This is a genomic window from Ruegeria sp. C5 (assembly GCF_056537605.1).
Map to the genome: position 1 here is coordinate 223,037 of NZ_JBQFRX010000004.1, position 54,986 is coordinate 278,022.

At 57.3% G+C, this 54,986-nt stretch carries 58 protein-coding genes and 1 tRNA gene (2 of these 59 running past the window's edge); 34 read left to right on the forward strand and 25 right to left on the reverse strand.

Annotated elements, in window-relative coordinates:
- Positions 1–59, forward strand: partial view of a molybdopterin-synthase adenylyltransferase MoeB gene (locus ACR0AW_RS15500; RefSeq protein WP_170733602.1) — the final stretch only. 1,000 nt of this gene lie to the left of the window's left edge; the window shows 59 of its 1,059 coding nt (coding positions 1,001–1,059); its start codon lies off the left edge, out of view; the stop codon is at positions 57–59.
- Between the two features lie 52 nt (positions 60–111).
- Positions 112–2,127 carry a M3 family metallopeptidase gene (locus tag ACR0AW_RS15505; protein WP_170733603.1) on the forward strand — a complete coding sequence of 672 codons (2,016 nt, stop codon included), beginning with the start codon at positions 112–114 and terminating at the stop codon, positions 2,125–2,127.
- Here the strand turns inward: ACR0AW_RS15505 and ACR0AW_RS15510 are convergent.
- From ACR0AW_RS15510 to ACR0AW_RS15535, 6 genes are read right to left on the reverse strand one after another with little or no spacing between them, the layout of a single operon-like run.
- Complete coding sequence (locus ACR0AW_RS15510) at positions 2,124–3,056, reverse strand: 2-hydroxyacid dehydrogenase (protein WP_170733604.1); 933 nt, start codon at positions 3,054–3,056, stop codon at positions 2,124–2,126. The two genes, ACR0AW_RS15505 and ACR0AW_RS15510, sit on opposite strands and share 4 nt — an antisense overlap.
- A 10-nt stretch (positions 3,057–3,066) precedes the next feature.
- Positions 3,067–4,206 (reverse strand): rod shape-determining protein RodA, encoded by a 1,140-nt coding sequence (gene rodA / locus ACR0AW_RS15515; RefSeq protein ID WP_170395892.1) that lies wholly within the window; start codon positions 4,204–4,206, stop codon positions 3,067–3,069.
- Positions 4,203–6,152 carry a penicillin-binding protein 2 gene (gene mrdA, locus ACR0AW_RS15520; protein ID WP_170733605.1) on the reverse strand — a complete coding sequence of 650 codons (1,950 nt, stop codon included), beginning with the start codon at positions 6,150–6,152 and terminating at the stop codon, positions 4,203–4,205. Before mrdA ends, rodA begins: the two co-directional genes overlap by 4 nt.
- A complete protein-coding gene (locus ACR0AW_RS15525) occupies positions 6,149–6,685 on the reverse strand; it encodes a rod shape-determining protein MreD (RefSeq protein WP_170733606.1) in 537 nt (178 codons plus the stop codon). The genes mrdA and ACR0AW_RS15525 overlap by 4 nt, the downstream gene beginning before the upstream one ends.
- Positions 6,678–7,580 (reverse strand): rod shape-determining protein MreC, encoded by a 903-nt coding sequence (gene mreC / locus ACR0AW_RS15530; RefSeq protein WP_170408296.1) that lies wholly within the window; start codon positions 7,578–7,580, stop codon positions 6,678–6,680. The genes ACR0AW_RS15525 and mreC overlap by 8 nt, the downstream gene beginning before the upstream one ends.
- 56 nt (positions 7,581–7,636) lie before the next feature.
- Positions 7,637–8,683: a rod shape-determining protein gene (locus tag ACR0AW_RS15535; protein ID WP_039523195.1), complete on the reverse strand. Its 1,047-nt coding sequence runs from the start codon at positions 8,681–8,683 to the stop codon at positions 7,637–7,639.
- Between the two features lie 154 nt (positions 8,684–8,837).
- Between ACR0AW_RS15535 and ACR0AW_RS15540 the strand changes: the two genes are divergently transcribed.
- The gene (locus ACR0AW_RS15540; protein WP_170612941.1) at positions 8,838–9,623 is read left to right on the forward strand and encodes a 23S rRNA (adenine(2030)-N(6))-methyltransferase RlmJ; all 786 of its coding nucleotides are present in this window, start codon (positions 8,838–8,840) and stop codon (positions 9,621–9,623) included.
- 172 nt (positions 9,624–9,795) lie between these two features.
- Here the strand turns inward: ACR0AW_RS15540 and ACR0AW_RS15545 are convergent, their stop codons facing one another.
- On the reverse strand, positions 9,796–11,367 hold the full coding sequence (locus tag ACR0AW_RS15545) for a 2-isopropylmalate synthase (protein ID WP_170395900.1): 1,572 nt from the start codon (positions 11,365–11,367) through the stop codon (positions 9,796–9,798).
- An 80-nt stretch (positions 11,368–11,447) separates the two neighbouring features.
- Positions 11,448–11,645 carry a hypothetical protein gene (locus ACR0AW_RS15550; RefSeq protein ID WP_170733607.1) on the reverse strand — a complete coding sequence of 66 codons (198 nt, stop codon included), beginning with the start codon at positions 11,643–11,645 and terminating at the stop codon, positions 11,448–11,450.
- Here ACR0AW_RS15550 and ACR0AW_RS15555 point away from each other — a divergent pair.
- Entirely contained in the window at positions 11,644–12,309 is a 666-nt protein-coding gene (locus ACR0AW_RS15555) for an SDR family NAD(P)-dependent oxidoreductase (protein WP_170566546.1), read from the forward strand. The two genes, ACR0AW_RS15550 and ACR0AW_RS15555, sit on opposite strands and share 2 nt — an antisense overlap.
- A 7-nt stretch (positions 12,310–12,316) precedes the next feature.
- Here ACR0AW_RS15555 and ACR0AW_RS15560 read toward each other — a convergent pair whose 3' ends face one another.
- Positions 12,317–13,822 carry a 2-isopropylmalate synthase gene (locus ACR0AW_RS15560; RefSeq protein ID WP_170514006.1) on the reverse strand — a complete coding sequence of 502 codons (1,506 nt, stop codon included), beginning with the start codon at positions 13,820–13,822 and terminating at the stop codon, positions 12,317–12,319.
- 141 nt (positions 13,823–13,963) lie between these two features.
- On the opposite strand from ACR0AW_RS15560, the gene ACR0AW_RS15565 reads away from it, so the two are divergent.
- The 3 genes from ACR0AW_RS15565 to ACR0AW_RS15575 all read left to right on the forward strand — a co-directional run bounded on the left by ACR0AW_RS15565 (position 13,964) and on the right by ACR0AW_RS15575 (position 17,663).
- Positions 13,964–15,622: an NAD+ synthase gene (locus tag ACR0AW_RS15565; RefSeq protein ID WP_170733608.1), complete on the forward strand. Its 1,659-nt coding sequence runs from the start codon at positions 13,964–13,966 to the stop codon at positions 15,620–15,622.
- A 218-nt stretch (positions 15,623–15,840) separates the two neighbouring features.
- Positions 15,841–16,182, forward strand: coding sequence for a hypothetical protein (locus tag ACR0AW_RS15570; protein ID WP_170395910.1), 342 nt, complete (start codon positions 15,841–15,843; stop codon positions 16,180–16,182).
- A gap of 149 nt (positions 16,183–16,331) precedes the next feature.
- On the forward strand, positions 16,332–17,663 hold the full coding sequence (locus ACR0AW_RS15575; protein ID WP_170733609.1) for an NAD(P)/FAD-dependent oxidoreductase: 1,332 nt from the start codon (positions 16,332–16,334) through the stop codon (positions 17,661–17,663).
- A gap of 3 nt (positions 17,664–17,666) precedes the next feature.
- Here ACR0AW_RS15575 and ACR0AW_RS15580 read toward each other — a convergent pair whose 3' ends face one another.
- Positions 17,667–18,599 carry an MBL fold metallo-hydrolase gene (locus tag ACR0AW_RS15580; protein ID WP_170733610.1) on the reverse strand — a complete coding sequence of 311 codons (933 nt, stop codon included), beginning with the start codon at positions 18,597–18,599 and terminating at the stop codon, positions 17,667–17,669.
- 116 nt (positions 18,600–18,715) lie between these two features.
- Between ACR0AW_RS15580 and ACR0AW_RS15585 the strand changes: the two genes are divergently transcribed.
- Both ACR0AW_RS15585 and gltX read left to right on the forward strand, forming a co-directional pair.
- On the forward strand, positions 18,716–19,150 hold the full coding sequence (locus ACR0AW_RS15585) for a DUF1801 domain-containing protein (protein WP_170733611.1): 435 nt from the start codon (positions 18,716–18,718) through the stop codon (positions 19,148–19,150).
- A gap of 60 nt (positions 19,151–19,210) precedes the next feature.
- A complete protein-coding gene (gene gltX, locus ACR0AW_RS15590; protein WP_170733612.1) occupies positions 19,211–20,536 on the forward strand; it encodes a glutamate--tRNA ligase in 1,326 nt (441 codons plus the stop codon).
- A 15-nt stretch (positions 20,537–20,551) separates the two neighbouring features.
- Here gltX and ACR0AW_RS15595 read toward each other — a convergent pair whose 3' ends face one another.
- A complete protein-coding gene (locus ACR0AW_RS15595; protein ID WP_170514025.1) occupies positions 20,552–21,163 on the reverse strand; it encodes a gamma-glutamylcyclotransferase family protein in 612 nt (203 codons plus the stop codon).
- A gap of 94 nt (positions 21,164–21,257) precedes the next feature.
- Here ACR0AW_RS15595 and ACR0AW_RS15600 point away from each other — a divergent pair, with 94 nt between their 5' ends.
- On the forward strand, positions 21,258–21,704 hold the full coding sequence (locus ACR0AW_RS15600) for an Rrf2 family transcriptional regulator (RefSeq protein ID WP_170423813.1): 447 nt from the start codon (positions 21,258–21,260) through the stop codon (positions 21,702–21,704).
- Between the two features lie 2 nt (positions 21,705–21,706).
- On the opposite strand, the gene ACR0AW_RS15605 is transcribed toward ACR0AW_RS15600, so the two are convergent.
- Both ACR0AW_RS15605 and ACR0AW_RS15610 read right to left on the reverse strand, forming a co-directional pair.
- A complete protein-coding gene (locus ACR0AW_RS15605) occupies positions 21,707–24,235 on the reverse strand; it encodes an FtsX-like permease family protein (protein WP_170733613.1) in 2,529 nt (842 codons plus the stop codon).
- The gene (locus ACR0AW_RS15610) at positions 24,232–24,927 is read right to left on the reverse strand and encodes an ATP-binding cassette domain-containing protein (protein ID WP_170395925.1); all 696 of its coding nucleotides are present in this window, start codon (positions 24,925–24,927) and stop codon (positions 24,232–24,234) included. Before ACR0AW_RS15610 ends, ACR0AW_RS15605 begins: the two co-directional genes overlap by 4 nt.
- Positions 24,928–24,996: 69 nt before the next feature.
- Between ACR0AW_RS15610 and ACR0AW_RS15615 the strand changes: the two genes are divergently transcribed.
- Both ACR0AW_RS15615 and ACR0AW_RS15620 read left to right on the forward strand, forming a co-directional pair.
- Positions 24,997–25,617: an arylesterase gene (locus tag ACR0AW_RS15615; protein WP_170733641.1), complete on the forward strand. Its 621-nt coding sequence runs from the start codon at positions 24,997–24,999 to the stop codon at positions 25,615–25,617.
- A 10-nt stretch (positions 25,618–25,627) separates the two neighbouring features.
- Positions 25,628–26,242, forward strand: a complete 615-nt coding sequence (locus ACR0AW_RS15620) for an SOS response-associated peptidase (RefSeq protein ID WP_170733614.1) — start codon at positions 25,628–25,630, stop codon at positions 26,240–26,242.
- Here ACR0AW_RS15620 and ACR0AW_RS15625 read toward each other — a convergent pair.
- On the reverse strand, positions 26,239–26,793 hold the full coding sequence (locus tag ACR0AW_RS15625) for a L,D-transpeptidase (RefSeq protein WP_170733615.1): 555 nt from the start codon (positions 26,791–26,793) through the stop codon (positions 26,239–26,241). The two genes, ACR0AW_RS15620 and ACR0AW_RS15625, sit on opposite strands and share 4 nt — an antisense overlap.
- A gap of 167 nt (positions 26,794–26,960) precedes the next feature.
- Positions 26,961–27,167: a cold-shock protein gene (locus tag ACR0AW_RS15630; RefSeq protein ID WP_010442474.1), complete on the reverse strand. Its 207-nt coding sequence runs from the start codon at positions 27,165–27,167 to the stop codon at positions 26,961–26,963.
- Between the two features lie 327 nt (positions 27,168–27,494).
- Here ACR0AW_RS15630 and ACR0AW_RS15635 point away from each other — a divergent pair, with 327 nt between their 5' ends.
- On the forward strand, positions 27,495–28,043 hold the full coding sequence (locus tag ACR0AW_RS15635; protein WP_170512969.1) for an REP-associated tyrosine transposase: 549 nt from the start codon (positions 27,495–27,497) through the stop codon (positions 28,041–28,043).
- Between the two features lie 290 nt (positions 28,044–28,333).
- Here ACR0AW_RS15635 and ACR0AW_RS15640 read toward each other — a convergent pair whose 3' ends face one another.
- Both ACR0AW_RS15640 and ettA read right to left on the reverse strand, forming a co-directional pair.
- Positions 28,334–28,870: a hypothetical protein gene (locus ACR0AW_RS15640; protein WP_170514035.1), complete on the reverse strand. Its 537-nt coding sequence runs from the start codon at positions 28,868–28,870 to the stop codon at positions 28,334–28,336.
- A 52-nt stretch (positions 28,871–28,922) separates the two neighbouring features.
- Positions 28,923–30,590: an energy-dependent translational throttle protein EttA gene (ettA, locus tag ACR0AW_RS15645; protein WP_170733616.1), complete on the reverse strand. Its 1,668-nt coding sequence runs from the start codon at positions 30,588–30,590 to the stop codon at positions 28,923–28,925.
- A gap of 138 nt (positions 30,591–30,728) precedes the next feature.
- On the opposite strand from ettA, the gene ACR0AW_RS15650 reads away from it, so the two are divergent.
- The 3 genes from ACR0AW_RS15650 to dacB all read left to right on the forward strand — a co-directional run bounded on the left by ACR0AW_RS15650 (position 30,729) and on the right by dacB (position 33,398).
- The gene (locus tag ACR0AW_RS15650; protein WP_170395935.1) at positions 30,729–31,199 is read left to right on the forward strand and encodes an MOSC domain-containing protein; all 471 of its coding nucleotides are present in this window, start codon (positions 30,729–30,731) and stop codon (positions 31,197–31,199) included.
- Between the two features lie 32 nt (positions 31,200–31,231).
- Complete coding sequence (locus ACR0AW_RS15655; protein WP_170733617.1) at positions 31,232–31,852, forward strand: nicotinate-nucleotide adenylyltransferase; 621 nt, start codon at positions 31,232–31,234, stop codon at positions 31,850–31,852.
- A gap of 67 nt (positions 31,853–31,919) precedes the next feature.
- Positions 31,920–33,398: a D-alanyl-D-alanine carboxypeptidase/D-alanyl-D-alanine endopeptidase gene (gene dacB / locus ACR0AW_RS15660; RefSeq protein ID WP_170733618.1), complete on the forward strand. Its 1,479-nt coding sequence runs from the start codon at positions 31,920–31,922 to the stop codon at positions 33,396–33,398.
- Here dacB and ACR0AW_RS15665 read toward each other — a convergent pair.
- Positions 33,395–33,817, reverse strand: coding sequence for a tellurite resistance TerB family protein (locus tag ACR0AW_RS15665; RefSeq protein WP_170395941.1), 423 nt, complete (start codon positions 33,815–33,817; stop codon positions 33,395–33,397). The genes dacB and ACR0AW_RS15665 overlap by 4 nt on opposite strands.
- A 281-nt stretch (positions 33,818–34,098) precedes the next feature.
- Here ACR0AW_RS15665 and ACR0AW_RS15670 point away from each other — a divergent pair, with 281 nt between their 5' ends.
- The 5 genes from ACR0AW_RS15670 (at position 34,099) to ACR0AW_RS15690 (ending at position 39,598) form a co-directional block, all read left to right on the forward strand.
- A complete protein-coding gene (locus tag ACR0AW_RS15670) occupies positions 34,099–34,593 on the forward strand; it encodes an alpha/beta fold hydrolase (RefSeq protein WP_480439313.1) in 495 nt (164 codons plus the stop codon).
- Positions 34,560–34,964: an alpha/beta fold hydrolase gene (locus ACR0AW_RS15675; protein ID WP_480439315.1), complete on the forward strand. Its 405-nt coding sequence runs from the start codon at positions 34,560–34,562 to the stop codon at positions 34,962–34,964. Before ACR0AW_RS15670 ends, ACR0AW_RS15675 begins: the two co-directional genes overlap by 34 nt.
- 187 nt (positions 34,965–35,151) lie before the next feature.
- Complete coding sequence (locus ACR0AW_RS15680) at positions 35,152–36,726, forward strand: lysine--tRNA ligase (RefSeq protein WP_170733619.1); 1,575 nt, start codon at positions 35,152–35,154, stop codon at positions 36,724–36,726.
- A gap of 48 nt (positions 36,727–36,774) precedes the next feature.
- Complete coding sequence (locus ACR0AW_RS15685; protein ID WP_170733620.1) at positions 36,775–37,176, forward strand: DUF4864 domain-containing protein; 402 nt, start codon at positions 36,775–36,777, stop codon at positions 37,174–37,176.
- A gap of 136 nt (positions 37,177–37,312) precedes the next feature.
- Complete coding sequence (locus ACR0AW_RS15690; RefSeq protein ID WP_170733621.1) at positions 37,313–39,598, forward strand: glycosyl hydrolase family 28-related protein; 2,286 nt, start codon at positions 37,313–37,315, stop codon at positions 39,596–39,598.
- A 38-nt stretch (positions 39,599–39,636) separates the two neighbouring features.
- Here the strand turns inward: ACR0AW_RS15690 and ACR0AW_RS15695 are convergent, their stop codons facing one another.
- Positions 39,637–40,299, reverse strand: coding sequence for a hypothetical protein (locus ACR0AW_RS15695; protein WP_170514061.1), 663 nt, complete (start codon positions 40,297–40,299; stop codon positions 39,637–39,639).
- Positions 40,300–40,454: 155 nt separating this feature from the next.
- On the opposite strand from ACR0AW_RS15695, the gene ACR0AW_RS15700 reads away from it, so the two are divergent.
- The 3 genes from ACR0AW_RS15700 (at position 40,455) to ACR0AW_RS15710 (ending at position 41,770) form a co-directional block, all read left to right on the forward strand.
- On the forward strand, positions 40,455–40,781 hold the full coding sequence (locus ACR0AW_RS15700; RefSeq protein ID WP_170395957.1) for an antibiotic biosynthesis monooxygenase family protein: 327 nt from the start codon (positions 40,455–40,457) through the stop codon (positions 40,779–40,781).
- A 65-nt stretch (positions 40,782–40,846) separates the two neighbouring features.
- On the forward strand, positions 40,847–41,254 hold the full coding sequence (locus tag ACR0AW_RS15705; RefSeq protein ID WP_170395959.1) for a universal stress protein: 408 nt from the start codon (positions 40,847–40,849) through the stop codon (positions 41,252–41,254).
- A gap of 72 nt (positions 41,255–41,326) precedes the next feature.
- Positions 41,327–41,770 carry an excalibur calcium-binding domain-containing protein gene (locus ACR0AW_RS15710; protein WP_255612008.1) on the forward strand — a complete coding sequence of 148 codons (444 nt, stop codon included), beginning with the start codon at positions 41,327–41,329 and terminating at the stop codon, positions 41,768–41,770.
- Positions 41,771–41,836: 66 nt separating this feature from the next.
- On the opposite strand, the gene ACR0AW_RS15715 is transcribed toward ACR0AW_RS15710, so the two are convergent.
- On the reverse strand, positions 41,837–42,067 hold the full coding sequence (locus ACR0AW_RS15715; RefSeq protein WP_170396104.1) for an aspartate aminotransferase: 231 nt from the start codon (positions 42,065–42,067) through the stop codon (positions 41,837–41,839).
- 100 nt (positions 42,068–42,167) lie between these two features.
- Here ACR0AW_RS15715 and ACR0AW_RS15720 point away from each other — a divergent pair, with 100 nt between their 5' ends.
- Positions 42,168–42,521, forward strand: a complete 354-nt coding sequence (locus ACR0AW_RS15720; RefSeq protein ID WP_170733622.1) for an MmcQ/YjbR family DNA-binding protein — start codon at positions 42,168–42,170, stop codon at positions 42,519–42,521.
- Between the two features lie 5 nt (positions 42,522–42,526).
- On the opposite strand, the gene ACR0AW_RS15725 is transcribed toward ACR0AW_RS15720, so the two are convergent.
- On the reverse strand, positions 42,527–43,237 hold the full coding sequence (locus ACR0AW_RS15725) for an ORF6N domain-containing protein (protein WP_480588391.1): 711 nt from the start codon (positions 43,235–43,237) through the stop codon (positions 42,527–42,529).
- A 211-nt stretch (positions 43,238–43,448) separates the two neighbouring features.
- Between ACR0AW_RS15725 and ACR0AW_RS15730 the strand changes: the two genes are divergently transcribed.
- A tRNA-Arg gene (locus tag ACR0AW_RS15730) sits at positions 43,449–43,526 on the forward strand.
- 102 nt (positions 43,527–43,628) lie between these two features.
- On the opposite strand, the gene ACR0AW_RS15735 is transcribed toward ACR0AW_RS15730, so the two are convergent.
- Both ACR0AW_RS15735 and ACR0AW_RS15740 read right to left on the reverse strand, forming a co-directional pair.
- Complete coding sequence (locus ACR0AW_RS15735; RefSeq protein WP_170408263.1) at positions 43,629–44,111, reverse strand: GNAT family N-acetyltransferase; 483 nt, start codon at positions 44,109–44,111, stop codon at positions 43,629–43,631.
- Positions 44,112–44,124: 13 nt separating this feature from the next.
- On the reverse strand, positions 44,125–44,436 hold the full coding sequence (locus ACR0AW_RS15740) for an ETC complex I subunit (RefSeq protein ID WP_170395965.1): 312 nt from the start codon (positions 44,434–44,436) through the stop codon (positions 44,125–44,127).
- A 154-nt stretch (positions 44,437–44,590) separates the two neighbouring features.
- Here ACR0AW_RS15740 and ACR0AW_RS15745 point away from each other — a divergent pair, with 154 nt between their 5' ends.
- The 3 genes from ACR0AW_RS15745 (at position 44,591) to ACR0AW_RS15755 (ending at position 48,197) form a co-directional block, all read left to right on the forward strand.
- Positions 44,591–45,061, forward strand: coding sequence for an SRPBCC family protein (locus tag ACR0AW_RS15745; protein ID WP_170733623.1), 471 nt, complete (start codon positions 44,591–44,593; stop codon positions 45,059–45,061).
- Positions 45,062–45,138: 77 nt separating this feature from the next.
- Positions 45,139–47,325 carry an excinuclease ABC subunit UvrB gene (gene uvrB, locus ACR0AW_RS15750; protein WP_170733624.1) on the forward strand — a complete coding sequence of 729 codons (2,187 nt, stop codon included), beginning with the start codon at positions 45,139–45,141 and terminating at the stop codon, positions 47,323–47,325.
- A gap of 77 nt (positions 47,326–47,402) precedes the next feature.
- Positions 47,403–48,197: a hypothetical protein gene (locus ACR0AW_RS15755; protein WP_170733625.1), complete on the forward strand. Its 795-nt coding sequence runs from the start codon at positions 47,403–47,405 to the stop codon at positions 48,195–48,197.
- A gap of 95 nt (positions 48,198–48,292) precedes the next feature.
- Here ACR0AW_RS15755 and ACR0AW_RS15760 read toward each other — a convergent pair whose 3' ends face one another.
- On the reverse strand, positions 48,293–48,535 hold the full coding sequence (locus tag ACR0AW_RS15760) for a TFIIB-type zinc ribbon-containing protein (protein WP_170408258.1): 243 nt from the start codon (positions 48,533–48,535) through the stop codon (positions 48,293–48,295).
- Positions 48,536–48,975: 440 nt separating this feature from the next.
- Between ACR0AW_RS15760 and ACR0AW_RS15765 the strand changes: the two genes are divergently transcribed.
- Entirely contained in the window at positions 48,976–49,317 is a 342-nt protein-coding gene (locus ACR0AW_RS15765) for a hypothetical protein (protein ID WP_480439320.1), read from the forward strand.
- A 111-nt stretch (positions 49,318–49,428) separates the two neighbouring features.
- On the opposite strand, the gene ACR0AW_RS15770 is transcribed toward ACR0AW_RS15765, so the two are convergent.
- A complete protein-coding gene (locus ACR0AW_RS15770; RefSeq protein ID WP_170733626.1) occupies positions 49,429–50,433 on the reverse strand; it encodes an AraC family transcriptional regulator in 1,005 nt (334 codons plus the stop codon).
- 124 nt (positions 50,434–50,557) lie between these two features.
- Here ACR0AW_RS15770 and ACR0AW_RS15775 point away from each other — a divergent pair, with 124 nt between their 5' ends.
- From ACR0AW_RS15775 to ACR0AW_RS15790, 4 genes are all read left to right on the forward strand, one after another.
- A complete protein-coding gene (locus tag ACR0AW_RS15775; protein ID WP_480439322.1) occupies positions 50,558–51,970 on the forward strand; it encodes an amidohydrolase family protein in 1,413 nt (470 codons plus the stop codon).
- 86 nt (positions 51,971–52,056) lie between these two features.
- Positions 52,057–52,761: a DUF3299 domain-containing protein gene (locus ACR0AW_RS15780; RefSeq protein WP_480439323.1), complete on the forward strand. Its 705-nt coding sequence runs from the start codon at positions 52,057–52,059 to the stop codon at positions 52,759–52,761.
- On the forward strand, positions 52,758–53,936 hold the full coding sequence (locus ACR0AW_RS15785) for a carbohydrate porin (RefSeq protein ID WP_170733628.1): 1,179 nt from the start codon (positions 52,758–52,760) through the stop codon (positions 53,934–53,936). Before ACR0AW_RS15780 ends, ACR0AW_RS15785 begins: the two co-directional genes overlap by 4 nt.
- A gap of 69 nt (positions 53,937–54,005) precedes the next feature.
- On the forward strand, positions 54,006–54,986 hold the 5' portion of the coding sequence (locus ACR0AW_RS15790; RefSeq protein ID WP_170733629.1) for an amidohydrolase family protein. Its footprint extends 894 nt past the window's final position; the window shows 981 of its 1,875 coding nt (coding positions 1–981); it begins with the start codon at positions 54,006–54,008; its stop codon lies beyond the right edge, outside the window.

Here is a 54,986-nt window from a genome sequence, read left to right on the forward strand (position 1 = left end):
CCCTGGCGCGCCGCGCAGATTGCCCGATTTGCGGGTCAGGGGTTCAAAGTTCAGACTAGCTCTGGATCATTGTGTCGGGCGGTCTTAGCTATGAGGTCAAAGGAGACCTCAATGACCAACCCGATCCTTTCTGACTGGAACACGCCCTTCGAAATCGCACCGTTTGACACAATCTCGGATGATGATTTTTCCCCCGCGCTGAAACAGGCGATGCACGCACATGATGCCGAGATTGAGGCGATAGCAGCGAGTCCGGACACGCCCACATTCGCCAATACGATCGAAGCGCTGGAGGCTGCAGGCGAGCAGTTGGATAAGGTTCTGTCGGTCTTTTTCACCGTTGCAGGTGCGGACAGCAACCCCAAGCGTGAAGAACTGCAACGCGAATTTTCGCCCAAGCTGGCGGCACACTACTCGCGCATCTCATCAAACAAAGCACTGTTTAAGCGCGTGGCGGATTTATGGGACCGGCGCGATAATCTAGACCTGACCGATGAACAGGCGCGCGTTTTGATGCTGTCTCATCGCGGGTTCATGCGGGCGGGGGCGGCGTTGACCGGCGCCGACGATGCGAGAATGCAAGAGATCAAGGCCCGTTTGGCGTCTCTGGGCACGTCCTTCACGCAGAACTTGCTGGCGGATGAACGCGACTGGTTCATGGATTTGACCGAAGAAGACCTGCAAGGCTTGCCGGATTTTGTTATCGATGCAGCGCGCGCAGCGGGTCAGGAAAAGGGGGCGGATGGCCCGGTGGTGACCCTCTCTCGGTCGATTATCGTGCCCTTTCTGCAATTCTCGCCCCGCCGGGATTTGCGTGCAAAGGCTTATCGCGCGTGGACTGCACGGGGGGCAAATGGAGGTGAGACCGACAACCGCGAGATTGCGGCGGACATCCTGCGCCTGCGCGAAGAACGCGCCAAGCTGCTGGGGTATGCCAGCTTCGCCGCCTACAAGCTTGAGACCGAGATGGCCTGCACACCAGATCGCGTGCGAGAGCTGCTGCTGGATGTGTGGGAGCCCGCCAAATCCCGCGCCGACGCAGATGCCGAGGTGCTGACGGCAATGATGCAAGAGGATGGCGTAAATGGCCCGCTGGAGGCGTGGGATTGGCGCTACTATGCCGAGAAACGCCTCAAGGCCGAACATGATCTCGATGAAGCGGCGCTGAAGCCGTACCTGCAACTGGACCGAATGATCGAGGCGTCTTTCGCCTGCGCCACACGGCTGTTCGGGCTGGAGTTCGCGCCGCTTGATGTGCCGCTCTATCATCCCGATTGCCGTGCGTGGGAGGTGACCCGTGACGGGCAGCATATTGCGGTGTTCATCGGTGACTACTTTGCACGCGGATCGAAACGGTCGGGTGCATGGTGCAGCGCAATGCGCGGGCAGGCGAAATACCCGAAAGAACAGGCTCCGGTCGTGATCAACGTCTGTAACTTTGCCAAAGGTGAACCAGCGCTTTTGTCCTATGATGACGCCCGAACGTTGTTTCACGAGTTCGGCCATGCCCTGCACCAGATGCTGTCCAATGTGACCTATGAGAGCATCTCGGGCACCTCGGTGGCGCGTGATTTCGTTGAACTGCCCAGCCAGCTTTACGAACACTGGCTGGAAGTGCCTGATGTACTGGCCGAGTTCGCGACCCACGCCGAAACCGGCGCACCGATGCCGCAAGAGATGTTGCAGAAGGTGCTACAGGCCGCCAATTTCGATCAGGGGTTCCAGACGGTGGAATATGTCGCCTCGGCCCTGGTCGATCTGGCGTTTCATGAGGGGGCTGCCCCCGCTGATCCGATGGAGAAACAGGCCGAGGTGCTGGCCGAAATCGGCATGCCTCGGGCCATTGGAATGCGCCACGCCACCCCGCATTTCGCCCATGTCTTTGCGGGCGACGGTTATAGCTCGGGCTATTACAGTTATATGTGGTCCGAAGTCATGGATGCCGACGCCTTTGCCGCCTTTGAAGAAGCGGGCGGTGCGTTTGATCCCGAACGCGCCAAGGCACTGGAGGAACACATCCTGTCAACTGGCGGATCCCGCGAGGCGGAAGAGCTGTATCTGGCCTTCCGTGGACGTCTGCCTGGCGTCGAAGCCTTGCTCAAAGGCCGCGGGCTGATCGCGGCCTAGTACCCAAGCTTTCGGTCGACGAGGTGGAGAAAGGGTTCACCCGCTTCACCTCGGCGAATGTTCTCGCAGATCACCTGAGCCGCGGTAACAGGTCTGGTTTCCGAGGCTATATGTGGCGTCACCGTCACACTGGGATGTGCCCAATAGGGATGCTCGGTCGGCAGGGGTTCGGTGCGGAAGACATCCAGCGTGGCTTGCCCGACCTGCCCTGAATTCAGCGCGGCCAGCAGGGCCTCATCATCGATAAGCGGCCCGCGACCCGGATTGATGATCTTGGCCCCTTCCGGCAACAGCGCCAGTGTTTCGGCGTTGAGCGTGTTTTCGGTCGCCGGAGTATCTGGCAGCAGCAAAACCACTATCTCGGCCTGGGACAGTGCATCGCGCAGCCCGTTCTTACCATGCAGACAGGTCACGCCGGGAATAGTCTTGGCGGTACGGCTCCAACCGATGACATGGAAATTCAACGCTGCCAACGCGTGGGCCGATGCTTCACCCAATGCGCCCAAACCCAAGATGCAGACGGTGCGTTGCTGGGCCAGTGGTGGCGCATCAGGTGTCCAGACCCCATCCTGTAGCGTAATGTGTTGGTCCATCCCAAGGTGATAGCGCAGCACATGGCCCACAACCCATTCCGTCATGCCTTGCGTTAACCCCCCGTCAACCATACGCGCCAGCGGAACGGTCAAGGTTTCATTGCCCGAGATTTTCTCAACCCCCGCCCAGAGGCTCAGCACCGCCTTGAGCCGTGTGAAGGGCGTGAAATCCTGTACCCCTCCGTTCGGGGCGTAAACGATGTAGTCGACCTGATCTGCAGGGATGTCCGTGGCCAGATGAAAATCTAGCCCTGCGTCCGATAAGTATTGATGCATCAGAGCTTCATACTCGGGCCACAACTCAGGGCGCGCGGAAAACAGGACATTCACGGGCATGGGAAACCTTTCAGCGGGGACGATGTATATGGGCGCTTTGAACGATGCCAAAGGCGGCCATCAGGACCAGCATGGCCGAGCCGCCATAACTGACCATCGGCAGCGGTACTCCGACCACTGGGGCCAGCCCCATCACCATCGACATATTGACGGCAAAGAACAGGAAGAAATTCAGCGCGATCCCAAGTGTCACCAGAGACGAGAAACGATCCTTGGTCGACAGCGCCGTGACCATGCAGAAGATCAGGATCAAACCGTAAAGGATCAACAGTGTGATGCCGCCGACAAAGCCGAACTCTTCGGCCAAGGTGGTGAAGATGAAATCGGTGTGTTTTTCGGGCAGGAAGTTAAGACGTGATTGCGTTCCCTGCATGAAACCGCGCCCATTCCAGCCCCCCGAACCCAGAGCGATCTTGGATTGCGTGATGTGATATCCCGCTCCCAACGGATCGGTTGAAGGATCCAGAAACGTATCGATGCGTCGGAACTGGTAATCTTTGAGCAACTGCCATTCAGTCCCTCGGCTGTTGAACACCGCAGCGATCAGGCCGACCCCCGCTGCAATCACGGCAGCGAAATAGGCCCAATGCACCCCGGCAAGGAACATCAGACCACCACCAGCAGCCAATAACAGGATCGATGTGCCTAGGTCGGGCTGGCGCAGCACCATGAATGTCGGGATCAGAATCAAAATGACCGGGATAATCACCCAGAGCGGGCGCGAGGTTTTGTGCGCCGGCAGCCAGTCGTAATAAGCGGCCAGCACCATCACCAACGCCACTTTCATTACTTCTGAGGGTTGCAGCCGCATGAAGCCCAGATCAATCCAGCGCTGCGCCCCCATGCCGATCGTTCCAAACAGTTCGACCACGATCAGTAGACCGATCGCGCCCAGATAGGCCACAACCGACATGTTCCGCCAGAACCAGATAGGCACAAGCGCGATGATAAACATGGCTGCCAAGCCCAGACCGAACCGTTCCATTTGCGGTTCCGCCCACGGCATCCAGGATCCACCCGCGACCGAGTAGAGCATCAGGAACCCCGCGCTTGCCACGCTGATCAGCAACAGGGTGAGCGGCCAGTTCATATAAAGGAACTTGCGAAACCCTGACGGCGTGGATTTGACGGCATATTCAAGATAGCTCATGCGCGGTCCTTCTCGTCAGGACGCGCTTTGGGGCGACGGTCACCCTCCAGCCGTTTCTGTTGTTCTTTGATGCGCTCTCGGTCTCCGGCCGGATACGCCTCGAGCGGTGGCGTGCCATCGTAGAGTGCCTGCAGCATGATATCGCGCGCCACTGGGGCCGCGGCTTTGGAGCCGCCGCCGCCGTGTTCCACCACCACAGCCACAGCGTATTTCGGATTGTCATAGGGGGCGAAGCTGACGAACAGGGCGTGGTCTCGACGCTCCCATGGCAGGTCTTCGTTTCGGATCACACCTGCGGCGCGTTCTGCCTTGGTAATATTGCGCACCTGACTGGTGCCGGTTTTGCCTGCCATGCGGAACTCATCGGCGATGATGCGACTGCGATACGCGGTGCCACGCCTGTTATTCGAGACTGTGAACATGGCTTTGCGCACTTGCTCAAGGTTGTTGCGGTTCACCTGCAGCGGTTCACCCGCGCCCGAGGGTTGCTCAACCCCATTGATTGATCGAACAAGGCGTGGTTGCACGGCGCGACCTGTCGCCAAACGCGCGGTCATCACGGCCAATTGAAGCGGTGAGGCAAGCATGAACCCCTGACCGATCGACGCGTTTGCGGTGTCGCCTACCAGCCAGTCCTGTCCGTGAACCCGCTGCTTCCATTCCTGATTGGGGGCAAGCCCGGCAGCAACGGCAGACATCGGAATGTCATGTTTGATACCCAGTCCGAAGGTGCGTGCCATCTCGGAAATCCTGTCGATCCCGACGCGTATTGCCACGTCGTAATAGTAGACGTCGCAACTGCGCTTCAGCGAAGTTTCAAGGTCAACCGTCCCGTGCCCGCCGCGTTTCCAGCAGTGAAAGCGGCGGCTGCCCACTTTCATGTGACCCGGACAGTACACCGTGCTAGAAGGGCTGATCACCCCGGCTTCGAGCGCAGCCATGGCGGTAATCATTTTGAAAGTCGATCCAGGAGGGTAGGTGCCCTGCACCGTCTTATTGGCAAGCGGGCGATACTTGTCCTGCGTTAGCATCTGATAGTCCGCCACCGAGATCCCACGCACGAACAGGTTCGGATCGAAGCTGGGGGCCGAACTGATGGCGCGAATGTCGCCGGTTTCGCAATCGATCACGACCGCAGCGGCGCTTTCCCCAGCCAATCGCGCCTGCGCGTATTGCTGCAGATTGGCGTCGACTGACAATTGCAAATCTGCCCCGGCTTCACCGACCTGGCGGTCCAGCTCGCGCATCACCCGGCCTGTGGCGTTGACCTCAACCCGCTTGGCGCCCGCCTTACCGCGCAATGTGATCTCTTGCTTGGCTTCCAGCCCGACCTTACCGATCTGAAACCTTGGAATACGTAGTACCGGTTCAGGGTCTTCAATTTGGCTTAGATCGTAATCGCTGACCGGGCCGACATAGCCAACAACGTGGGCAAAATCCTCGTAACGTGGATACTGGCGCGTCATGCCGACCTCGGGCGTGACGCCAGGCAATGCAGGGGCATTGACTGCGACTTTTGAAATATCCTCCCAAGTTACCTGATCAGCCAGTGTGACCGGCAGAAACGGGGCCGATCGACGCATCTCGGTTATGGCACGTTCGATCTCATCCTCGGTCAATGGGATCAGTTCCGAAAGCTTGGCGATAACCTTGTCGATATCGCCTGCATCCTCGCGCACGATGACGATGCGATAGGACTGAGAGTTTAATCCTATGATCTGCCCGTTCCGGTCATATATCCGGCCCCGGGTTGGTGGGATCAGACGGATGTTGATCCGGTTTTCTTCGGCCAGCAGACGGTATTCATCCGCTTGATCCACCTGCATGAACCGCATCCGGGCTGCCAGCCCCCCGATAAAGGCCGCTTGTAGCCCACCGAGGATCAAGGCGCGGCGCGGCAAACGTTTGTAAGCAAGGCCCTTGGGCTTTGGTTTGCGCTGCTTCATGGCCGCACCCGTGGCATCGTGCTGTCGGCAACAGATTTGCGCCTTACGCCAAACACAGCTTGGCTCATCAAAACCATCACAGGATAGATTGCGATTGTCAGAATAACTTGCACCACTACCGGTCCCAGAGTTGCCTGTTGCACCGAGAGGATAGCAAGAATGAGTCGATAGAGCACAAACACAACCGTGATCACTGCCCCGACGGTTGCCCATTCGCCCACAAACCCACTGTCTTTCATGCCAGCTGCAGTGGAATGAAGATAGGCTGCACCCAGAACCACTAACGCAGCAAGCAACCCCGGTGGGCGTTGCAACAGCAAATCGGCCATGAACATGACCATGGCAATGATCAGGATCGGAATATATTCCGGCCGCCGCAAAACCCAAGCGTAAGTAAGAGCGATCAGTATGTCAGGAAAGGGCAGGCGATCAGGTTTTGTATCCAGCGGCAACAGGTGCAGAAACGCCACAAATGCCGCCAGAGCGACATAGAGACCGCGCTTGGCCCACAGACCTGAGACCGACCTATCCATCATTGACCTCGGATGGGGTCAAGGATGCTTCGGGTTGACGCGGGCCGACGATATCACCGGATTCCGTGATTGGTGGGGCCGACTGATAGCGTAGTACGCGCAGAAACTCGAGCCGCTCGAAATCTGCCGACAGCCGCACGCGCAACCTGCCACCGGGATCAACCGTGATTTGACCGATCAGCAAGCCACCGGGGAACACGCCACCATCGCCTGATGTAACGACCCGGTCGCCCGGTCGCACGAGTTCCCGGTTTTCCAGAAACTCCACTGCAGGGGCCGAAGTATTGTCACCTGCGATCAGCGCCGTCTGCCCCGAAGGCTGGATCGTCGCCGGGATCGCGCTTGAGGCATCGGTCATCAGGATCACGCGCGCGGTATCCGGGCCAACACCCGATATGCGCCCGACCACTCCGATCCCGTCCATCGTTGCCCAACCATCCACGATCCCGTCACGCTCCCCCACGTTCAGCAGCACAGATTGCCGAAAGGGTGAGCCGCTATCCGCCATCACCACCCCGGTGACATAGGTCAGGCGCGGATCAAGCCGAACATTGTTAAGGTCCAGCAGGCGGGCGTTTTCCTGTTCCAGCTGCAGCGCGGCCTCTTTCCAGGCGCGCATCAGGCGCAGCTCGCTGCGCAATTCCTGGTTCTGCTCGCTGAGCCGCTGATAGCTTTGGAAATCACGAGACAGGTTCACCAGCGCAGTGACCGGAACCATCGCCCACTCCATCGAGGGGACAACCGTATCCACCACCTGCGCGCGGAACCGTTCAACGCGCGGGCTGTCAATGCGCCAGACGAGGAAAATACCAAGCAGGCACAGAACAACGATCCCCAGAAGCAATCGGCGCAGGGGTGTCGTGTATTCATCGCGCTGTGATCGGTCCTTTGCCACAGGTTACCTTCCCGTGCTGCTCGTGCCCGAGTTCTCACCCGATCAGGGTGCGCGCCTTAGCTTTCGTAGTCAATCGCGTGGCGCAGTTGTTTTTCGTATTCGAGTGCTTTGCCCGTGCCCAAAGCCACACAATTCAGGCTTTCATCGGCAATCGACACGGCCAGACCGGTCTGTTCGCGCAGAGCAAGGTCAAGGTCACCTAGCAAAGCTCCGCCTCCGGTCAGCATAACACCCCGGTCCACGATATCGGCAGCCAGATCGGGCGGCGTGGTTTCCAGAGCTGTCATTACCGCCTCGCAAATCTGCTGCACGGGTTCAGACAGCGCTTCGGCCACCTGAGCCTGGCTGATCTCGATTTCCTTGGGCACACCGTTCAGCAGGTCGCGACCCCGGATATGCATCGACTGGCCACGGCCATCGTCCGGCATCCGTGCGGTACCGATGGTGGTCTTGATCCGTTCCGCAGTTGATTCACCCACCAGCAGGTTCTGTTGACGCCGCAGGTACGAGATGATCGCCTCATCCATCCGGTCGCCACCAACGCGGACCGAGCGGGCATAGACGATATCGCCCAGCGACAGAACCGCGACCTCGGTGGTACCGCCGCCGATATCGACAACCATGTTGCCGGTCGGATCGGTTATCGGCATCCCCGCGCCAATCGCAGCCGCAATTGGTTCGGCAATCAGGCCCGCGCGGCGCGCGCCTGCGGACAGAACCGACTGGCGGATTGCGCGTTTTTCAACCGGGGTTGCGCCATGAGGGACGCAAACAATGATCTTGGGTTTCGAGAATGTCGAGCGTTTATGCACCTTGCGGATGAAATGCTTGATCATCTCTTCGGCGGTGTCGAAGTCCGCGATGACACCCTCGCGCATCGGACGGATGGCTTCAATGGAGCCCGGGGTCCGGCCCAACATCAGCTTGGCGTCCTCGCCAACAGCAAGGACTTTCTTGACCCCATCCTTGACGTGGTAGGCAACGACCGAGGGCTCAGACAGGATCACTCCGCGCCCTTTGACATAAACCAGCGTGTTCGCTGTTCCAAGGTCGATAGCCATGTCCGCTGTGAACAGGCCGCCCAGATTGCCAAAGATGCCCATATTTCCCTGATCCCGTTTGTCAGAATTTCCACTGCCCGCGACTCGACGGTTCCGGGACGGATGCCTTATAGGGTGCCAACTCGCCCGGTTAAAGGGCTGATTCCGCGACAGTCAGCACCTTTCCGCCTTATTGATGGGGACTTTAGAAGGCAAGATGCTCTCATATCAACACATTTACCACGCAGGAAATCTGGCTGATGTACAAAAGCACGCTTTATTGGCGTGGACGCTGCGTTATTTGACCCAAAAGGACAAACCCCTCAGCTATATCGAAACGCACTCCGGGCGTGGACTATATCACCTTGACGCGGCTGAGGCGGTTCGAACGGGTGAAGCTGTCGCCGGGATCGGGCGCGTCAGGCGCGAAGGTTGGTTTGATTCCGATCATCCAATGGCGCGGGTGCTGGATACCATACAGGCCAGTCACGGCGTGCAAGCGTATCCCGGTTCACCTCTGATTGCGGCCAACCTGCTGCGAAAACAGGATAGCTTGCATTTCGCCGAGCTGCATCCGCAGGAACATACGGCACTTTCACTGGCGCTGTCTCCTTTCGGGGCGAAGGTCTATCGGCAGGATGGGTTTGAGTTGGCCCAATCGTTGCTGCCTCCGACCCCGAGGCGGGGCATGATGCTGATCGATCCCAGTTATGAAGTGAAAGCCGAGTATGACCGTTTGCCTGGGGTGATCGCGAAGCTGCACCGCAAATGGAATGTGGGTGTGATCGCACTTTGGTATCCAATCCTGACGGATGCACGTCACAAGGCTATGATTTCGTCTCTGAAATCCGCTGGATATCCCAAAACGATTTGCCATGAGGTCACGTTCCCTCCGGCGCGGGAAGGTCATCGCATGGTCGGATCAGGTATGTTCATGTTGAATGCACCCTTCGGGATCGAAGACGAAACGCGCCGCTTGTCGGAGCTGTTCGCTCAGCTTTGATAAGCAAGAATTACACAGGGAAAGCTCCCGTCCTGTTTGCCCGCATCAAAGATGCCGTCAAACGCGTTGGCCCCGGCAGCGCGCCAGAGGCGCGCTGCCGGGGCCAAAACCCAAGAAGGGTCGGCGAAGCCGGGCCGCCGCGGGTGCGGGAGCCATTCGCCTTACCCTTCAATCAGGTCAGGTCTTTGTAGCTGATCTCGCGTGTATCTGCCCCCGGACCGGCCTTTTCACGACGCATGATCAGGCGGTTCAGCGCGTGGATATAGGCTTTGGCCGACGCAACCACCGTATCTGTATTTGCAGACTGACCGGTGGCGATCATACCATCCTCTTCCAGACGGACCGAAACCGTGGCTTGCGCGTCCGTGCCTTCGGTTACCGCATGCACCTGATACAGTTGCAGCCGCGCAGTGTTGGGATAGATCGCCCGGATCGCCCGGAAGGTTGCGTCGACTGGGCCGTCACCGTTTTCCGTGGCGATCCTGTCTGCACCCTCTACTTCTAGCTCGACCGTCGCTTCGGCCTGACCTCCGGTACCGCAGGTCACTTTCATCGACACCAGTTGCAGGTGATCGTCCGCTTCGTCGTCGACGCTCATCAACGCGATGAGGTCATCGTCAAAGACTTCTTTCTTGCGGTCGGCCAGATCCTTGAAGCGCACGAAAATGTCTTTGAGCTGGTTGTCACCAACCTCATACCCCAGCGTTTCAAGCTTATCGCGCAGTGCAGCGCGGCCCGAATGCTTGCCCAGCGGCAAAGAGGTGCCAGAGAGCCCAATGTCTTCAGGGCGCATGATCTCGAAGTTTTCGCGGTTCTTCAGCATGCCATCCTGATGGATGCCGCTTTCATGGGCAAAAGCGTTCTTGCCGACAATGGCCTTGTTGAACTGCACCGGAAATCCGGCCACGGTCGCGACCCGGCGCGAAATATGCATGATCTTGGTGGTGTCGATGCCAGTATGCCACGGCATGATGTCGTTGCGTGTGCGCAACGCCATCACAACTTCTTCCAGCGCGGTGTTGCCTGCGCGTTCACCCAACCCGTTTATGGTGCATTCGATCTGACGCGCACCACCTGCGACAGCTGCCAGAGAGTTCGCTGTCGCCATGCCAAGGTCGTTGTGGCAGTGGGTGGCAAAGATTACCTCATCCGCGCCTGGAACCGTCTCAATCAGGCGCTTGATCAGATCTGCAGACTCGACCGGGGCAGTATAACCGACAGTATCGGGGATATTGATCGTGGTGGCTCCAGCCTTGATTGCAATCTCGATCACGCGGCACAGATAATCCCATTCGGTCCGGGTCGCATCCATCGGCGACCACTGCACGTTTTCGCAAAGGTTGCGCGCGTGGCTGACCGTTTCGTGGATCTTGTCGGCCATCTCGTCTTGCGTCAGATTTGGTATCGCCCGGTGCAGCGGAGAGGTTCCGATAAAGGTGTGGATCCGGTTCTTCTCGGCGTGTTTCACCGCCTCCCAACACCGATCGATATCGGCGAAATTGGCGCGGGCCAGACCACAGATGCGGCTGTTCTTCGACCGCTCGGCAATCTCGGACACCGCTTTGAAGTCGCCTTCCGATGCAATGGGGAATCCGGCTTCGATGATGTCGACGCCCATCTCATCCAGAAGCTCGGCAATTTCGAGCTTTTCGTTGTGGGTCATGGTCGCGCCGGGGCTCTGCTCGCCGTCGCGTAAGGTGGTGTCGAAGATCACGACGCGGTCTTGGTCGGTCACGTTTGTCATGGGGTTCTCTTTCTTCTTCTGTCCTAAAGCCTCTTGGCGCGCGGGCGTCCTCCTCTGAGCGGGCGCGCCGGATGGCACGCTCAGAGGCGGATTAGGATCAGTAGACCACGCAGCAACGCGCCGCTGAGTGCGGCGTTTGCAAAAGCGATATCTGCGCGGTTGATCATGGGGATCAGCTTATACAGGGCGCGCGGCGAATGAAAAGCGGGAAATTTACGGGGGAACAAAATTGACGGTGGAGTTGAAGCGATGAAGCTTTCGGCTAACTTCTTGTGCATGAAAACTGCATTAATCATCGGAGCTTCTGGCGGTATCGGGCGCGCTTTGAATGACCACCTGACAACGGATGGTGTCAAAGTCACCCGACTGGCCAGATCAACGGATGGGTTTGACCTGACCGACCCGGATGGCGCAGAGCGTATGCTGGCGTCCCTTTCTGATCCGTTTGATCTGATCATGGTGACCTCAGGGGCGCTTGAGATTAACGGTATGGGTCCGGAAAAATCTATGCGCACCTTGTCCGCGCAGGCGATGATGGACCAGTTCGCACTGAACGCAGTTGGCCCGGCCTTGGTGTTGAAGCACGTGCACCGCCTGCTGCCACGCGACCGCAGATCGGTGATCGCCGTGCTGTCGGCCCGGGTTGGTTCAATCGGGGACAACCGGCTGGGTGGGTGGGTCAGTTACCGTGCGGCCAAGGCGGCTGTGAACCAGATTGTACATACGGCTGCCATCGAATTGGCACGCACGCACAAACAGGCCATATGTGTCGCTTTGCACCCCGGAACAGTCAAAACGGCCTTTACTGAAAAGTACCTTGCCCGCCATCCGGCTGTTGAACCCAATGAGGCCGCAGCCAATCTGCTGTCCGTTGTCAATGGGCTTACCCCTGCCGACACGGGTAGCTTTTTTGATTGGGCTGGTAAGCGCGTGCCTTGGTAGGGCTGATTTAGCCGTCGTTTGTATCCGGGTCCGTCGCGTCAGGGGCGGGCGCGTCGGGGGTAGAGTCGGGCTCAGGGGTTTCGGCGCTCGAAGCGGGTGTTTCGGGCGCAATCTCTGTCTCGGTCGCCAGCGTGTCATTTTCCCAAACGCCGGTCTCAACCTCGCCGCCTGCGAAACGCATCGTGCCGTCACCATGGCGTTTGTTTTCCAGGAAATTGCCCTCATAGACATCCCCGGTCTCATAGGTGGCGGTTCCAAAGCCAGTGATCTTGCCGTCGGCCCAGTCGCCTGTGTAGCTGTATCCGCCCGGTCGGGTCAGTGTTCCCTTGCCGTGACGCTTGCCATTCAGAAAATCGCCTTCGTAAATGATCCCGTCCGGAAACGTAGCCTTGCCCTTGCCCTGTCGGACACCGTCTACCCAATCGCCATCATAGCGATAGCCATTTGCAAAGGTCAGAATACCTTTGCCGTCGAAGCGGGCGTTTTTGAACTGGCCCGTATAAGCCGTTCCGTTGGGATAGGTTGCCGTGCCGGTGCCCTCAAAAATCCCGGCGATCCAGTTGCCGTCGTAAACTGATCCGTCGGGGTATGTCGTTTGCCCCTTGCCATGAGGCAGGTCATCTAGAAAGTCGCCGATATAAACCGAACCATCGGGATAGAGCATCTCACCCAGGCCCTCAATCTGGCCCTTTTGCCAGGCGCCTGTGTACGCAAAACCGTCGCTACCACTATAGGTGCCCTGACCATGGCGCTGGTCATCAGCATAGTCGCCTTCATAGGTCGCACCGTTGGCATAGATGGATTTGCCTTTGCCCTGTCGGCGATTTTCGACCATTTCGCCTTCGTAGACATCTCCGTTTGGTTGAACCAAACGGCCTGTTCCGGCCATCTGGTCGTTGGCCCAGGACCCAGCATAAGTCATGCCGTCGACCCAGACCTGACTACCCTGACCATGCCGTTGCCCGCCATTCAAGTCGCCCTCATAGGTACTTCCATCGGCGTAGGTGATCTTGGCGCTGCCGGTTTTCTGGCCGTTTACCCAGTCGCCCTCATAAACCGAGCCATCCGGGCCGGTCAGCACGCCGTGACCGTGATATCTGGCGTCCTTGAAGCCGCCCTCGTATCGCGAGCCGTTGGAATATGTCGCGATACCGGTACCGTTTATCGTGCCGTTGGCCCACTCGCCCTCATAGGACTGGCCATCAGAATAGACGATTTTGCCGCGCCCTTCTGGTTGGCCCTTGGTGAATGTCCCTTCATAGACAGAGCCATTGGCGTAGCGCGCGGTGCCTTGTCCTTGAATCTCGCCCTCGACCCATTGACCGGAATATTCAAAACCGTTCGGCAGGCGGTAAGTGCCGGTGCCATGGCGCAGCCCGTTTTCGAACGTGCCCTCGTAGACACCTCCGACATCATCATCAGCGATGACAATCTGACCGTCCTGTTGGGCGATAGCAAAAGACGCCAGCATTGTAAGCGTTGCAGCGGTAAGGGATGTGCGGATCGCTTTCATTTTTGTACCTGCCTGCGGTGTTTGTGTTGGCGCAAAACTAAGATACCGCCGAGGGCAGAGCAACGGCTTTTGGCGCATTTGCCTTTCACTCGCGGTGTGATCTGCTAAATCCCTGAAAGACATGAGGGCAAGAGGGCAAAAATGGCCGATCGTTTCCGCATCACTCTGGCGCAATTGAACCCAACGGTTGGGGATATCGACGCTAATGCCGCCAAGGCTGCTGCAGCCTGGCAGCAAGGGCGCGCGGCGCAGGCTGATCTTGTGGCGCTGCCCGAGATGTTCATAACCGGCTACAATACCCAGGATCTGGTGATGAAGCCCGCGTTTCATCGGGCCGCGATGAATGCGGTGCAGGCGTTGGCTGAAGACTGTGCCGACGGCCCGGCGTTGGCCATCGGCGGTCCTTGGGTTGAAGATGGGAAGCTTTATAACGCCTACCTGATCCTTAACGGTGGGCGGATTGTCAGCAAAGTTCTTAAACATCATTTGCCCAATGAAACCGTCTTTGATGAAGTACGCCTTTATGATGCGGGTCCTATGGGCGGCCCTTATGCCGTTGGAAATGTCCGTATCGGTAGCCCGATTTGCGAGGATGGCTGGCACGAGGATGTCGCCGAGACACTGGAAGAAACCGGGGCCGAGTTTCTGCTGATCCCCAACGGCTCGCCCTATTTTCGAAACAAATACGATATCCGGTTGAACCACATGGTGGCTCGCACGGTCGAAACGGGTCTGCCGGTAATCTACCTGAACATGGTCGGCGGGCAGGATGATCAGGTTTTCGACGGTGCTACGTTTGGATTGAACCCGGGTGGAGAGCTTGCGTTCCGCATGCCCGTCTTCGATGAGGCCGTCAGCCATATCGATCTGTCGCGCCAAGATGACGGATGGCGTATTGTGGCTGGTGAAGTCGTGCCGCAACCCGACGAATGGGAGCAGGACTATCGCGCGATGGTGCAATCTCTGCGCGATTACATGGGCAAGACGGGGTTTGGCAAAGCTGTGCTGGGGTTGTCGGGCGGCGTCGACTCGGCGCTGGTGGCCGCAATAGCCGTGGATGCGATCGGTGCGGAAAATGTACGCTGCGTAATGCTGCCTTCGGAATATACAAGCCAAAGTTCTTTGGATGATGCCGAAGCCGTCGCCAAGGCGCTGGGCGTGCATTACGACTTTGTGCCGATCTCTGAGGGACGCGCAGCAGTAACCAACACTCTGGCTCCGCTGTTTGCGGGTCGAAATGAGGACCTGACCGAGGAAAATGTTCAGTCCCGCCTGCGCGGTCTGCTGTTGATGGCGATTTCGAACAAGTTTGGCGAGATGCTGCTGACCACCGGCAACAAGTCCGAGGTCGCAGTGGGATATGCCACCATTTATGGAGACATGAACGGCGGCTATAACCCGATCAAGGATCTGTACAAAACTCGCGTGTTCGAGACCTGCCGCTGGCGCAACGCCAATCATCGCGACTGGATGATGGGTCCCGAGGGTGAGGTGATACGCCCTTCGGTGATCGACAAGCCGCCAAGTGCTGAATTGCGTGAAGATCAGAAAGATAGCGACAGCCTGCCGGACTACCCCGTTCTCGATGCGATTCTTGATATCTTGGTAGATCAGGATGGCTCAATCGCCGACTGCGTTGCAGCCGGATTTGACAAGGCCGAGGCCCGGCGGGTCGAACACCTAATTTACATTAGTGAATACAAGCGCTTCCAGTCCGCGCCTGGCACACGGTTGACACCGCGGGCCTTCTGGCTGGATCGTCGCTATCCGATTGTAAATCGCTGGCGGGATAGAACGTAAGCACCGCTCTGGTTGAAGAATTTACCATTGTTTCGAAAGTGAATGGTAATGCGGATTTCTGCGGCAGTTTGTTTATCAATTTCAGCCAGTTGTGCGGTCAAAAGACTATGTTTCGCTTGTACGCGCGTCCTTTTTTTGCCACATTTACGACAGGGGTTCGCCTCATATGGGGCGGATGTGACGCAATCCGGTAGGTTGGCCTGCCATTTTCAGAGCCGATGACCGGGATTGTGGAACTGGGAAAAGGCATCCGTGTTTGGGATGTCAGTAAAGGTATTGGTGGTCAAATGACGAATGGATACGATAAGCCGCTTCATTCTCCGTTGCAGTTGAAGCCTATGGAATCAGCGCCGCGCAAGTTGGATGAACAGGCGCTGGATGCTGCGATTGCAGACATTATGAGCCAGGAAGAGCCGACGCCCGGCGCGGTGGCAGGCCCGGTTCCGTTGCGATCGGAATTTCCGGTGTTGCAGCCACAGGAATCGCTTGCATCAAAGTCCGATCCCAAGCTCAGCACGGTACTGCGCCAGAAATGGGCGCAACTTTCCGGGGCGGCGTAATCTGAACGCATCTGCGCGGCGTAATTCGCCACGCATTGGCCAATTGGCCACAGGTTCCGGCAATTGCTCGGGACCAACCGTTTTCTACATTGCCAGTGAAATCGCCTTCAGGCTGGATGTCGCTCCGATGAACGAGCACCGAGCGGTTAATGCCAGGCCCCACACCGACACCCGTCGAATCTGATCTCACACTTCCCAAACACGTAGATGTTGTCGTCATAGGTGGTGGAATCATCGGGGCTTCGGCAGCATTCGAGCTTGCTGAGCGAGGTGTTTCCGTTCTGTTGTGCGAGAAGGGCCGGATTGCGGGCGAGCAAAGCTCGCGCAATTGGGGCTGGGTGCGCCTTGGGACACGTGATCCGCGCGAGATCCCCCTGATGCAAGAGGCACTTAGAATCTGGCAAGGGCTGGATGCGCGATTGGGACGCGCCACAGGCTATGTTCAATCAGGAATCGTGTTTGGCGCATCTGGCGCACGAGACGATGAAAACCTGACGCGATGGCTGGACCATGTTGAAGGGCTGCAAACAGGTGCTCGCATGGTATCCGGCCCTGAACTGGACGGGTTGCTGTCGGATAACAGTATGAAACTGCGCTCAGCGCTTTACATGCCGCAGGACGGGCGGGCCGAGCCGCAATGGGCGGCCCCCGCAATCGCCGAGGCGGCGCGCGACCGTGGGGCTGCGATCATGACGCAATGCGCGGTGCGAAGTGTCGATGTTGCTGCGGGCCGGATCGCAGGTGTTTTCACCGAACGCGGCCGCGTAAGGTGTAGTCAAGTTGTACTTGCAGGCGGAGCCTGGTCTCGGCTGTTTGCGGGGAACGCTGGAATCGCTCTGCCACAGCTCAAAGTGCTCAATACGGTAATGCGGACCTCTCCGGTTGCAGCAGGGCCAGAAGTGTCGCTTTGGAGTGATGATTTTGCCATTCGAAAGCGCTCGGACGGGGGATACACCATAGCTTCGGGTCACGAGAATACAGTGGATATCGTTCCTGACAGTTTCCGACTCGGGTTGCAGTTTCTGCCCGCATTCCGGCAAGAGTGGCGGTCCTTAAGGTTTCGCCTTTCGAGACGCTGGATGGTCGAGGCGAATGAGGATCGAAGCTGGCTGCCGACCGATGTGACACCGTTTGAACATTGCCGAGTACTCGACCCGGAACCTTCCCAGAAAGTGTTGCGAAGGGCGTGGGCCAACGCCCGCAAGGCGTTGCCTGCGCTTGATAGTGCGGAGATCGTGCAAAGCTGGGCCGGCCTGATCGATGTGACCCCGGATGCGATCCCGGTCATCTCGAAAGTGGACGCGGTGCAGGGCCTGCATATTGCGACCGGTTTCTCCGGCCACGGTTTTGGCATCGGTCCTGCCGCAGGTCGATTAGTGGCGGACCTTGTTACGGAAAGCACGCCTTGCGTTGATCCGACCGCCTTTCGCCTGTCCCGTTTCACGGATGAGTCAAAAGTGCGGCCGGATGCTGGTTTTTAGCCTCTAACCCATCATTTGATAGCTGACCGGCACGAACCGGAACCCGTCGCCACGGGATTCGACATACCCAGCGGCCGGGAAAGGCATGTGATAGCCGATCATAGGCACTTTGTCCGCAGCCAGCATGCCCAGCACATTCCTGCGCGATTCCGTTGCAGCGGCTTTGTCCATGTCGAATCGCACTTCCCATTCAGGATGTGCAAATGACCAGACATAGTGATTTGCAAGATCCGCCGTCAGGACCAGACGCTGACCGTTACTTTCTAGGTGATAGACCATATGGCCCGGAGTATGACCAAACGCTGCCATACCGGTGACGCCGGATGCGACTTCACCACCATCCCCGATAAAGGTCATCTTCTCTGCCATCGGGGTGACTTTGGCTGCAACCAAATCACCCACTCGGTTGCCCGCGTCTTGCGCTGACCAAAAGTCGTATTCGGGTGCTGCTGTTACATAACGCGCATTGGCAAAAGTCGCGGCATCATTGGTTGTCATACCACCGATATGATCGGGATGCATGTGGGTAATGACCACCACATCGATCTGATCAGGCGTTACGCCGGCGTCGGCCAACGCGGCCTGAATTCCACCTTGGCCAAGCCCAGTATCAAACAGGATCATCTCGGACCCCGTATTAACCAGCGTTGGTGTGAAGAAGAACTGTGCAACATCTGGCGAGATGAAGTTGTCAGCCGATACACGGGCGAAATCTTCATCCGAGGCGCCGCCGCCGAAAATGTCTTGCGCACCATCACGAGGCAGGCTGCCATCCAACAAGGTGGTGACGGTGAAATCGCCCAGTTGAAACGATTTTGCTATTGTAGAGTTGGCTTTGGTCTCGGTACCCGCGGCCAGAACAGGCGAAGTAGCTGCCGCAAGCGGCAGAGCCGCAACCGTTCCAAGCGCCGCCCGGCGAGTCAATCTGATGGTCATGGTCGTTCTCCCTGTCAGAGCATGTTTGACTGAATTAGGTCAGTCTGGGCCTGTGGCCATACTATGGCACTGTTATATGGGCTGCGTGGTTGAACATTACGTGTTAATTTTTGTTCATGCCGCGATCTGCGAATAAAACCGTACCCACCGAGCAAAACGTTGCTGATTTTCTGGCGAGTATTCAGCCGACCCGCAAGGCGGAGGAGGCGCACGTGCTGGACAGGCTGTTTCGTGAAACCACAGGTTATGCGCTAGTAATGTGGGGGCCGTCGATCATTGGCTATGGTCGATATCACTATCGCTATGCGTCAGGGCGCGAGGGCGACTTTCTCGCAACTGGGTTCTCTCCGCGCAAGGCGGCGCATTCCATCTATATCAGGCCCGGGTATGCTGACTTCGGAGATGTCTTATCAAGACTGGGCAAGCACAAGCTGGGTAAATCCTGCCTCTATATGAATAAGCTACCGGATATCGATCTCGACGTGCTTCGTGAACTCATCAAAGCCGGGCTCGAACGCTTAGATGGCATTTGGCCGGTTGAACCAACCTGAAAGCCTCTTCTGGACAAAAACGCGCCCATGTGAGATGAGCCGCGCCAACAGGAGACTTCCATGACCACGACCCGTTTTGCCCCGTCGCCCACCGGTTACATCCATGTGGGCAACCTGCGCACCGCCCTGATGAACTATTTGATCGCCCGCAAAGCCGGCGGTACGTTCATCTTGCGTATCGATGACACCGATCCTGAGCGGTCGAAGGAAGAATATGTCGACGCGATCAAGCAGGATCTGGAGTGGTTGGGCCTGCATTGGGACCGGGTTGAGCGACAGTCGGAGCGTCTGGACCGCTACGCCGAGGCCGCCGACAAGCTGCGCGAGATGGGCCGGTTCTATGAGGCGTTCGAGACGCCCACCGAGCTCGACCTCAAGCGCAAGAAGCAACTGAACATGGGCAAGCCGCCGGTCTATGACCGTGCAGCGCTGAACCTCAGCGGCGCCGAGAAAGAAGCCCTGCGCGCTGAGCGTGGCAATGGCGTCTGGCGGTTCAAACTGAACCACGAGCGTATCGAATGGAACGATGGCATTTTGGGCGACATCTCGATCGATGCAGCTTCAGTATCCGACCCGGTGCTGATCCGGGGCGATGGTCAGGTTCTCTATACGATTGCCTCTGTGGTCGATGACACCGAGATGGGCGTAACCGATGTCGTGCGCGGCTCGGACCATGTCACCAACACCGCAACGCAGATTCAGATCATCGAGGCGTTGGGCGGCACCTGTCCGCGTTTTGCGCACCACTCGTTGCTGACTGGCCCGCAGGGAGAGGCGTTGTCGAAACGCTTGGGCACTCTGGCCTTGCGCGATCTGCGAGAGCAGGGCGTGCAGCCAATGGCCTTACTGAGCCTGATGGCGCGTCTGGGGTCGTCAGATCCGGTTGAGTTGCGCTCGGATATGTCAGAGTTGATCGACGGCTTTGATGTTACACGCTTCGGTGCGGCCCCAACCAAGTTCGACGTGCAGGACCTGTTCCCGCTGACCGCGAAGCACCTGCAATCGCTACCGCTGGCCGATGTGGCCGATGCCGTTGCTAAAGCAGGTGTACCTGCTGAACTGGCCGAGCCTTTCTGGACCATGGCGCGCGAAAACATCACGACGCTAAGCGATCTCGAGGGATGGTGGGAATTGTGTCGTGATGGGGCCGAACCCCTGATCGCTGACGAGGACCGTGAGTTCATCGCTCAGGCTGTCTCATTGCTGCCCGAAGGCCCATTCGATGGGGAAACTTGGGGCACATGGACCAAGGCCGTGAAAGAGGCCACAGGCCGCAAGGGCAAAGGCCTGTTCATGCCGCTGCGCAAAGCGCTAACGGGGATGGAGCGCGGGCCCGAAATGGCGACCTTGCTGCCGCTGTTGCAGGTGATCCGCGCTCGCGGCTGACTTCAGGGTCAGTGCTTAGAATACGAAGGAGGCAGGTAAATCACCTGCCTTTCTTTGTTCTCCGGGTCGCAAAACTTGCGCCGAAACGCGTTGCAGGCGGTCATCCACGAATTCGGTCTCGGCCTGCTTCAATTGTTGGTGACGGGGATAACGGGGCTCGGCGCGGTCGTTCAAAATCGGAGCATCCCAACCATCGGTTGTTGCAAAGAAGCGATCGGCGCCCTCTGGTCCAAAAGCCCGCAGATACCCTTGCACGACAACATCAATATAGCTGAGCAATAGGGGATGGTGATTGCTGGGCGCGGTGTGTCGATCATGCGGGACTGCGTAGACAGCGATTTCCACCTCTTGCGTCAGAGTGTGCGTGACCGACCGTGTGGCTGGAACGCGGTCATAAGCCCATTCTCTTTCATCCAACGCGGCCCAGTCGTTTTTAGGAACATGGGCGATCATACCATCGATCTCGGAATCAGCATCCGGCACAGCGGTCAAAAACGCCACCGGGCGCAGATCCGTGTGCCGCCATGCGCGTCGCCAACCTTTCAGTCGCGCTGGGCGCGGGTCGGGGAAATCATGCGTCGATAGGTTCACGAGGCTGCCATAGCCGAAGAAATAAGGGTCTGCCATGCGGGTCGCGTCCTTCTTTGACGATTGATGTATGTCAAACAGTCTTTTTACGAGACATGCAATAAAGCTTCACCTTGAGATTCGGGAGGCCCTAATGCGGATTACCAAACGGACGAATATCGCGGTGCGTGTTTTGATGTATTGCGCCGCACATCAGGAACGGCTGGTCACGAAGGCCGAGATCGCCGATGTCTGTAATATTTCAGAAAACCATCTGGCACAGGTGATCAACCAACTGAGCCAGCTAGACTATCTCAGCACACAACGCGGCCGCAATGGCGGCATGACGCTGGCGCGCCCGGCGGATCAGATCCGGGTCGGGTCCGTGTTTCGCCATGTCGAAGGCGGATTGCCGATTGCCGAGTGTTTTGCGGATGCTGACAACACCTGCCCACTGACCGATGCCTGCCGCCTCCGGTTGGCGCTGCGGGATGCGGCTGAGGTGTTTTATGCGTCGCTGGACGAAATCACGCTCGATGCGTTGGTGTGCGACAATGACCAATTGCTGAAAATATTGCAGCCTGTCGCTTGTATGCGCTGAACTCAGTCGCTGGCGCGCAGTATGCGCGCAGGGCGTACTGAAAGCGGGCGCAGGGCAAAGACCATCCCCGCGCCTAAGGTAACGCCAACACCGGCGATGACGATCCCAAGCGCGGATGGCCAGATGACCGCGAACTCTGTGTCGAATATATAAGTAGCCACGGCCCAACCGCCCAGAATTCCGGTCAGCAAAGCAACGCAACCTGCGGCTGCTCCCAAAAGGATTGCCCGCAGGGCAAAGCTGCGCAATATGCGCCCACGGTTGGCACCCAGAGTCTTGTGGATCGCTGCCTCGTACCTACGCGCCGGTTCGCCCGCTGCCGCCGCACCGATCAACACTAAAAACCCGGTCAACAGAGAAACCCCTGCGCCATATGACGTGGCTGCCGCAAGCCCTGCCAGCAGGCCTGATACCCGGTCGATGGCGTCTCTGACCCGGACTGCCGTGATGTTGGGGAATTGACCGGCCAAATCACGCAGAATGGCGGCCTCGGCCTGTTCTTCGGCATAGACGGTAGCGATGAAGCTATGCGGGGCACCAGCCAAGGCAGAGGGGTTCATCGACATGACAAAACCCATTCCTGCAGTGGAGAAATCAACTTCGCGCAGCGATGTGAGTTCAGCTGTGATATCGCGGCCCAGGATATTAACGGTCAGCTCATCGCCCAGTTTCAGGCCCATCTCGTCGGCCTCTTCTGCGGCAAAGCTGACTTGCGGTGGGCCGCTGTAGTCCTCTGGCCACCAAACCCCGTCAGTCACGCGGGCATTCCGTGGGGGGCGGGCAGAGTAGGTTACGCCCCGGTCGCCGTCCAGAACCCAGTGATCGCCTGCAATCTCGTGCGCGGGTCGCCCATTGATTTTGGTAATGATCCCACGCAGCATCGGAGCGCTTTCTACCCGACTGACGGCAGGGTCAGTGTCGAGACGTTCGCTGAACCCGGGCATCTGATCCTTCTGGATATCGACGAAGAAATACGAGGGTGCGACCTCAGGCAAGTTGCCCGAAATCGCATTGCGTAGCGTGCCGTCGATCTGCCCCACCGCCGCAAGGACCGAAAGGCCGAGCCCAAGGGACAGGACCACCGATGCTGCGCCTTCGCGTGGGTCAGAGATGGCGGACAACGCCCACCGCAGGGCTGGACGCCCTCTGGCCCAAGGAGCGCCCGCGCGGGCCAATTTGCGAATGGCAAAGGCAGAAAGGGTCAGCAAAGTGAGCGCCCCCGCCAGACCTGCGCTTGTCCAGAGAGTCAACCGGGTTGAACCGCTGAACCAAGCGGCGGCTCCGATCAGTACGGCCAGGCCAATTGTAGTCGCAATTACATAAATCAAGCGCGGGAAGCTGCTTGCCGAAGTCAGCGCATCCCGGAACAATGTTGCCGCACGCACCTCCTCGGTTCTGGCCAGAGGCCAAAGCGTAAACAGGAACGCGGTTAGCACACCATAAAGTGCGGCCTCGAACAGGGGCTGCGGATATAGCGAGAATACAGCAGGGATCGGCAGTTGGGTTTCGATAACCGGTGCCAGCAGCATTGGAAGCGCCGCGCCCAGGGTCAAACCCATGACGATACCAACGCCTGAAAGAACGGCGATCTGGATCATGTATGTCTGAAAGATTGTGGCCCGATCAGCGCCCAAAGTCCGCAATGTCGCAATGGTTTCCGTTTTCTGGGACAGATAGGCGCGCACGGCAGCCGATACGCCGATCCCCCCAACCGCCAATCCGGATAGACCAACCAGCACCAGAAACGCGCTGAGGCGCCCTACAAACTCGGATATCCCCGGCGCACCATTGCGGGCATCAGTCCAGCGCATGCCGGTTCCCTCGAAGGCCTGCCTGGCCTGCTGCGACAGCGCCTCCAACTCGGCGGTTTGCGGCAAGTTCATCCTGTATTTGGTGGAAAACAAAGTACCCGGAGCCAGCAGGCCCGATGATTGCAAATCCTCGGTTCGAACCAACGTGCGCGGTCCCAGCGAGAACCCATCTGCCGCACCATCCGGTTCGTGTTCCAGCGAGGCCATCAAAACGAACCTCTGCGTGCCGAGATCAAATTGGTCCCCAATCGCAAGGTTCAGGCGGTCAATCAGGGACGGAGCCATCACGGCGCCGGGCAGCCCATCGGCGCCCGCCAAGGCCTCGGGCAAAGAAACTGCGGGTTCCAGAGCCACCGATCCCAACAGCGGATAGGCCCCGTCCACGGCCTTCACCTGAGTTAACGCCCGTTGCGCGCCTGCGCCATCACCCGTGACGGCCATGGACCTGAAATCGACGACCTCCGACACTGCTTGCGCGGTGTCCGCCATCCAGTCACGTTCCTCATCATTTGCAAAGCGATAGGTGAACTCCAGCTGGGCATCGCCGCCTAAGAGCGACGCGCCCTCTTGTTGCAATCCGGTCTGAATGGCTTGGCGCACCATGCCAACCGCAGCAATTGCTGCAACACCCAAAGCCAGGCAGGCCAGAAACACCCGAAACCCGCGCAACCCACCGCGCAGTTCGCGCCGGGCCAGGCGACCGGCCAGACGCAGGCTCATTCGGCGGCCTCACGCTGGGATTCCTCGGCGATACGCCCATCGCGCAAGCGCACAACGCGGTCGCATTTCTGAGCCAGCGTATGGCTGTGCGTGACCAGAACCAGAGTTGCCCCGTGACGGTCCCGCAGTCCGAATAACAGATCAATGATTGCTGAACCGTTGGTTTCATCCAGATTTCCCGTTGGTTCATCTGCCAGTAATATATGCGGGCGCGGGGCCGAAGCGCGGGCCAGCGCCACACGCTGTTGCTCGCCGCCTGACAACTGCGCCGGGTAGTGATCGATACGATGTGAAAGGCCCACGGCCTCCAACTCGGCCGCGGCGCGCTGGAAAGCATCTTTGTGTCCCGCGAGTTCTAACGGGGTCGCCACGTTCTCAAGCGCGGTCATCGTCGGGATCAAGTGGAAATTCTGAAACACTACGCCCATGGCATCTCTTCTGAACCGTGCCAGCGCATCTTCGCTCATTTTCGTTAGATCTTGACCCAATGCGGTAACACGTCCGCCGGTTGCCTGTTCTAAGCCGCCCATCAGCATCAGTAGCGAAGACTTTCCGGAACCAGAGGGACCGATCAGCCCCAGAGTTTCACCCTTGCTCACAGTCAAAGTGATGTCGTGCAGGATATCCACTCTTCCGGCATTGCCATCTAGCGATAATGCGGCATCTTGGAGGGTGAGAACGGGTGTCGTCATCGATCAGGCCATCAAGAGGGGTACAGTCCATTGGGATATGGCGCGATACAGAAGCTGCGCAAGGGTTTGATGTCAGGCGTGTTCATCTGTTGCGGATTTGCCGCGACGGCTGAGCCGGTGGTGATTGCGGCGCTCGGAGATTCCCTGACACAAGGATATGGACTTCCGCAACAAGACGGGTTTGTGCCCCAACTGCAACGCTGGTTGCAGGAGGAAGGGGCGGATATTCAGCTTATCAACGCCGGTGTTTCCGGGGATACGACCGCAGGAGGAGCCTCCCGCGTTGATTGGACTCTGACGCCAGAGGTCGATGGCATGATTGTAGCCCTCGGCGGCAATGATCTGTTACGCGGTATCGATCCGGATGTGTCGCGCGCCAATCTTGAGGCAATCCTGAACACCGCTGAAGCTGCGAATGTCGAAGTTCTGCTGATCGGCATGCAAGCCCCCGGGAACTATGGGTCGGATTACAAGCAAAGTTTCGATGCCATGTATCCGGAACTGGCGCAGCAGTATGGCGCGATCTATGCGGAAAGCTTCTTTGACGGGCTCACGACCGAGGGCGATCCTGCAGTCGCGCGCCAGTTCATGCAATCTGATGGCATCCATCCAAATGCCCAAGGCGTTGCGCTGATCGTTGACGCGCTAGGACCTTTTGTACTGGCTTTAGCGGAGCGCGCTACCGATTAGGAGGGGTCCTATGCCAGGCCGGTTTTTTCTCACACGACCAATTGGCGAGATAGTTAAGTTCCTGAATGTGAAAGATAACGTAGGGCCTCAGCCCCCGCGCAGAAATATTCAACCGGGTCAGGAGGTGACGGTATTGACCGGTGAAGGCTTGAAGATGATGCGATGGGGGATGATCCCGGTCGGCAGGGTCAATGCGCGCGGACGTCCGGTGATGGAGACCATTATCAACGCTCGCTCTGAAACGGTTTTTGACAAAAGCGCATTCGAAGGTGTTGGGCGCGCAGTTATACCAGTTGATGGCTGGTACGAGTGGACCGGAGAGAAACGGCGCAAAACTGCATGGCGTATCGCAGCGAAGGATGGCATACCGCTGTTATTTGCTGCAATTACGGATAGTTGGGAGGCCCCTGGTGGGCAGCGTGTGGATCAGGTCGCCGCAGTCACCTGCGAGCCAAATGCCGATGTAAAGCCGATCCACCACCGTATGGGTGTGTTGCTGGGGTCGCAGGATGTGGATTGCTGGTTACATGGATCCGAAGAAGAGGCACAGAAGCTGATGCGCCCATGGCCAAAAGGTCGCCTGAGGATTGAACAAGCCGACGATGTGGATTGGTCGGCGGCTTAGACCACGGTCACCACGGTTCCAATCGGCACCCGGTTGTACAGATCGATTACATGCTCATTCAGCATCCGTATGCAGCCGTTCGAGGCCGCGCGACCGATGGTTTGCGGTTGTGTGGTGCCATGGATGCGGAAATAGGTGTCGACTCCGTTTTGGAACAGATACAAAGCGCGCGCGCCCAGTGGATTATCGCTCCCTCCGGGTTGGACATAGTCGTTGTCCTTGAACCGACCATAGGCCACCGGGTCGCGTTCGATCATCTCATCGGTCGGTCGCCAGGTGGGCCATTCCTTCTTTACGTCGATAGTTGCGGTTCCTGTAAACTCCAGTCCGGCTTTGCCGACGCCGCAGCCATAGCGGATCGCTTTGCGGGGTTCGGTTATGTAATAAAGGTAGAAGGAACGGGGAACGACCAGCAGCTGACCGGGTAGGAATTGCTTTTTGACCCGCACGAATTGTGGCGTGGGATCATACTCGAGCGCTTTCTTGGCGCTGACAACGCCCGGAAGCAGGCTGACGGCAGTACCGGCCAGAAATACGCGGCGTGTGAACATGGCGACATCCCTCAAATGACCAAAGAAATCATAACGCTAGTTTTGAAATGATAGCGGATTTGGTCAATCACCGGGGAGGAATAACCCGATTGTGATGTATTCCCTATGCCACACACGGGGCGCGGGCATAGCGGAGAGGGCGGGAAAAATCCCGCCCTTTGAATGGCTTAGGCCAGTTCGATATTGTCGGCGCTTTCGCGGCCGTCACGACCAGCGCGCAGCTCGTACGTGACCTTCTGGTTGTCGGCCAGACCGGTGAGGCCCGAACGCTCGACAGCCGAGATGTGTACGAAGATGTCTTTGCCGCCATCTTCGGGTGCGATAAAGCCATAGCCTTTGGTGGTGTTGAACCATTTTACGGTGCCTGCGGGCATATCCGTTGTCTCCTGTTTAGTGCTGCCCACGTGGATGCGGCAGCCCGGCGTCGTTGTCTGTATCGATAGACTGAGCGCCGTAGAAGGAGACTGCAGGTCGAAATAGAAAAACGTAAGCCTCTTGGATATGGCATCGGTCAGACGGTGTGGCAAGGGCGGATTGTATGGATTGTACAAGGGTTTGAGGCGGAATCGTCCGTCTTGTACAAAAATCCGCCGATGGTTCTGGTTATTAGTTAGCAGAGCTTTGATAAGGTCCGGTTATTTATCTGGCGCGTCGGAGTGGCATTCAGAATCCGTTAACCCTCGTCATGATCAAGTTACAGCATGAGCGATTATCGACGCGTCCGCATTCCCGGGGCCAAGTATTTTTTCACCGTGTCTTTGGCCGACCGGTCGTCGGATTTGCTGGTGCGAGAGGTGGCGCATTTGCGGGCCGCCTTTGCAGTGACCCAGAGGGAGCGGCCGTTCTGGTGCGATGCGCTTGTGGTGTTGCCGGATCATTTGCACGCGGTGTGGACCTTGCCGCCGGGGGATGCGGATTATTCGACACGGTGGGGTGCGATTAAGGCGCGGTTTACGCGTGGGGTGAAGGCGTCGGGAGTGGTGGGGTGGAACCCCACCTTACGCACAGATTCGAAAATTGCGAAAGGGGATGCCGGGATTTGGCAGCGCCGGTTTTGGGAGCATGCAATTCGGGATGAAACGGATTATCGCAATCATATGGCATATTGTCGGGGGAATCCGGTGAAGCACGGGTTGGTCGAGCGCCCCACCGATTGGCCGTATTCGTCAATCCATCGCGATATTCGTGCAGGTCGGGTTGATCCGGAGTGGAGCGGTGTGGTCACCGATGGCACGTTCGGAGAGCCGTAGGTTGGGGTCTTACCCCATCATTTGAGAGGTTGGAGTTTGCAAGTGGTTTGGTGCGCGGGAACAGATCGTGCGAGTTTTCGGGTATGATCGTTGAGTGAGAGATGGGGTGAAACCCCATCCTACGCTTGCGACGTATGCTTCAAACAGCGGTTGTGGTTTGTAGGCCGGGCTTCAGCCCGGCATTCATCTAGACCCGCAAGCCGATTATATGGGTTGGTGCAATGCGATGGCCGATATTGGCGAAGTCGCGGCTGTTGCGCGGCTTGCCGGGCTGAAGCCCGGCCTACTTGCTATTTTTCTAGAAGTTCCGCACATGTGTCACCGATTTTGCGATGGTTTGCATCTAGATTTCCTCGGCGATAAAAATCCTCGACCAAGCCAGCTGCGAAGCAGGAAACAAATGCACCCTTTTGAGCCTGCTCTATCGAAAATCCGTCCTCAACCAACTTGTCGTGCAATCTGGAAACAGACACAATGTAAACGTCAGAGTCCAACGTTTCGCCGAAAACCCTGCTCGATAACTGATAGAAATGCGTATCAACAATTGACAAGACAGTTTGGAATGAACTGTACAGTTTTGCCGGAACAAAATCGATGTCTTCGCGGTTTTCGATGAAAGCAACAATCACATCAGACATTTCTGGATCTACCCATTTGTCTGAGAAATCAAACTTTTCCTGCTCACCGTCGTGCTTCTGCAAGAAATAGGTGAAATCCGCTGGCGCGGCAAAGGTGGTGACCCTCTTTGGCGCTTCAGCCAATGCGCCACTTGCGCCGCAAACTAGGAAAGCAGAAATCTGTGCGCAGCGCGTCGCAAACCTAATCATTAAGAAAGCATCGCCATTTCTGCTGCTTCAACAATACGACCCGCATCCAGCCTCACCGCGCAAACTTCTTATGCTTCAAACGCTTGGGCTCCAGCGCGTCCGGTCCCAGACGGCGCTTCTTGTCCTCTTCGTAGTCTTCGAAGTTGCCCTCGAACCACTCCACATGCGCATCGCCCTCGAACGCCAGAATATGCGTGCAAATCCGGTCGAGGAAGAAGCGGTCGTGTGAGATGACGACGGCGCAGCCGGCGAAATCGACCAGTGCGTCTTCCAGCGCGCGCAGAGTTTCGACGTCGAGGTCGTTGGTTGGTTCGTCGAGCAGCAAGACGTTGCCGCCCTCTTTCAGCAGGCGGGCCATGTGGACGCGGTTGCGCTCACCGCCTGACAGCAAAGATACCTTTTTCTGCTGGTCGCCGCCCTTGAAGTTGAAAGACGAGCAATAGGCGCGGGAATTGACCTGCGCGTCGCCCAGTTGGATGATCTCGGCACCGCCGGTGATCGCCTCCCACACGGTATCGTTGTCGGCAAGGTCATCGCGGGACTGGTCGACATAGGACAGCTCGACCGTGTCGCCCAGCGTGATGGTGCCGCTGTCGGGTTGTTCCTGACCGGTGAGCATCTTGAACAGGGTCGATTTACCGGCACCGTTGGGGCCGATGACGCCGACGATGCCGCCGGGGGGCAGGGCAAAGTCCAGCCCTTCGATCAGTTGCTTGTCGCCCATATGTTTCGAAAGGCCCTCAACCTCGATCACCTTGCCGCCGAGGCGCTGGCCGTTGGGGATGACGATCTGGGCGCGGGTCAGCTTTTCGCGTTCGGACTGGTCTGCCAGTTCGTTATAGGCGTTGATCCGGGCCTTGGATTTGGCCTGACGGGCCTTTTGGCCCTGACGCATCCATTCCAGCTCGCGCTGCAGGGTCTTCTGCTTGGACTTGTCCTCACGGGCTTCCTGTTCGAGGCGTTTGGCCTTTTGTTCCAGCCATGCGGAATAGTTGCCTTCGTAGGGAATGCCGCGACCCCGGTCGAGTTCCAGAATCCAGCCGGTGATGTCGTCCAGGAAATAGCGGTCGTGGGTGACGATCAGGATGGTGCCCTTGTAGTCGATCAGGTGTTGTTGCAGCCAGGCGATGGTCTCGGCGTCCAGGTGGTTGGTCGGTTCGTCGAGCAGAAGCATATCGGGCGCTTCGAGCAGCAGCTTGCAGAGCGCCACGCGGCGTTTTTCACCGCCCGAGAGGTTGGCAATGTTGGCATCGTCCGGTGGGCAGCGCAGCGCTTCCATCGAGACATCGATCTGACTGTCGAGGTCCCACAGGTTTTCCGCGTCGATCGCGTCCTGCAGGGTGGTCATTTCTTCCATCAGCTCGTCCGAGTAGTTCTCGGCGATCTCCATGGCAATCTCGTTGAACCGGTCGACCTTGGCCTTTTTCGCGGCCACGCCCAGCATGACGTTCTCGCGGACGGTCAGCGATTCATCCAGCTGAGGTTCCTGCGGCAGATAGCCGACCTTGGCGCCTTCGGCCGCCCATGCCTCACCGGTGAAGTCCGTATCGAGGCCCGCCATGATCTTCATCAGCGTCGATTTACCCGCGCCGTTGACGCCGACGACACCGATTTTCACGCCGGGCAGGAAGCTCAGGTGGATGTTTTCAAAGCACTTTTTGCCACCGGGATAGGTCTTGGAGACACCCTGCATGTGGTAGACATATTGATAGGCAGCCATGTCGCGTCCTCTGGGTCGGGGAAATCAAGTTGGAACGCTGGATATCCGAGGCGAGCGGGCGGGGCAAGCTGGTGGTTTTGTGAATTTTCTGTGGTCGTTTGATCCGGTAGAACCAACACGACAAGGAGTGGTGGGGTTTTGGCAGAACTTGCGGAACTGATTGCCGGTTGGGCGCAACCGGGCCGGGTGACATGGATCGGTGTACGTCCTGGCCGCAGAGCGGAATTGGATGGGCGCAACGAGGTTTGGGTCTCAGCCGATGGGCTCGACGGCGACCGCAGCCGGGCGGGCAAGCGGGCGGTGACTTTGATCCAGCAGGAACATCTGGCGGCGATTGGCTCTTATCTGGGGCAAGGATCGGTTAAGCCTGAGATCCTGCGGCGCAATCTGGTGGTTTCGGGGATCAATCTGGCGGCGCTAAAGGGGCGGGAGGTGCAGGTCGGGGAGGCCGTTTTGCGCTTTACCGTGATATGCGCTCCGTGCAGTCGGATGGAGGAGGCGTTGGGCAAAGGCGGCTATTCTGCTGTGCGGGGGCATGGGGGATGGTGTGCCGAAGTAGTGCAACCGGGGCAAGTCAGGCTTGGCGATGTGGTGCAGCCGATTGATTGACAACACCTCTTAGTTCTGAACATCAGCAGAGGATGGAACGCAGTACCATTCCATATGCGGGGCCCGGGCAGGTCGTGGGGTTGTTCGGAGGGTCATTTGATCCTCCGCATCAAGGCCATGTGCATGTGACGCGTGAGGCGATGAAGGCGTTTGGGCTGGATCGGGTGTGGTGGCTGGTGTCGCCGGGCAATCCGTTGAAGGAGCGGGGGCCTGCGCCTTTGGCGCGGCGGATGGCGGCGGCGCGGGATGTGATGCAGCATCCGCGCGTTGAGGTCACGGATATTGAGGCGCTGACGGGGACGCGGGCGACGGCGGATACGCTGTCGGCGTTGCGGCGACTTTATCCGCAGGTTCGGTTTGTATGGCTGATGGGGGCCGACAATCTGGCGCAGTTTCACCGCTGGAAAGATTGGCGACAGATCATGGACAGCGTGCCGGTGGGCGTTGTGGCGCGGCCTGGGGACCGGATTTCTGCTCGGATGTCTCCGGCGGCTCGGCTTTATGCCAAGTACCGTATCGACGGGCAGGCGCGGCATTTGCTGGGGCGGGCGGATGCTCCGGCGTGGTGTTTTGTGAACGTGCCGATGGTTGACGTCAGTTCGACCGAGTTGCGCAATCGCGGGAATTGGAGCGATGGGGTGTTGCCCGAATGACTCCACTTGGCGCATAATCTTAATCAAGTGATTGTCTGCATTTAAGCTCTGGGATTCTAATAGACCCATGGTCGATCGAATTTCGCGTCGTTTGTTTCTGGGTGGATTAGGGGCGTCTCTGGTTCCGGGCACAGGTCTGGCCGAGGCGCCTTTGGTGTCTCTGCGCCCTGTGCTGCGTGGCCCGCAACCCAACGGGGCTGAGCGGCTGGTTAAGGCGGCGGGGCTGAAGGGCGAGGTTGTTTTTGCCGTGGCCGACGTGGAAACCGGAACGCCGCTGGAGGTGTTCGGCGAGGGCCAAAGCCTACCACCAGCCAGCGTCGCCAAGGCGCTGACCGCGCTTTATGCGCTGGATGTGCTGGGTCCGGAGTATCGGTTCGAAACGCGCTTGATCGCGGATGGAGCGGTGGAAAATGGTATTCTGAAAGGCGACCTGATCCTTGCGGGTGGCGGTGATCCGCTGCTGGATACAGACGCGCTGGCCACAATGGCAGCCAATCTGCGCAAGGCCGGGATCACCGAGGTGAAGGGCGCGTTCAAGGTCTATGATGGTGCGCTGCCCTACGTCTTCAGCATTGATCCGGGGCAGCCGGATCATCTGGGCTATAGCCCGTCGATCAGCGGGATTTCCCTGAATTTCAACCGTGTGCATTTCGAGTGGAAACGCGAGGGCACCGGCTATGATGTAACCATGGATGCGCGCAGCGCGAATTATACGCCTTCGGTAGATATGGCATCGATGCGAGTCGAGAGCCGCAGCCTGCCGATTTACACCTATCAGCCAAGCGCGCGACAGGATCGCTGGACCGTGGCCAAAGGCGCGCTAGGCAATGGCGGGGCACGCTGGCTGCCGGTACGCAAGCCTGCGCTTTATGCCGGAGATGTGTTCCGCACGCTGGCACGCGTGAATGGGATCGTGCTGGGCCGGGTGCAGGTGACGCGGCAAGCACCGCAAGGGACCGAACTGGTGGTGCATCAGAGCGATCCGTTGGAAAGCATCCTGAAGGGGATGCTGAGATATTCGACCAATATAACCGCCGAAATGGTGGGTTTGGCGGCCACCAAGGCGCGCGGGGTTGCGCCGCAGAGCCTTGAGGACTCGGCCGCAGAAATGAACCTATGGGCGGCAGAGCGTTTTGGCGCGGATGGGATCGCGATGGTCGATCATTCCGGACTTAGCGGTTCCTCACGTATGGCCCCCGCCGGTCTGGTCAATACGCTGGTGGCGGCGGGGCAGTCAGAGGAGCTGCGGCCGTTGCTTCGGTCCTTTACGCTGGCCGACAAAAACGGGCAGCCGGTCAAGGATCATCCGATCAAGGTCGATGCAAAAACGGGTACTTTGAACTTCGTCTCGGGTCTTGGCGGTTACATGACAACGGCAGATGGAGTGGATCTGGCCTTTGCGATCTTCACAGCCGACACCGCGCACCGCGCCACGATCCCGCGTGCGTCGCGCGAGCGCCCGGACGGCGCGCGGGCTTGGAACCGGCGGTCTCGCAAATTGCAACGCAATCTGATTGAGCGTTGGGGTACGCTCTACGGTAGCTAGGTTGTATGCCGCGCCCGTGCCCCGCGTTCGATAGCGGCAGCGTGCAGGCGGTCGATGCTGAGTTCGTACCGGATTTCTTCCAGCAGACGCAGTTCGGTTTCGGCCAGAGTGCCGTCAGCGGCGGCCACATCACAGGCCAGCGCGTAGGCGGTTTCGTTCAGGCGTTCGGGCAGGTTGTCACGGATCAGTCCGAACAGGGCATCCAGCCCGTCCACCTGCTCAAACAGATCAAACACGATCTGCGAGACGCGGCGGGTTCGGTCGATATCGTAACCCGCGAACACCGGCAGCATGTTGACCGCGCCTTCGATCTTGACCAGCTCTGCGGTTCGGATGTTCTCGTCCGAGGCGGAAATCGCCACCATGATCGCCACAAGGCAATCCTGCGGGGACATCGGATGTGGGGTTTGCTCGGTCATGGTGTCGTCCTGAATGAAACGTTTGTTGCCGCACGATAGGAGCGGGTGCGGGGAGGTTCAACTGGTAGTTTTGGGGTGCAATGAATGCGATCAATGAAGGTGGGTGATTTCGGCTTTGATGTAAACGTCCGTTGAAAACTCAATCTGACATCGGCGTTTCATTATGCGGACCAATAGTTATGGTGCAAAAGAGGTGAGATCGGCTCGTACTCTTGGATTAAATCTATGCCAGCAGTCCAATGAACTCACCACACAAAGTTATTTCGTTTTTGGAGAACAACTTGACCAATCATATAACTCTTAGAGATGGCAGAACGCTTGCATTCAGCACTTACGGCGACCCAGATGGAACTCCAGTGATTTTCAGCCATGGGTTTTCCGACTCTCACGTAATTCGTCATCCTGACGACAGTCTGACCGCTTCGCTCGGCGTACACTGGATTTCTGCCGACGAACCGGGTGTTGGAGGGTCGAGCCCGAAGAAGGATCGGAGAATGGTGGATTGGGGCGCTGATATGGAGGATCTGGCGGATCAACTTGGCCTCGATACATTCAATGTAGCGGGCCATTCCGGAGACGGCCCCCACGCTTTGGCTGTAGCATTTCACATGCCTGAACGTGTGCGTAAAGTTGCGCTCGCTTCTCCTGTGGCACCATTCGATGAGCCCGGTGTCACCAAGATGCTGGTACTGAAGGATCTGAAAACCATCGCAAAATTGCGCCACCTGAGCTTACTGATCCGATGGCAGAGCGTATTGGCGCTAATAGTGCTTTGAAAGACATCCCTTCATATGTGGAGTCTGTCGTTGACCAAATGCCCAATGAAGCCAAAACAATGCTCCGCAATCCAGAGCAGCAAGCCTTGTTCGAAGAAAACTTTCGTCTTGGTTATCTGCAACACGAGGAAGGAGTTTTCGAAATGACGATGGCTCTTTGGGACTGGGGCTTTTCGCCAGGTGACATCCAGCAACCGGTGGAAATGTATTATGGTACGGCGGACGACATTATCTCGCCGGATATGCCGCGACACCTTTGCTCCGAACTTCGCGACTGCACAGCGCATGAGTGGTCGGGTGCGGGACATTATGGCTTTGTGGATCGCGAGCGGTGGACCGAATTTGTCGGCGCGGTCGCTAGTTTGTCTTAGCAAGTCAAAGGCGGCAATCCCACGTTGCGGACATTCGTAATTCAGAGCAGATATTGATGGCATGGTATTCATGCTCATAGAGGCATGAAAATCACCACCCTTTATTGACTCATACTGCACCTGCACAATAACAGGGGCCGGTCCGGGCGCATGGGGTGTCTGGCACGTTTCCCGATGGAGTATCCAAATGTCTGACCTGCGTGAAACCGCGATGACGTCCAAGGCGTGGCCGTTTGAAGAGGCGCGGCGGTTGCTCAAACGGTATAAGCAGGGCGCTCCGGAGAAGGGATATGTGCTGTTTGAGACGGGCTATGGCCCCTCGGGTCTGCCGCATATCGGCACCTTTGGTGAGGTCGCGAGGACCACGATGGTCAAGCGCGCGTTTGAGGCGCTGTCGGATATCCCCACCAAGCTGATCTGTTTCTCGGACGACCTGGACGGGATGCGGAAGGTGCCGACCAACGTGCCGAATCCTGAGGCGCTGCAGGATTATCTGCAATGCCCGCTGACCTCGGTGCCCGATCCGTTTGGCACGCATGACAGCTTTGGTGAACATAACAATGCCATGCTGCGCCGGTTCCTCGATACCTTCGGGTTCGAGTATGAGTTCTATTCGGCGCGTGAGTTTTATCGCTCGGGCCAGTTTGACGAGATCCTCAAGCGTGCCGTCGAAAAGTATGATGACGTGATGGCGATCATGCTGAAAAGCCTGCGCGAAGAGCGTCAGCAGACCTATTCGATCTTCCTGCCAATCCACCCCGAGACCGGGCGGGTTCTGTATGTGCCGATGAAGAAGGTTTGCGCCGAGACCTACACTGTCACTTTCGACGATGAGGATGGCAAGGAATGGACGCTGCCCGTGACTGGCGGCAATGTGAAGCTGCAGTGGAAGCCTGATTTTGGCGCGCGCTGGGCCGCTTTGGGCGTTGATTTCGAAATGTATGGCAAGGAACATGCCACCAACGAAAAGATCTATGACGCGATCTGCCGGGCTTTGGGAGGTCGTGCGCCTGAGCATTTCTCGTATGAACTGTTCCTCGATGAGAACGGGCAGAAGATATCAAAGTCCTCGGGCAATGGCGTGTCGATCGACGAATGGCTGACCTATGCACCGACCGAGTCGCTGGCCTATTTCATGTATCAGAAGCCCAAAACGGCGAAGCGGATGCATTTCGATGTGATCCCGAAAGCTTATGATGAGTATCATCAGCAGTTGCGGGCTTATCCGGTGCAGGACCTGAAGGGGCAGTTGAACAATCCTGTGTGGCATATCCATGGTGGGAATGTGCCTGAATCCACGCTGATGGTGCCCTTTGCGATGCTTCTTAACCTGGCGTCGGTTTCGGGAGCCGAGGATAAAGAGGCGCTGTGGGGCTTTATCCGTCGCTATGCACCAGAGGCCACGGCCGAAACGCATCCTGACCTGGATCAGGCGGCGGGCTTTGCGGTGCGCTATTTCAACGATTTCGTCAAACCGACGCGCCAACACCGCGCGCCGACGGATCAGGAGCGTGAGGCGCTGGAGGCGCTGAAGGCTGCCTTGGAGGCCTACGACGGGCCGGTGGAAGACGAGGCGTTGCAATCTGTGGTATATGCGGTTGGTCGCGATCGCTTTGACCCGCTGCGCGGCTGGTTCACGTCGCTGTATGAGGTGCTGCTGGGGGCGTCGCAGGGGCCTCGGTTCGGTGGGTTCATCGCGCTGTATGGCGTGCCAGAGACGATTGCGCTGATCGACAAGGCGCTGGCCGGGGAATTGGTCTGATTTGACCTGATCCAGTGTGGGGCTACCCTTGCATCAGGAGGTGGCCCCATGCGTCGACTATTGCTTGCTGTATCCCTGAGTGCCGGACTGGCATCCGGAGCTTTTGCTCAGAGTGACGAGATTGAGGCCAATATCTCGGCGCAGATACAGGCCTTCAAGGCGGATGACTTTGCCACCGCCTTCACCTTTGCCAGCCCCAATATCCAGCGGCTGTTCGGCGATCCCGAGAATTTCGGGATCATGGTGCGCCGTGGCTATCCTATGGTCTGGCGGCCTGCGGATGTGAGGTTTCTGGAGTTGCGCGAGATTAGCGGAGCCCTGTGGCAGAAGGTCATGATCACTGATGGTGACGGACGCGTGCATTTGCTGGACTACCAGATGATCCGGCAGGAAAACGGCTGGAAGATCAACGGTGTACAGTTGCTGGGCAACACCGACCCGGCGGCCTGATGCAACACCATCGTCACGGTGGTAAGAGCCGCGATTAATCCCTTTTCGATACTCAGACCCAAGCGCTTGGGCTCAGGGCCCGGGCAGTATCGGGTTTTGGCGCGCGTGCTTGGCGCGATTGGGAAAGGGATTTTACATGAACAAGGCAATCACCGACGGCATCGTGTTCATGCCGCCCGCCTATGCGGCTGGTCTTGGGGTCTGGTCCAGTGGCGACGGCACGCCGGGCTCTCCGACCTATGAGGGGTCGGGGACGGGGGTGTTCGTTCCGGCGGATGCGGATTTCGCAGGCTGTCTGGAGATTTATAAGACGGCAGAACCTCAGCGGCTGCGCTATATGGGGCAGACACCTTTGTTGCCGGGCTGCTATTTGCAGATCAAGGCGCGGGTGAAGGCGATCAGCGGGCCGCTTCCCGAGGTGCGGATTGCCGGCTGGGCCGGAGGAGCCGGAGATGCGCATGTGGACGGATTGGCCGAGCAGGGTCCGGCGGTGCAGCTGACCGGCTATGGCACCGTGCATGAGGTGACGGCCATCGTGGGCACGGGCCTGCGCCCCGGCGTGGACATGCCATGGGGCAATGCGGCGCTTTATGGACACTTTGGTTTGGATATCGAAGGCACCAACGGCGCGGTGGTGCGGGTGGATGATATCGAGATCACCGATGTGACCTCGGTCTTCCTGCGCGATTTGATTGGTCTGGTCGACGTGCGCGATTTCGGCGCTGTGGGTGACGGGGTCACCGATGACTCGTCAGCGTTTGAGGCGGCGGATCAGGCAGCGAACGGGCGCAAGGTTTATATTCCGCAAGGTGAGTTCCGGCTGGAAGAGAACACTAACATGGCGTCCGAGGTCGCATTTGACGGCACCGTCACGATGCCGGTCGACAAAATGCTGCTGCTGACCAAGAATTTCGATCTGCCCACCTATATCACCGCCTTTGGTGATGAAATGCTGGCGTTTAAAAAGGCGTTTCAGGCGTTGCTGAACAGCTCGGACCATGAATCGCTGGATCTGGGCGGGCGCAAGATCGCAGTGACCGAGCCCATCGATATGGCGGCAGCAGTGCCGAACCGGACGGGCTATGCCACCCGTCGAGTGGTGCGCAACGGGCAGTTTGACGTCAAAAGTAGCTCGAATTGGGATACCGAAACCTTCACCTCGGTCGCGACCTACAGCCCGTCTGATCCTGATACGCTGACCAACGTGGCCAATGTGGTGAATATACCGGTGGGTTCGCTGGTCACCGGCAGCGGGGTCGGGCGTGAGGTTTATGTGCGGTCGAAAAACGAAAGCACCGGTGAAATCACGCTGAGTGCGCCGACTTATGATGCCGCAGGGACGCAGACCTTCACCTTCACATCGTTCAAGTACCTGCTAGATTTCAGCGGTTTCAGTGCGCTGCAGAAGTTCAACATGGAAGGGATCGAGTTCCAGTGTAACGGTCGGTGCAGCGCGATCCGGCTGTCTCCGGGCGGGAACACTTTTGTACTGAAAGACTGTTTCATCAGTCGCCCGAAGGACCGGGGTATCACATCAATCGGGCGCGGATGTCAGGGGATGCTGATCGATGGCTGTCAGTTCCTATCGACCGAGGAAAGTCTGGACGTGCCGGACCGAAGCTCAATCGCGCTGAACGCCAATGCCAACGACGTCAAGCTGCGCCACAACCGGGCCACGCGATTCCATCATTTCGCGGTGCTGAGCGGCGACAACAATCTGGTGCTGGGCAACCACTTCTTCCAGGGCGACAACGTCGCGAACGGGGTGCGCAACGCCGGGTTGGTGATCATCGGCGGCTATAACAGTTCGTCCATCGCCGAGAACTATGTCGATAACTGTTTTATCGAATGGACCAACGAACACGATGCCAACCCGGATTACTTCACCAGCTTCTCGTTCAGCGCGCTGAGCATCACGGATAACATCTTTTATGCCAGCGATGTTGCCCCCTGGTTCAGCTATCTGGTGATCCGCCCCCATGGCACGGGGCATTTCCTGAACGGGCTGACCGTGACCGGCAACAAGTTCCGCGTCAACAACGTGCGGATTGACCGAGTGGACCGGGTCGATACCAGTTTTGCCGATCTCGACCCGGAAAGGCACAAGAGGGTGTGTTTCGAGAACAATACGTTCCACGGCATCGATACGCCTTGCGCCAATCCATTGCGGCTGCAGCACACGCAAAGCTCACCGTCATCAGCCTGGACCGTCAGTTCGCAGGGCCAATTGCCGTTCGGGGGCAGGGCGCGCGGGTGTGATGCGGTTGTGGCTCTGGGAAGCCTCAGGACATCGTTGAATGCGGTGCGATATACCGCGCCATATGTCGAGCTGCGACAGGGATCGGGCCAGAGCGATATCCGCCTGCGCTGGTCCGAAGGCTTGCGTGGTGCGGTTTCGACCATTCTGCGGATTGATACCTGATTGATGTGGTGGGCCGCCTGAATGTAGGCGGCCCATCTCTAATAGCTGCGCCACAATCCAAATTTGATCCCGATGTTATCATCAGCCGAATTGCGCTCGGCACCCAGAACCCAGGTGAGTCTGCCCGTCTTTGGGCGATACATCAGCGAAGGTCGCACCCTCCAGTACCATGGTCGGTCCGAAACATAAGAAGTTTCGATCTGCAGGAGCGGGTCAAACCGTCGACCCGAGGACAGACCGGCCGTGAAATCCAATTTGCGGATCACTGCCTCATGGGTGCGGTTTTCGAGCGCTGCGTCGACATTGATCCATCCGCCTCCCAATCCGGTTTGAATGCTTTTGCCGTAGGAAAGTGTTGCTTTGTACATTGCCCAACTACTGTACTGGCGATGGTGTGCGCCAACGCCGAACTCGGCCGCCAGACGCCCTGCTGACCCCATGTCTGCAACCGGCACGCGTGCAAAGACCAGCGCGTGCCCATACAAATCCTGATGCTCCTCGGCATCCAGTCCGATCGTGAGTTTCGGCCGCAATCCCCACTCGGTATAAAGCGAGGATTTGTACTTGTAGACGTCTTCCTCTTTGAAAGCGGTCACAGATAACGCGGTGAAGCTTGACCCCTTCTCGCGGAGCCACGCACCGGACCATGCCGGAGTGCACACCATAAAAAGCAGCGGAATGACGAGAACCAGACGAGCCATGGGGGCAGCATCGGCAGACATGGTTAACGGATGGTTAGTTTCTTGTTCATCTTTGAGAAAGATTTTTTGATCCAAAAACATTGTCTATGTGCAGGAAAAGGGTGGCGTTTTCAAAAGCTGTGCTAGGCTCGGGTCAGCTATAAAGGAGGAGCCTTATGCCGCAGATTTCCAAAACCAACAGCTATCAGACTGTCATCACCACCTTCGAGATGACCCCCGGAACCTGCCAGGACCTTCTTGAGGCGCTGACCGATGCTTATGCCGAGTTCATTTCGAAACAGCCGGGTTTCATTTCAGCCGGATTGCATGTGAATGATGCCCAGACGCGGATTGCCAATTATTCACAATGGGAGCGCCGCGAGGATTTCCTGGCGATGTTGCGCACACCGGAGATGCGAGAGCGGAATCGCAGGGTTAACGAGCTGTGCAAGAGCTTTGAACCAGTGATGTACGACGTCGCCGAGACATTCGGTGAGACCTGATCTGAGTCAATGCACGGCCGCCACCGGTCGCGCAGTATAGCGGCACAACTACGGAGGCGCGAGCCATGTATCATAACATTCTTGTTCCCATTTCCTTTGATGCCGAACGGGACAGCTCGGCAGCGTTGAAGCTGGCAGAACTACTGTCGACGCCCGAGGCTGCGGTTACGCTGCTGCATGTGGTAGAGCACATTCCGGATTATGCGATCTCGTACATGCCTGCCGAGTATCTGTCCGAAGCCCGCAAGGCCATTCAGACCGAGCTTGATGCTCTGGCGGCACGCGTCCCGAATGCGAAGGGGCTGGTGGTTGAAGGCCATTCCGGGCGAACGATTCTGGACTGGGCCGAAGTGAATAAGCCCGACCTGATCATCTTGGCTTCGCACCGCCCGGGGATGCAGGACCTGTTGTTGGGTTCAACCGCGACCCATGTGGTGCGCCACGCCAAATGTGCCGTGCATGTGGTGCGATAAGGTCGAGCTTTTTCCAAGCCGACCCCGATTGCGGCCATGGCTTTGCCACATACCGCGTGTAAGGCCTATGGCATGACAACCGGGAAACAAACGAAAGACACCGATCCGAACCCTCGTCTTACACGGCGGCAACGGCGGGCAGACGCGTTGCGCAGGCAGGCTCTGTCCCCGGTGCGTATTCTACTGATGGTGCTGGCCTTGCCCTTAACCACAGGAATGATCGCAATCGGTGTCTACCTGCGCGTTTCAGACTACGAACGTCATGAAGCGGTGATCCATCTGGTGGCGCTGGCTGGGTGTGATGCGGTGGAGATGCTGGGTTTCGGGCCTTTTCGCGAAGGAAGGCCCGGATATCATAAGCGCAATGACCCCGATGGCGATGGTGTCGCCTGTGGCTCGTTTGCCTTGCAGAAACCACGCAATGTCGCGATGCCGGGAGATATCCAAGCCAATCCCCGGAATCTTCAGACCCCGAAACAGCGCACTGTCGGAACGGCAAAGTTTTTGAAGCCTTGAATCGGTGGGGGGCGAAATCTTGAAAAGATTTCGGGGCGCTTTCTTTTCAAGAAAGCGTTGCGTGGCTCAGGTGAGCCAACGCACGGGTGCGCGGTTGCAGAAGATTACGATCTGGCCCGAGTTTTCCGCCACTTGATAACCGCGACGATTGATTTCGGCCATAAAACGCTCCATCCCGGCAAAGCGCTCTATATCGCGCGCCTTGCGACGGATTACGCCACCTTGCTGCACCGCCTTGGAGGCGAATAGATCACTGAGCCAAACCTCAGGCGAGAGGGGAGAATTGCAGTTATACATCACCTATGATTTGGCGCAGCGAGGTTAATGCCGGGTAAAGAAAGTTGCGCCCGCAAAGCGGGTCTTGCCTTGTCCTGACCAGAGCGCCACAGTCGCCGCGATGACTCGTGATGAATTCAATGCCTTTTGCTCGGACCTCAAAGCCACCAGCCATGTCGTGCAGTGGGGCAAAGCAGATGTCTGGAAAGTAGGCGGCAAAGTCTTTGCCATCTGTGGTTGGAACGACGGAAAGGATGCGTTTACCTTCAAGGCTACCGATCTTGCCTTTGAGGTCCTCGGAGATGAGCCAGGTATCCGCCCAGCGCCCTATCTGGCATCGCGAGGTATGAAATGGCTGCAGGTTTACGATGAACGTGGCATGAGCGACGCGTCGCTGCGAGATCATATTGTAATCTCATACGATCTGGTCGTAGCTAAGCTGACCAGAAAGGCGCGGGCAGAGCTGGGCCTTTAAGGCGGTCAGTCTTTCATGGCGTGCAGCAGCTCAAGCAGTTTTTTCCGGTCATCATCGTCGGCATAGTCTCCGCTGGCCAGCCGTTCGGCGATGCTCAGGCGCAGACGGTCATGTTGTGTGCGAACCTCTTCGCCCGCCGTTTCAGCGAGGGTCTTCATGATCACTGCCACCGCCTGCTGCCGTTTGGTGGTGGGATTGGCGATGTAGTCCACAAGGCTTTGCTGTCCGGAATCAAGGATGTTTTCGGCCAGATCACGCAGTTGATCCCCATTTGGAAGCAACGGCGTAGGGGCATTTTGCGGTGGCAGAATCTCAGGCGGGCTGCGCGGGGTTTCCGCTAGCGCATTGGTGCCGTCAACAAAGGCTTCGGTGATCATCCGCGTGATCCTGATCGCGCGCGGATCTTTAAACAAAGTCGAGGCAATAGCTACGCCGTAGTCGGTATAGACCCACGGATTGACCCGTCGGCCACCGCGGCCTTCGGGTTTTGAGATCACATTCTGTGATTGCAAATCCGCAACCTCTGCGTCGGAAAGCTGAAAGCGGTAGCCTTCGAACAGATCCTTATTGCGCGAGACGGCCTGATTGAAGGCGCTGACGGATTTTCCGTAAAACTGCGCCAGATCTTCTGCCAGAACCACGCGTACCCCGCGCACCCGATGAATGGCGTTTTGGACCTCTTGAGGGCTGGGCAGGTTTTCCGGGTTCGTCATCATATCCGTTTGGAATCACAATTTGTGATTTCAAACGTGACGCAGGGCGCGCTGGGCTGCAAGTTTGAACTGCAGGTAGGTTCGATGTCTCTTGCCGAGAGGTCTGCCAGATTCGGCCAATACCCTGATGGAAATAACCTTTTTGAAAGAACAAGCTTGCCCTCTATCAAGTTGACAATCCTAATGGATTGACTGATACAAACGGAACAAGACCGGGCCGTTAGCTCAGCTGGATTAGAGCAGGGAACTTCTAATTCTCAGGTCGGGGGTTCGAGTCCTCCACGGCTCGCCATTTTTTCAGATGTTTTTCGAAACGGGGCAAGGGTACGGCCCTTATATCTGAATTCAAAGCGGTCGGTCAGACTGCACCAAGCGGGTGCATTCAGCTTTTCCCTCAGCGTTTTGGGCTGGACGTAAGGTCCAACCGCATAAACGCGCTGTTTGGATCGGCGTCATAGCCGTAGATCGGACCGCAATAGGAATATCCCAATGTTTCATATAGCTTGCGTGCTGCGTCATATTCCGAGAGATGATTTGCGCCAGTTTCCAGGACAAGTGCGGAAACGCCCTCGGCTCGGGCCAGATCGGCAAGATGGTTCATGATCACACGCGCCAATCCTCGGCCGCGCGCAGCAGCAACCACGTGCACCGATTTAACTTCGGCAGTGCCATCCGGCAGCGCCTTAAGCGCACCACAACCCAAGGGCTTACCCGCCTCATAAATAGCCCAAAAGCGAATGCCCGGCTCGCGCAGGGCATCAATGTCCAGCGTATGATTTGAGGTTTGCGGTGTCGCGTCCCAGCTATGGGCGAGATGCGCTTGAATGATCGGGCGCAGATCCTTGGCGCCGGGGTCTGCTTGGCGGATGTCGATCATTCACAGGGCCTTGTCAGTGGGTCCAGGGAGCGCGCCGGTCAGTGGCGAAATTCTCACCATAGCCGCGCGCCCGCAGGTTCGGCTTGCGCTTGTGCGGCTCGCATACCTGCGCGTCGATGCCGTTGTCTTTGGCATAGTCCAGCGCCTCTTCCTTGGTATCGAACTTCAGACGCACCTGCGTTTGGGTGTCATTGGACGAGGTCCAGCCCATCAGCGGATCGACCTCACGCGCAGAAGCCGGGGCGTATTCCAGAACCCATTTGCGGGTTTTGGCCATCCCCGAGGTCATCGCGTTTCGCGAAGGCTGGTAAATCCGTGCGCGCATGTCGCCTCTCCGTACTCACTTGGCTGAAGCTGTTTATGCGTCAGAGCGCGCGCCGGGACAAGATGACAATTGTCGCGGGTCGCATGGACTGCCTAATGACAGGTATTGTCATTAGTTCGGGGTAGAAAGCGCGCAGACATAAAAGGACAGCAGGATGCTTCACCAAGAACGCCACCTCGACATCAACGCCCGACCCAATGAGATTTGGGCTATCCTCCGCCGCTTTATGCATATCGATGAGTTTGCCCCGCAGGTGACATCGGTTGATGCTTTGACTGCCGGATCGGATGGTGTTGGGTCACAGCGCCGGTGTCACTTCGCGAACGGCACATCATTGGTCGAAGAGGTGATGGATTGGCAGGTTGACCGCGGCTACACCGTGCGGTTGTCGCAGATGGCGATGCCTCTGCGCGAAGCACAGGCGGCGATTGCCATCACACGGCTGTCCGACACGCGCAGCCGTGTTATCTGGAGTATGGATTTTCGTATGAAATATGGACCGTTGGGCTGGTTAATGGGACAAACCCTGTTGAAGATCATGATGGGCCGCGTGCTGGCCGAGAACCTGTCGGCCTTGGCGGCGAAGGTTCAAACGCACCCCGACGCCCAACCCCGGACCGCTTAGCTGAAAATGAATCCAGATCAGCCCTTGCAGATGGACAAAATAAGAACAAATGTAGGGGCCTGACCCGGAGCCCGCCCATGCCTTATGCCCATTCCGACAAGACTCAACTGACCGCAGACGACGTGCGCGCGCGTCTGAAACTGGAGGGCGGCAAGCAGTTCGTCATGCATACCGAGTTCGCACCGGCTGGCGACCAGCCGACGGCGATCAAAGAGCTGGCAGGCGGTGTGAATGATGGTGAGCGAGATCAGGTCCTGCTGGGTGCGACCGGGACGGGCAAGACCTTCACCATGGCCAAGGTGATTGAAGAAACGCAGCGGCCTGCGATCATCCTGGCGCCAAATAAGACGCTGGCGGCGCAGCTTTATGGAGAATTCAAAGGCTTCTTCCCTGAGAACTCGGTGGAATACTTCGTCTCGTACTATGACTACTACCAGCCCGAAGCCTATGTGCCGCGGTCCGACACCTACATAGAAAAAGAATCCCAGATCAACGAACAGATCGACCGAATGCGCCACTCGGCCACTCGGGCGCTGCTGGAACGCGATGACGTGATCATCGTCGCCTCGGTCTCGTGCATCTACGGTATCGGTTCGGTCGAGACCTATGGAGCGATGACACAGGATCTGAAGGTGGGTCATGAGTATGACCAGAGGCAGGTGATGGCTGATCTGGTCGCCCAACAGTACCGCCGCAACGATCAGGCTTTCCAGCGCGGGTCCTTCCGGGTGCGTGGCGATTCCCTGGAAATCTGGCCGGCCCACCTTGAGGACCGTGCTTGGAAATTCTCGTTCTTCGGCGAGGAACTGGAAACCATCACCGAGTTCGACCCGCTGACCGGCGAACGCGCGGCAACGATGGAGCAGGTGCGGGTCTATGCGAATTCGCACTACGTCACGCCGAAGCCAACGATGAATCAAGCGATCATTGGGATCAAAAAGGAACTCCGCATCCGGTTGGATCAGCTGGTCGGCGAGGGCAAGCTGCTGGAAGCTCAAAGGCTGGAACAGCGTACGAACTTCGATCTGGAAATGCTCGAGGCCACCGGCGTTTGTAACGGGATCGAGAACTACTCACGCTACCTCACGGGCCGTGCGCCGGGCGAACCGCCGCCAACCCTGTTCGAATTCATTCCGGACAACGCGATTGTCTTCGCGGATGAATCCCATGTCAGCGTCCCGCAGATCGGCGGCATGTACCGTGGCGACTATCGGCGCAAGTTCACGCTGGCGGAACACGGGTTCCGCCTGCCATCCTGCATGGACAATCGCCCGCTGAAGTTCGAGGAATGGGACGCCATGCGCCCGCAATCCGTCTTTGTCTCGGCCACCCCGGCGAAGTGGGAGATCGAACAGACCGGCGGTGTCTTCACCGAACAAGTGATCCGCCCCACGGGTCTACTGGACCCAGAGGTTGAAATCCGCCCGGTGTCGATGCAGGTGGACGACCTTCTGGACGAGGTGCGCAAGGTGGCCGCCAACGGATTCCGCACGCTGGTGACAACGCTGACCAAACGCATGGCCGAGGACCTGACCGAATACCTGCACGAACAGGGCATCAAAGTGCGCTACATGCACTCGGACATCGACACGCTGGAACGCATCGAAATCTTGCGCGACCTGCGGCTTGGCGCATTCGACGTGCTGGTCGGCATCAACCTGCTGCGCGAAGGGCTCGACATCCCAGAATGCGGGCTGGTCGCCATTCTGGACGCGGATAAAGAGGGTTTCCTGCGCTCGGAAACCTCGCTGATCCAAACCATCGGCCGCGCCGCCCGGAACGCTGACGGGCGGGTGATCATGTATGCCGACAAGATCACCGGCTCGATGGAGCGCGCCTTGGGCGAAACCAACCGCCGCCGCGCCAAGCAGCTCGCCTATAACGAGGAACACGGCATCACTCCCGAGACGGTGAAAAAGAATGTCGAGGACGTTCTGGCCGGTCTCTACGAAGGCGATGTCGACATGAACCGCGTCACCGCCACCATCGACAAACCGATGCACGGCGCGAATTTGGAAGCGCACTTGGACGGGCTGCGCGAGCAAATGCGCAAGGCCGCCGAGAATCTTGAATTCGAAGAAGCCGCCAACATCCGGGATGAGATCAAACGTCTGGAAGCGGTCGATCTGGCCGTCGCCGACGACCCCATGGCCCGCCAATGGGCAGTCGAGAAAGCCTCGGAAGACGCCGTGAAATCGCGCGGGCGGTCAACGGCTGGCAGGCCGGGGCAGCGGGGTGGGAATGTGAAGAGACGGAAGCGGTGAGAACTCCCTAGATGGTATTGACGCCATCCGATACAACTATATCTTGCGCATATTTTGTACGCGTTGGAGATTAAAGTTTGGAGTTTTTTAAAGACTTGTCAGAAGCTTGGTCACAACGCCTGCGGAGTCCCTTCATTGGATCAATTGCGCTTAGCTTTTTTGCAGTCAACTGGCAACCCGTCTGGTACCTCTTGTTTGCCGACCGACCGGTTCGACAAAAGTTTCTTTATTTTGACGCCAATACATCTCTAGTTTCCCTTGCCGTCATCCCCATTGTTGTAGGCGTAGCGCTAGCACTAGCGACGCCGTGGCTACGGACTCTCGGAACATGGTGGGCACAGGGTCCGAATGGAAAGATGAAAGAGATTCAACACAACGCCGCGCACAAATTGAAGATCTTAGAGATTTCAACAGAACTAGTACGAGTTGAGGCCGAAGCGAACCTTCAGGCAACTCAAGAGAGAGCAAAAATTGACGCAGCTAAACGTCTTGAGGAGGCTGCAACGGTCGGCGGACAGGAACTTAAGGCGGAGCTTGAAGAAGAACGGCGCGTGAACGAACCAGAACTGCCGACGACGACATCCATCGGGAGCGTCTCTAAGTCAGCGCTGGAGTTTTTGAAATATGTTAGTCGCGATAAAAGCGGGGCATTCCGTTTGAGTGATTATGAAGGTAAATACAAGGTAATTATGTCCGGTAACTCTTTTCAGATTCCCAACAGAAAGAAATTCTTAGAGTATAGTGCAGCAATTGCGGAACTGAGAGACATGGGGCTACTCGAGAAGAAAAAAGACGCAATTTCTAGTAAAGGGTATGAGTTGCTAACTGCGATAGATATCGGCGAAGAGCCTGATATCTCCGATTCCGAATAATATGATCAGCAAGCGTAGGATGGGTGCTCGCACCCATCTCCCACCGTGACCATACAACAACCGATAAAACCCTCTCAGATCACGGTGCCAACGTCTTAGAAGTCAAACAGCTCATCAAGAAAGCCGCCGCGTTTCTTCTTTTTACGGTATCCGTGATCTGATCGGTCATCATAACCCCGCTGCGGCGGTGGCGGCGGCGTATGGTCGGCAGAGCGATCGATGATTTTGTCCAGCTCTCCACGGTCCAGCCACACGCCACGACATTGCGGACAATAATCAATCTCGACCCCGCTCCGCTCGGTGATTACCAGCTGAGTTCCATCAATCGGACATTGCATCAGACGCTCTCCTTTTTCTGTCCTGAACAGATGGGAGCGCGCGCAGGGATTTTCACCCCGCTGCGACCGCACGTCCCGCTATGGGCAAAGCTATAGGGCAGAGTTGGCCCGGTCCCGCGCTGCCCCCTTCAGCATTGGAATTCACAAATTAAGGTTCCAAATGGTTGCCATGACGAACCCTAAGAAATTTCTCAGCAGCTGATGGGTGCATAGACCCATTGTCTCTGTCTTCGAGCCCTCAATGCTGGGTTGGATACTCCCCAAAACGCGATGGAAATGTGCTTAGGGCTCACCTCAAAACGCAGGCGAAACCCAAACGTGAATTGGTCTAACGAGATGCGTGCAACGAGACCGCAGAACGACCCGAGTTTGGACAAAATTCCGCCCAAAATCGTCAATAGCCGCCGCAGTGCAACAGATCGAATACAGATTGGAAATCAATGAAAAAGGCAGCTCTTCTTCTTGCCCTATTGCCCGCAGCCGCAGTCGCAGTCGCTGAGGAGCGGGTGTTTGAATGTGAGGCACCGGATGCGGAACACCCGGAAATGGCCGCTCGGCTTGTGAAGTATGATGGCCAGCAGAAGGGCCACATCACGATCGGGGATATCGACAAGGATGTGGATGTGTTTCCCGGTCTCGACACCCTGACCTATCTGTATGTCGGTGAGGATTACACGCTGAATTATAACGTTCACCCTGAGAAGGGCACGTTTGATTACTCTGCCTCTGGCAGCAAGTCAGGATGGGGCAAGGGAACGTGCGTAGAGACCACGGGCCAATAATGGCGTTCGAATAGAATGGTTTAAGGCGCGGTCGGGACGGCAGTCTGGTCGCGCCTTTGCTTTTGTTGCGAGGTCGAGTTCGCCCTGTCGATCCGCGCATTTGCAACATAGTTACGAGCCAAGGCGGAACTTGGTCGGTGTCATTCCGGTCTGGCCCCTGAAAAAGCGTGTGAAATGGGATTTGTCGGAGTAGCCGAGCATCAGACCGATCTCAGCTATTGTCATTTTGTCTTCTCCGAGGTGTTCCTTGGCGACATCGACACGCAGCCGTTTGATTTCGCGGGGCAGCGTTGTGCCTTGCTGCTGAAGCGCCCTAAGAAACCGTTCCGGCTGTATTCCCAACAATCCAGCCACCACCTCTGGTCCCAAATCGGTTTCATCCAGCTTATCGCGTAAAACAGATCGCAAAGCAGCTACTACGGTTACTTCTTCATTTTGTCGCGGTGAGGCGATGGGCTTGGCAGAGCCCTCCGAGACATGGTGCAAAAACAACCATTCTACAGGGAAACTAATCTGCATTCCGGGATCGGTCCCAAGGCCGACCTCGATCCCCTTGTAGTCGATAGGTAGTCCGTTGATGTATCTGCTTTCCCATCGCACACGCGAAGAATCCCAGGCATCCCCGACGACGGTCTGCAATAGGCGTACATAGATTGCGGCACCAAAACCGGTCACCTGAATCGGCGGCACAGTAGGCTCTTGTTGCCTTTCGATTCGATAAGTCGCTTTGTCCGCTTCTACGACAAGGCTGTGTCGCACAGAATTGGATTCCTGCGGTACAAGCCCCACGAAACGGGTAAAGAACTCGAACAGCGTCTTTGTCGATTGCAGGGCCTGAGCGAACGGAGGCCACTCTTGCAGGTCAAACGTCTCCCCTACTTTCAGTCCAAGGTATCGATCCCCTGATACTTCTGAGAAGGCATTTACCAAACCATAGACCAACTCTGAGTGCACGAACACGGCTGGGTCAGACAACAGTTCGGCTTTCAGGCCGACCTGATCCAATGCTGGTTGCGGATTGATCTTACGTTCGGTGAGATATTGCAGGAACGGAGCAGCTAAGGAGAGGCGAATAAAGCCCTCGCTATGCTCTTGAGAGGTGGAGTTGAAAGGCAAGCTCGTCACCCTTGTCTGGATTAGTTTTAAGAAGTGGCCATTTTTTCAATCACATTCGAACATCCTAATTCGAAAGTGGCAACCGAGCCAAGATTTTCCGGACTACAGTTTGCAAAACACGAATATGAAGGGAGTACTTATGTCCGGCCTACGATTGTCCCTTTGCTCGACGGTAATTGTCGCTGCAGCTCTTTCTTTTTCAACGTCCGCGCATGCTCAGGATCAAGAAGAACCTCAAACGTTGTTTACCAACGTGCATGTCTTCGATGGCGTCAATGAACAGCGTATCGAGAATGCCAGCGTATTGGTCGAGGGTAATCTGATTAAGGCCGTATCAACCGAAGCGATCGATGCCCCCAATGCTACGGTCATTGACGGAGAGGGACGGACACTGACCCCCGGGTTTATTGAACTGCACGCGCACCTCATGCTGATGGGGCCGACGTTACCTGCGATGGAGGCCAACACAACGTGGGAGGACTTTGCCATACACGGTGCACGGATGGCCGAGATGTATTTGATGCAGGGCTTCACCACAGTCAGGGATGCGGGTGGCGCCAATGGCGGGTTACGTCGCGCAATTGACGCAGGCCAAATTGACGGCCCGCGTTACTTTCCATCTGGTGCATTTATCGGAACGCGAGGTGGTCACGCTGACTTCGCGAATTTCACTGCACCGCCCGGGTCTGAAACAAACATGAGCAGGCTGAACTTGGCGCAGGAAATTAGCGGTGTTGATGACGTTTACAAGTTCGCACGCAACAATTTCCGCATGGGCGCGACGCAGTTGAAGTTCATGCAATCTGGTGGCGTCGTTTCGGCCTTCGATCCGTGGCAGTTGTTGGCTGGATCGCCTGAGGAAATCAAAGCTGCGGTACAGGTGGCAAACGAGTATGGCAGCTATGTCATGGCGCATTCCTATCGGAAGGAAGCAATCCTGAGCGCGCTAGACGCGGGTGTGATGTCGATCGAACATGGCTTCTCGTTTGACTGTGAAATTGCCCAAGTCATGAACGAAAAAGGGGCATACATTACCACCAACCTGACGGCCTTCGATCCCGGATTGCTAGATATTCCTGCAGTGGCAAATGTCCCGTCGAGTCTTGCCAAAGCAAAGTCCGCCTCGGCCACATTTGCAGGCTACATCGACAATATGAAGGAATGCCCGGTGAAGCGAGGGTTCCAGACCGACTGTGTTGGTTCGGTCGAGGCATGCAATATCCAGATTGCCTACGAGAAGCACCTGAACAATGAGTTTTTTGGACCCTACACGTCGATGGTGACGCTGACATCGACGGGTGGTGAGGTGGTCGCTTTGTCAGGTGACTTTATGAACCCGTATACCGCCGGAAAACTGGGCGTTATCGAGGAAGGAGCTTATGCGGATATCCTGCTCATCGATGGTAACCCACTTGAAGACTTCTCGGTTGTTGGCACGGGAGATCAATGGTTCGGTGCCGACCCGAGGCCTGAAAGCCCAGATACGATCCGCCTGATCATGAAGGACGGCGTCATCTACAAAAACACGCTGGATTGACCTGTCTGAACAGCCGGAGAGTATTTATGCGACATTGCTTCCGCTCCATAGTATTCGCAGGGTTGGTTTGGTGTGCTCTTCCTGTCATGGCGACGCCAGGAACCGCGTTAGACTGGTCTGACCTGCCTGACCCGTCCGCGCAGGTCTTTGAAGACCCCTATCGCGAACTTAGCGCCGAACAATTCGACGATGTCCTTTACGTCGTACGACTGCGCGGCAGATTGCAGCGGGACTTTGGCGGCAATGAAGAAAGGCAGAAATGGCAAGAGCTTCTGACCGAGACTGAGGATGCCTTGGTGGCAGATGGGATTGATGTCGACTGGCTGCTGGATCAGCGAGAGGTCGTGACGGAACGTCGAAGAAAAGCAGGTACAAACGGAAATCCGCAATTCGACGGTCAAACAATCACACTCGCGGGCTTTGCCATTCCCGCTCCGAGTGATCCGGACGGGCGACCTGTCGCGTATCTGGTGCCGGAACGCGGGATGTGTAGTCACATGCCTCCTCCTCCGCCCAACCAGATGATCCGTGTACGGTTGAATGGAGACTGGACGCCCAGCTATTTCCACGAACCCGTTCGGCTGACGGGCACGCTGACTATCGATCCTTCTGTTCAGAATATGATGGTTGTGGACGGCCTCATGCCTATGAATGCGACTTTCCAGTTGGAGACGGAACGCGTCGAAACTCTGGAAACTGAAGCAGACAGGCTGGAATGGAAGCAGCGCGCCGCCGATCGCATCCGGGCGGCGGGAGATCGCAAGACCAGCGGGGCAAAGGCGTCTGAATGATAAGACTTCTGTTTGCCGCATTGAGTATTGCCTTTGCTGGCGCAGCGTCGGCTCAGGGACTGTCCGGGCCATCTTCGGTCGAAGCTGATCTAGAGCCCGGCGATGGGCTAACCGATCCGCAATACCGTACCGATTTTCCACGCAATATCGCACCAGGTTGGTTTCAGTGGAAAGACCGGCTGGCTGAGGGTGGGTTTCGGTTCAACATTGATTACCTGGCATTGGGCCAATCCACGAATGCTGATCTGGGAACCGGCGAAGCGGCAAGCGGAATTGCGCGTTTTTACGGCAGTTGGCAGGCAACTGAACGCGGCTCTCTGACATTCAAGATCGAAGACCGGCACAGTTACACCGATGTTGCCCCGCAATTCCTCGGGCTGGATGGCGGAGCACTTTCGATCACTGGGACAGCCTTCAACGATAATGGTTTGCTGCTGACCAATCTATTCTGGACGCAAAGGGCCGAGAACGGCGCGTGGACGCTGCAAGTCGGGCAGATTGATGTAACGGACTTTGTGGACATTTATGGGTTGGTCAGCCCATACAGCGGTTTCCAGAACCTGTCTTTCAATACCAATCCGACTATTAACACACCCAATCAAGGCCTTGGCATTGCCGGTGGAGTAAAGCTGAGCGAAAACTTCTACGCTGTTGCGAGCATCTCAGACGCAAACGCCGACCCGTCTGATCCAAACTTTGATGTGTTTAGCGATGGCAATCTCTTCAAGTCACTCGAGCTTGGTTACACCTCCGGCTTTGATCGCATCTACTTTGACAATATCCACCTGACCCTTTGGCACGCGGATTCAGCCGACGATGGCAGCCGCCCTGAAGACTTTGGGGCCGCGTTTTCAGCGGCGTGGTTTGTTGGCAATAAATGGATGCCATTCTTCAGGGCAGGGGCCTCAAAAGGGACAGCGGCGCTTTATGATCGGTCCGTTTCTGCAGGTCTGGGATATTACGGTCGTAATACCGATCTAGCCGGGCTGGGACTGAACTGGGCCGAGGCAAGGGGCATAGACGGTGATCAGTTCACGCTCGAAGCATTCTATCGTTTTTCAATATCACCCGGGCTGCAGATCACGCCATCACTGCAGTTCATTTCTGACCCGCTGCTGAACCCCACGCAGGATAGCATTATGCTGTTCGGTCTAAGAACTCGGATCGTTTTCTGAGGTGGGGCGAAAGCAGACTCCAAAAATAACAAAACATTCAGTTTTGTCGATAAAAGGGAGGATCCATCCATGCGTACCTTGTTTCTGGCGGGCACGTTGTCTGTTTTTTCGACACTAGGCGCCGCGCAGACTTACGACATCGTCATTCTCAACGGTCGGGTCATGGACCCGGAAACCGGGTTCGACCAGATTGCAAACGTTGGAATTAGCAACGGCTGGATCACTGCGATCACCGACGAAGATATTAACGGCAACCAGTCCATCGATGCGACAGGGCACGTTGTGGCACCCGGATTTATCGACCTTGAGCAACACGGGTTGGACCCTTGGGGTATCAAAGTAAACCTTAGGGATGGCGTCACAACTCAAATGGATTTTGAGGTCGGAGCCGCTAACATTGATGAATGGTATGAAGCACGAGAGGGCTCAACGCAGGCAAATTATGGCACGGTGGTTGGACAAGAATTCGCACGGATGCGGGTCCATGATGGGCTCGTGCTTGAAGGTGGAGATATAGACTTCCGGAACTTCTTCGCACTGAGGGCACAATCTGTGGAAGACGGCGTCGAGGGGTGGTCTTCTGTACCAAGCAACCGTGAGCAGATGAACGAAATCACTGCCCAGCTGGATGAGGGACTACGTCTTGGAGCACTCGGTGTGGGATCGACCATTGGTTACGCCCGCGAAGGTATTACCACCTATGAGATGTTCGAAGCACAGCGGGCTGCGGCGCGTTACGGTAGACTGACTTCCGTCCATCACCGATTTCATCCCAGTGCTTCGACGCCGACAGAAACACAGACGGGTGTAAATGAAATCTTGGTCAATGCGATGGTGCTTGGTGCCCCGCTGCACATTCATCATGACAATGATTATGGGTGGTGGGAAAATCAGGAAAAGCTCCAGATGGCCCGCGACCAAGGCTACAACGTCTGGTCCAGCTACTATCCTTGGACTGCCGGATCGGGAAACTACGGCGCTTCGATCATCGCCCCAGAAAACTGGGAAGGTTCGATGGGGTACAAATACGAAGACACCATCTTTGATCCC

Excerpts from the sequence above, each read along its gene's own strand:
- ACR0AW_RS15505 (WP_170733603.1), top strand. The coding sequence starts at position 112 with ATGACCAACCCGATCCTTTCTGACTGGAACACGCCCTTCGAAATCGCA.
- ACR0AW_RS15510 (WP_170733604.1), bottom strand. The coding sequence starts at position 3,056 with ATGCCCGTGAATGTCCTGTTTTCCGCGCGCCCTGAGTTGTGGCCCGAG.
- rodA (WP_170395892.1), bottom strand. The coding sequence starts at position 4,206 with ATGAGCTATCTTGAATATGCCGTCAAATCCACGCCGTCAGGGTTTCGC.
- mrdA (WP_170733605.1), bottom strand. The coding sequence starts at position 6,152 with ATGAAGCAGCGCAAACCAAAGCCCAAGGGCCTTGCTTACAAACGTTTG.
- ACR0AW_RS15525 (WP_170733606.1), bottom strand. The coding sequence starts at position 6,685 with ATGGATAGGTCGGTCTCAGGTCTGTGGGCCAAGCGCGGTCTCTATGTC.
- ACR0AW_RS15535 (WP_039523195.1), bottom strand. The coding sequence starts at position 8,683 with ATGGGCATCTTTGGCAATCTGGGCGGCCTGTTCACAGCGGACATGGCT.
- ACR0AW_RS15540 (WP_170612941.1), top strand. The coding sequence starts at position 8,838 with ATGCTCTCATATCAACACATTTACCACGCAGGAAATCTGGCTGATGTA.
- ACR0AW_RS15545 (WP_170395900.1), bottom strand. The coding sequence starts at position 11,367 with ATGACAAACGTGACCGACCAAGACCGCGTCGTGATCTTCGACACCACC.
- ACR0AW_RS15555 (WP_170566546.1), top strand. The coding sequence starts at position 11,644 with ATGAAAACTGCATTAATCATCGGAGCTTCTGGCGGTATCGGGCGCGCT.
- ACR0AW_RS15550 (WP_170733607.1), bottom strand. The coding sequence starts at position 11,645 with ATGCACAAGAAGTTAGCCGAAAGCTTCATCGCTTCAACTCCACCGTCA.
- ACR0AW_RS15560 (WP_170514006.1), bottom strand. The coding sequence starts at position 13,822 with ATGAAAGCGATCCGCACATCCCTTACCGCTGCAACGCTTACAATGCTG.
- ACR0AW_RS15565 (WP_170733608.1), top strand. The coding sequence starts at position 13,964 with ATGGCCGATCGTTTCCGCATCACTCTGGCGCAATTGAACCCAACGGTT.
- ACR0AW_RS15570 (WP_170395910.1), top strand. The coding sequence starts at position 15,841 with ATGACCGGGATTGTGGAACTGGGAAAAGGCATCCGTGTTTGGGATGTC.
- ACR0AW_RS15575 (WP_170733609.1), top strand. The coding sequence starts at position 16,332 with ATGCCAGGCCCCACACCGACACCCGTCGAATCTGATCTCACACTTCCC.
- ACR0AW_RS15580 (WP_170733610.1), bottom strand. The coding sequence starts at position 18,599 with ATGACCATCAGATTGACTCGCCGGGCGGCGCTTGGAACGGTTGCGGCT.
- ACR0AW_RS15585 (WP_170733611.1), top strand. The coding sequence starts at position 18,716 with ATGCCGCGATCTGCGAATAAAACCGTACCCACCGAGCAAAACGTTGCT.
- gltX (WP_170733612.1), top strand. The coding sequence starts at position 19,211 with ATGACCACGACCCGTTTTGCCCCGTCGCCCACCGGTTACATCCATGTG.
- ACR0AW_RS15595 (WP_170514025.1), bottom strand. The coding sequence starts at position 21,163 with ATGGCAGACCCTTATTTCTTCGGCTATGGCAGCCTCGTGAACCTATCG.
- ACR0AW_RS15600 (WP_170423813.1), top strand. The coding sequence starts at position 21,258 with ATGCGGATTACCAAACGGACGAATATCGCGGTGCGTGTTTTGATGTAT.
- ACR0AW_RS15605 (WP_170733613.1), bottom strand. The coding sequence starts at position 24,235 with ATGAGCCTGCGTCTGGCCGGTCGCCTGGCCCGGCGCGAACTGCGCGGT.
- ACR0AW_RS15610 (WP_170395925.1), bottom strand. The coding sequence starts at position 24,927 with ATGACGACACCCGTTCTCACCCTCCAAGATGCCGCATTATCGCTAGAT.
- ACR0AW_RS15615 (WP_170733641.1), top strand. The coding sequence starts at position 24,997 with ATGTCAGGCGTGTTCATCTGTTGCGGATTTGCCGCGACGGCTGAGCCG.
- ACR0AW_RS15620 (WP_170733614.1), top strand. The coding sequence starts at position 25,628 with ATGCCAGGCCGGTTTTTTCTCACACGACCAATTGGCGAGATAGTTAAG.
- ACR0AW_RS15625 (WP_170733615.1), bottom strand. The coding sequence starts at position 26,793 with ATGTTCACACGCCGCGTATTTCTGGCCGGTACTGCCGTCAGCCTGCTT.
- ACR0AW_RS15630 (WP_010442474.1), bottom strand. The coding sequence starts at position 27,167 with ATGCCCGCAGGCACCGTAAAATGGTTCAACACCACCAAAGGCTATGGC.
- ACR0AW_RS15635 (WP_170512969.1), top strand. The coding sequence starts at position 27,495 with ATGAGCGATTATCGACGCGTCCGCATTCCCGGGGCCAAGTATTTTTTC.
- ACR0AW_RS15640 (WP_170514035.1), bottom strand. The coding sequence starts at position 28,870 with ATGATTAGGTTTGCGACGCGCTGCGCACAGATTTCTGCTTTCCTAGTT.
- ettA (WP_170733616.1), bottom strand. The coding sequence starts at position 30,590 with ATGGCTGCCTATCAATATGTCTACCACATGCAGGGTGTCTCCAAGACC.
- ACR0AW_RS15655 (WP_170733617.1), top strand. The coding sequence starts at position 31,232 with ATGGAACGCAGTACCATTCCATATGCGGGGCCCGGGCAGGTCGTGGGG.
- dacB (WP_170733618.1), top strand. The coding sequence starts at position 31,920 with ATGGTCGATCGAATTTCGCGTCGTTTGTTTCTGGGTGGATTAGGGGCG.
- ACR0AW_RS15665 (WP_170395941.1), bottom strand. The coding sequence starts at position 33,817 with ATGACCGAGCAAACCCCACATCCGATGTCCCCGCAGGATTGCCTTGTG.
- ACR0AW_RS15675 (WP_480439315.1), top strand. The coding sequence starts at position 34,560 with ATGGCAGAGCGTATTGGCGCTAATAGTGCTTTGAAAGACATCCCTTCA.
- ACR0AW_RS15680 (WP_170733619.1), top strand. The coding sequence starts at position 35,152 with ATGTCTGACCTGCGTGAAACCGCGATGACGTCCAAGGCGTGGCCGTTT.
- ACR0AW_RS15685 (WP_170733620.1), top strand. The coding sequence starts at position 36,775 with ATGCGTCGACTATTGCTTGCTGTATCCCTGAGTGCCGGACTGGCATCC.
- ACR0AW_RS15690 (WP_170733621.1), top strand. The coding sequence starts at position 37,313 with ATGAACAAGGCAATCACCGACGGCATCGTGTTCATGCCGCCCGCCTAT.
- ACR0AW_RS15695 (WP_170514061.1), bottom strand. The coding sequence starts at position 40,299 with ATGGCTCGTCTGGTTCTCGTCATTCCGCTGCTTTTTATGGTGTGCACT.
- ACR0AW_RS15700 (WP_170395957.1), top strand. The coding sequence starts at position 40,455 with ATGCCGCAGATTTCCAAAACCAACAGCTATCAGACTGTCATCACCACC.
- ACR0AW_RS15705 (WP_170395959.1), top strand. The coding sequence starts at position 40,847 with ATGTATCATAACATTCTTGTTCCCATTTCCTTTGATGCCGAACGGGAC.
- ACR0AW_RS15710 (WP_255612008.1), top strand. The coding sequence starts at position 41,327 with ATGACAACCGGGAAACAAACGAAAGACACCGATCCGAACCCTCGTCTT.
- ACR0AW_RS15715 (WP_170396104.1), bottom strand. The coding sequence starts at position 42,067 with ATGTATAACTGCAATTCTCCCCTCTCGCCTGAGGTTTGGCTCAGTGAT.
- ACR0AW_RS15720 (WP_170733622.1), top strand. The coding sequence starts at position 42,168 with ATGACTCGTGATGAATTCAATGCCTTTTGCTCGGACCTCAAAGCCACC.
- ACR0AW_RS15725 (WP_480588391.1), bottom strand. The coding sequence starts at position 43,237 with ATGATGACGAACCCGGAAAACCTGCCCAGCCCTCAAGAGGTCCAAAAC.
- ACR0AW_RS15735 (WP_170408263.1), bottom strand. The coding sequence starts at position 44,111 with ATGATCGACATCCGCCAAGCAGACCCCGGCGCCAAGGATCTGCGCCCG.
- ACR0AW_RS15740 (WP_170395965.1), bottom strand. The coding sequence starts at position 44,436 with ATGCGCGCACGGATTTACCAGCCTTCGCGAAACGCGATGACCTCGGGG.
- ACR0AW_RS15745 (WP_170733623.1), top strand. The coding sequence starts at position 44,591 with ATGCTTCACCAAGAACGCCACCTCGACATCAACGCCCGACCCAATGAG.
- uvrB (WP_170733624.1), top strand. The coding sequence starts at position 45,139 with ATGCCTTATGCCCATTCCGACAAGACTCAACTGACCGCAGACGACGTG.
- ACR0AW_RS15760 (WP_170408258.1), bottom strand. The coding sequence starts at position 48,535 with ATGCAATGTCCGATTGATGGAACTCAGCTGGTAATCACCGAGCGGAGC.
- ACR0AW_RS15765 (WP_480439320.1), top strand. The coding sequence starts at position 48,976 with ATGAAAAAGGCAGCTCTTCTTCTTGCCCTATTGCCCGCAGCCGCAGTC.
- ACR0AW_RS15775 (WP_480439322.1), top strand. The coding sequence starts at position 50,558 with ATGAAGGGAGTACTTATGTCCGGCCTACGATTGTCCCTTTGCTCGACG.
- ACR0AW_RS15780 (WP_480439323.1), top strand. The coding sequence starts at position 52,057 with ATGGCGACGCCAGGAACCGCGTTAGACTGGTCTGACCTGCCTGACCCG.
- ACR0AW_RS15785 (WP_170733628.1), top strand. The coding sequence starts at position 52,758 with ATGATAAGACTTCTGTTTGCCGCATTGAGTATTGCCTTTGCTGGCGCA.